Source organism: Martinezella sp. CNPSo 3959 (assembly GCF_057784355.1).
In genome coordinates, this window is the sequence record NZ_JBXSOV010000006.1 from 56,399 (window position 1) to 114,069 (window position 57,671).

Below are 57,671 nucleotides of genomic sequence, written 5' to 3' on the forward strand. Positions count from 1 at the left end.
CGGTGCGCCGAAAATCTCGCGAGTATGGAACGCAGGTGTGGCCGTCAGCGCGATCTTCGTTGAGTCGAAGTAATCGAGCACGCGCCGATAGGCAGAGAGATAATCATCAAGATTGCGGAAACCGAGATCATCCTCGCGAAGTTCTGCATCCAGCGTATATCCCCGATGGGCTTCGTCAACGATGATCAGATCATAGGTACCGGGCGTTGGACGCTCGGAGGTCGGGTCATCAAAAATCCGACGGATCATCGCCTGCACAGTCGCCACTTGCACGCGATCCGTCGCCTCCGGAAACCTGCGCGCCATGTCGGCAACCGAGAAAACCTGATCAAATTTCAGGAACCCATTGGTATCCGTCGTACTCATCGCGTCGAGCGTTTGGCGTCCAAGCGCATTGCGGTCAACGAGAAAGAGGATGCGACGAAAACGCTTCGCCCGCAGAAGCTCATACATGAGCGCAATGGCAAGGCGCGTCTTGCCCGTTCCCGTCGCCATGGCAAGGAGGATGTGGTCCTGGTGCCGTCCGATCGCTTCTTCAACAGCACGGATCGCCTCTTGCTGATAAGGACGGAGACCCGTGACGCCAATCTCTCGATCCTCGAAGCCAGGCGTTTCATCACCGACCCTTTGCTCAAGACGTTCGATGAGATCTCGCGGCGAGAACCACTCCGCCAGCGCTCTTGGCGCTGATTTCGTTCTGGCATCCCAAAACCATGTTCCGGATTTGGTGGCGAGTTGTTTGACATACGGACGACCGTTGGTCACGAACATGAAGGGCGCTCGAAACTGATCGAGCCCATCCACCCAAGGCCCACCAGGAAGTGCCTCGTCTGACGATAGCGTAATGTCTAGACTATAGCGTTTGGCTTGGCCCAGGCGTCCGGGGACGTCTCGGATTTGCCGCTTGGCTTCTATCACACCCACACAACGGCCGTTGATGAATAGCGCATAATCGACCGGGCCGCTCTCCGTCGGCCACTCGGCAATCGCAACTGCTTCAGCGTCACCCGGGCGCGTTCCGTTTCCATGGCGTAAGAACGCCGTATTAACCTTCCAACCAGCCGCTTGCAGCTGTTCGTCAATGAGAACACGAGTGGTTGCCTCATCTATTTCGATTTGGTCCGCGCTTCGTGCGGCAGCTTCAGCCAGAAGATCCAACTGCTGAGTAGGCATCGCCGAGGCACGAGCCTGCAATTCGGCTAGTGTCCGTTCTGTTTCTCTCAAAGCATCTTCAATTTCCAAGGCCTGAGCTTCCCAGAAAGCTCGGTCCCGCGCCTCGACAGCAGCTCGTCCTTCTAGTTCAAGGCGTGCCGCCTCGGCTTCTTGGGCAGTCAATCGTGCCTTAGCTTCAGCGTCGGTGCTTGCGATGACCACTGCTCGCAAGCGCTCGATCTCTTGGAGCAAGCGAAGGCTACCATCCGTAGGTGGAAATGGAGGCACAAAAGGGCCGGGCCGAAAAGACGGCGCATTTCCATAGGATTGATAGAACCAAGCACCGACAGCACGCGCAACTTTCAAACCCGTTAGGGCATCGCTTCTGGTGCCTTGATCCTCATGAGCAGCCAGATTGCCTGCCCGCTTCAAATGGTAGAATAGGTCGGCAATCTCTTGGCGGAGTACGGATCGCGTACGTAAGATGCGCAATATCTCATCGAAAGACATCTTGTTATTGGTTAGCAAAGCTTGGCGAGCTGCCACTTCCTTTGCAATCAGTTCAGCAAACTGACGTAACTTCACAAGCGCGGTCGGCGGATCGTCATGAAAATAGCGCTCGGCCAACCGGCCCAGCTTGGCCAACTGCGGGTTAGATTGAGAAAGAAATGAAAAGTTTCCAGCGTCTTCCGTCATAGGGATAGCAATGCTTTTCCATTGAGCAGATTTCAATTTCTAATGGCAATCTATTGCAATCTTTGAGAGGCGATCAAGAGCTATTGCGCATTCCCTGCGATCCCGCGATCTGTTTGCAAGGACTGCTGGTTGTTCCGGTTACCATGCGGTCACCGTTACGCCAGTTCACGGCGATGGACCGCGAAATGCAGTAGGGCAATCTGGTCGTTATTTGTAAACGGTAGCTATGGCCTCGAAAAATGAGCAAGGGGCGACCCTTGTGGATTCTGGTGAACTGCGTTACACATACTCGCATTAAGTGAATACTGTAATTCATTGCTTGCCAAGGTTGGGGTCGAGGGTTCGAATCCCTTCGCCCGCTCCAGTTTTCCAGATTTCCTCCGAAGAGAAAAAGTCACGGCTTAGGCCGAAGCTGGTGTTTTGCCGAAAAGGCAAGTTTCCTTATTCCCGTTTCCTTTCCTTGCATCTATGCCTTGCCCACGCGCGAAGGGTCTCAAATCAGTCTCATTTGCCGTCCAGGTCTGCGCATCGGATAGACGGACGAAACGCGGTAGCTACTCGCATGAAAAGCATGAAAACAAAGATTTCCCTGCTGATTGCGATGCTGTCGCTTCTACCCATTCCCGCATTTGCCCATCCGCATATCTTCATCGATGCCAAATTCGAGGTCGTCTCGGCGCCCGATGGCTCGATCAGCGAGCTGCGCAACGTCTGGAGCTTCGACGAGGTGTTTACCTCTTCCGTGCTCATGGATTACGGCAAGAGCGGCGACCAGTCGCTGACGCCGGCTGAGCTCAAGGCAGTTGGCAAGACGGTCCGGGATTCGCTGGCGCAATACGGTTACTACACGAACGTCACCAGCAACGGCAAAGCGGTGCCGATGGCCAAACCGGACGCGGTTGAGGCCAATTACAAGGATGGTTCGCTGACGCTGACCTTTTCGCTGAAGCCGGAGCAGAAGACCTTTCTCAAAGGAACCACCATTTTCGGCATCTACGACAAGACGCTCTATACGGCGGTCGATTTCGCCACCGACAACGATTTGACCACGTCGGGGCCGGCTTTAGGCCGCTGCAAGCGCAAGGTGATCAGGCCCAACCCGAAGGAAGTCATGGCGGAAAACCAGGCCGCGCTGACCAGCATGTTCTTCAGCGACCCCAAGGGCACGGACTACTCGCTGCTGGTCGCGACGCGGCTCGAAGTCCAGTGCTGATCCTGCAAGGGGTAGCTTCCCTCATTTAAAAGGCGGACGATCGTTTTCGGTAGACCCCTTGTCCCCTGCGGCAGGCGATATGTAGCGGCGGGCGATGAGCCAGCAGGCGAGCGCCCAGGTCGCACCGGCGCACCAGCCGCCGAGAACGTCGGTTGGATAATGCACGCCGAGATAGACCCGGCTCGCGCCGATCATCAATGTCAGCAGGATGCCGGCCGCGACGATGAAAACCCGCGTCGAACGATAGGTCCGCGTCCCTGAGATCAGCGCGGCAAGCGTCAGATAGGTCACGGCCGATACCATCGCATGGCCGCTCGGAAAGCTCAGATCGTGAACCTCGACCAGATGCGGCACGATTTCCGGCCGCGCCCGCGCGACGCCGACCTTCAAGGCCGTGCTCAGCGCCCATCCGCCTAGCACTGAAGCGAGGATGAAAATGGCGATAGCGCGTTGCCGGTCGAGCAACAGATAGGTCGTCACGAGCGCCGTCATCAGCGCCAGCACCGTCGTCCCGCCGAGGCTGGTAATGTCCTTGACGGCATGAGTGAGCCATCCCGGCCCGATCGGCATGGCAAGGTTCCCGGGCTGACGAAGCGCCAGCAATATCGCCTCGTCGAACCCCTTCGTGCTGCCTTCGAGGACCTCGCCGGTCAAATAGATGAACAGAAGAATGCCGCCCGAAAGCGCAGCGAACATCACGAGCAGCAATGGCTCGTAGCGGTTCAACCATCCCGGAATGCCCGATGTGCCGAATGGCCGATCCTTCATGCGCGAAAACCCGCCTTGCCTGCTCTCATATCGTTTCGTCCAGAATCGAAGCCCGATAGCGGACAAAGCCTATCTAGGAATAAAACGCGCAGCTTCCAACCAATCAAAGCCGGAACGATATGTTCGGCGGCGCATGCGCTTCAGGTTCGTGAAATAAAACCTCTCTATCTTGACGGGAATTGTCGCAGGCACCGCGGCAGCCACGACAGGATGTGGCCTGCTTCGCTTTCTGCCGAAGGATGGTCCATGGGGGCGTTAGCAATACAGAAGCGTTCAGGCTGGTGGTCAGGCGCCATGTCTGTTGTCAAACTTTCTACTGTTTTCCAAGCCGCGAGCTGTGCTACTAGAGCTGCAGGGGCGATCAGGCATCAGGTGTTTTCAGAGTGTTAAATGTTGGGACATCTTTTTCCGCCCGGCTGTCTGTGCTGGCCGGAACGGGGCTGCTGGCAGCGTTCATAGTCGGTATGTTTCCCACCTCATCCAAAGCAGCGGATGACACCCCTAAATCCTCATCCGATACCTGGGTTGTCACGCTTGGCGCGACCGTGGAATACGGCCCGAGTTATGAGGGATCGAAGCATTATACCTTCGGCGCCCTGCCCTCATTCGACATCCATCGTTTGGGTGAGGCGCAGGAATACAGCGCACCGGACGATAATTTCGATTATCAGCTCTTCGATCTCGGCGGCGTCGAAATCGGCCCGGTTGTGGGACTGCGGGACGACCGCTTCGACATCAACAACCTGCACCTGCAAAGCCAGCGCAGAGTGCGCTGGAACTTCGATGCGGGCGGCTTCGCCCAATATTGGCTGATGGACAATCGGCTTCGCTTCCGCACGGAAATACGCCAGTCGCTTTGGGGCGGCGATGGACTGGTCGGCGATTTCGCTCTCGACTGGTTCCAGCCGCTCGGAGACAAATGGCTCCTGTCCGCCGGTCCTCGCCTGTCGATGGCAAATTCAGTCTATATGCGCACCAACTTCGGCATCTCGGAGAGTGAAGCTGCCAGACATGGGCATATCAATGCCTTCGATGCCGGTGCCGGTGTGAAATCGGTCGGCTTCACGGTAGCGGCGACCTATACGATCTCGCCGGAATGGAGCGTGCAGGTCTACGGAAAATATAACCGTCTGGTGGGCGATGCGGCCGACAGCCCGATCACCTCGCGCTTCGGCTCACCCGACCAGAACATCATCGGCTTTACGCTGAACAGAACCTTCAACGTCAAGTTTTGAAGCATTCTTCGCTTCATTCTCGGCGATATAGTTGCGCGTCAGCGGAATGATGTCATTTCGCTTGGCGATCTGGATCTGGAAGACGACGAGATCCTCGTAGCGGAAGGCGGCCTCCGCCGTCGAAAGATAATATTCCCACATGCGGCAGAAGCGCTCGTCATAGAGCTTGGCGGCGTCGTCCCAACGCGCCATGAAACGCTCCCGCCACGCCTCCAGCGTCTTGGCATAATGCAGCCGCAGCACCTCGACATCGGTGATGGCAAGTCCCGCCGCCTCGATCTCCGGTACGATCTCGGACAGCGCCGGAATATAACCGCCTGGAAAGATGTATTTGTCGAGCCACGGCGTCGTGAAGCCGGGCGTCGCCGAACAGCCGATGGTGTGCAGCACCATGATGCCGTCATCCTCGAGCAGTTCAGCACATTTGCGGAAGAAGGTGCGATAGGAAGCTAGCCCGACATGCTCGAACATGCCGACGGAAACGATCCTGTCGAAGCGGCCGGTGAGGCTACGGTAATCCCTCAGCGCGAACTGAACCTCCGCCGGCGTTCCGCCGGCCCTGTCGGCAACCCGCTTCGACGCATATTCATGCTGCTCTTCTGATAGGGTCACGCCGAGCACGTAACCGCCCGGTGCATGTTCGGCCATGTGCAGCGCCAGGCCGCCCCAGCCGCAGCCGATGTCGAGGATGCTGTTGTTCGGTTCGATCAAAAGCTTGGCGGCGAGATGCCGCTTCTTGGCAATCTGCGCGTCGTCAAGCGATTGATCTGCATGCTCGAAATAGGCGCAGGAATATTGCCGGTCCGGATCGAGGAAGAGTTCGTAGAGCCTACCGTCGAGATCGTAGTGGTGCGCGACATTCGCCTTCGATCGTCCCGGAAGGTTGCGGTGGCGGAAAATCCGCAGCTTCGTCCTGATATGATCGATGATGCGGGCAATGAGGGGGTGAGTACTGTTCTGCCCTTCGCGCAGCATCATCGCCACGAAATCGTAGAGCGTACCCTGCTCCACGATGAAGCGGCCATCCATGAAGAGCTCGCCAAGTCGCTTATCGGCATCGATGAGGAGCGCCCATTCGGCGCGGTCGTCGGTGAAACGGACATGGACCGGCTTGCCGGTGCCGTCGCCGAAGGTCAGCACACGGCCGCTAGCCGTGGTCACGGTCAATGCGCCGCGCGTCACGATCGAAGACAGCGCGCGCTTCACGCACCAGTCTACAACGCCGGAGAAAAGGACATTGCTCTTGCCCGTGCGGCGGCTTTCAGCTGGAGAACCGGTCATCATCTATCCTTACCGGCGCTGCTGCGCAGCCCGTCATGCTTGACATGCCAATCGTCACGCTCTTCCGGCGCCGCATTGGCTCCTGCGATCAACCAGACCCCCAGGAGGATCAAACCGCTGCCGACCACCTGCAGGGCGACGACACGCTCGCCGAAGATGAACCAGCCTGTCGCGATGATCAGCACGTAGCTAATGCCGGAAAGCGGGAAAGCGCGGCTGAGATCGAGTTCGGCAAGCACGTTCATCCAAATGAAGAAGGTCACGATCTCGACGGCGATGGCTGCCAATATCCAGTAGGAAGAGAGCGCTTGCCACAGCCAGCTTTCCGCGCCCCCACCGTTCATCTGCTCGGCTCCGAGCTTGATGAAGAATTGGAACAGGGTATTCAGCACCGGCACCGCAAGCCAGGAAAGACGCATCGGCATTACACATCCGCCTCATCTGTCGAGAACAGCGGCGATACCAGTCGCAACAGTCCCTGAAGGAAAGGATTGCGGTGGCGGAAATACATCGCATTGGCCGTCAGCTTGCTGCCGAGCCGCACCTTGTTTTCATAATAGGCCTGACCGCTCTGGTATCGGCTCAAGCCATTATCGAGGCAATAGCGCAGATTGGTGAACCAGCTCAGGAAATAGAGATTGTAGGGCCGGCCCTTTTCGCCATCCATGCAGAAGAACTTGTCGATCGCCAAGCGCTCGTCATGGACGATCAGATTGGCGGCCATAAGCTTGTCTTCGACAAAATAGAAGGCGCAGAACGAGCGGCCGCTCATCCGGTCGAGAATGCCCTGGAAATAGGCAGGCGTCAGTTCCTCAAACTGCCATTCGCTGCGATTGCGCGTGTCATGATAGAGCGCCATCACCTCAGGCAGGAATTCACCGAAATCGGTCCGGATCTCGACCCTGACCTGTTCGAAGGATTTCATCTTGCGGCGCATGTCCTTGCGCGTACCGGACGAAAGCCTGGCGAGATATTCGTCGACCGTTTTGAAATCGATGTCGAGCCAGGCCGTCGGAAGGCCACCGATCGTGGCATAGCCGCGCGCGGCAAACAGCGCGCCGAATTCGGCTGATGTCGGCTCAGGAATATCCTTGAGGCCGATCAGCCCGCAATGCTCGGCCGCGGCGACCTGCTCGAAAAAGGACAGCATCTCGGCCAGCAAGACGCCGCGGCGCTCGCCATCGACGTCGGGATGAAAGCCGATCGCCCCCGTTTCCGTGCAGGGTGAACCCAGGCAGGCAAGGCGCAGCTTCAGGAACTTCGGAAAATAGCGCTGGACCTTGCGCATGGACCGACGCAGGAAGCCTTCCTCCAGCGTGGTATCAAGGGCATAAAGGCAGAGAAAGGCTGGCATTGCTGCGCTGACCCGTCCGCCTTCCGTGACGGTGATGTAGCGCCATTCGAACCCCTCAAGACCAGCCTCTTCGATCGCCAGCAAGCAATCATAGTCCTCGACCTGACCCGGGAAACACGCATTCCAGACATCGCGGCCAATGGCGCGGATGCTGACATGAACTTCGGCCACCGGATCGCCCATCGGCTGCGGCGGGACTTTAAGCAGCGGCTGCGACATGACGCGCCTCGAAGAAATCGGCCGTAAAATCGGCCACCTGACGGTGCTGCCGGTCGACATGGATCATGTGGTAGCTGTCCGTGATCCATTTCAGTTCGTGCGGAGCACCGATATGCTCGGAAATGTAGCGGGCATGCTTCGGGCTGGCGAGATCGTCATCCTCGGCATGCAGGATCAGCGTCGGCGTCTGCATTTGCGGCAACTGGCTGCGAAGAGCCTTGCCCAGCCGGTGCATCTCGACCAGACCCTTGCCTGGGAATTTTTCCAAAACGCCTTCGCTCGCCATGCCTTCGATCAGCCGGCGCATGCGCTCGTCCTTTATCCCAAGCGAGGTCGTCTCGCTGAAGTTCAGCCGATCGAGGAACGGAACGCGCGACAGCCAGCCGATCTGGGAGGCCAGCAGCGGATAGTAGAAGGGAACGTCCCAGCCGTCATAGCTGAAGCAGGGAGAATAGATCGCCACCGCGCTGATGGTTTTCTTCTGCTGTTCGGCGGCCAGCATCGCCAGCTTGCCACCGACGCAGATGCCGGCCGCAAAGACTTCCTGCGTTCTGGATGCAAGAAATTCCGATGCGCTGACGACAGAGGCTAGCCAGTCTTCCCAGCTCGTTCCGCGCAGGGTCTTCGCATCGACGCCATGGCCTGCGAGCAACGGCGCATAGATGCTGTAGCCCCTGCGGTTGAGGTGACGAGCCACCAGCTTCATCTCGGCCGGCGCTCCCGTCAGACCGTGAATCAGAAGAACGCCTTTGCCGTTTGAGCCCTCCATGAAGAAGCTCAATTCGTCAGCTTTCATGAGAGAGCTCCGACGGCCGGTTTTCCTTGGCCATAAAGCCAAGAGCATGGCAGGTGCTGATCACATGCGTGCCATTCTTTTCCTGCTCGTCCTTGATCTGCTCATGCAGCGCCTGGAGTTTCGTCCAGTGGGTCCGCGGGCGATAATGGTGCTCCGCATGATAGCCGTTGCCGAACCAGAGCCAGTTGTAGAAGGATTTGTGGCTCGAAACGCCCCAGGCGATCGGCTCGTCCGGATCGCCGTTCAGATGCTCGTAATAGCCGTTCAGCGACGACAGGCAGTTGCCGATATAATAGAACGGCACGAAAAACAGCACCGCCTTCCAGTCGTAGACAAGTGCGAGCGCGGCAAGTCCCAGGAAGAAATAGAGTTCGAACCGGCCCCAGGCCGCATCGAAGGGGCGGTTGCGGGCGATCGCCTTGTGGATGTCACCGAGACTGTCGCGGAAGAAGCTCAGAAACGTGTAGGACCAGACGTTTTCCGGCTGGCCGTCGCGGCCGTGGCGATAGATCGACAGCAGATCGATAGTATCGCCTTTCTCATCCGGCCGGTCGCTGTTGCCGGAATGGTGGCGCATATGCACCCAATGATAATAGGTCTGCGAGAAACCGATCGCGACCGACTCCAGCAGGCTGAAGCCGTAGTTCATCCAGCGCGGCTTGAAATAGGGCGTATGGATGAAGTTGTGCGATATGCTGTTGATGTTCCAGGAGATCGAAACGGCGTAAAGGCAGCCGAGAACGGCGGAGAGCCAAAGCGGCCGGCTTTCGAAGCCGACGATCAGATAGACATCGAAGGCGAGATGGGCGACGGCGGCCAGAACCGGTGCCAGATCCCATCGGGTGTGCGCAAAGATTTTCATAGTCCTGTAACTCCCACGCAAGCCACACCGGCGGTGACGAGGAACACGCCCGTCGCGTGGCGCAGGTTGATGTTTTCCTTGAAGATGACGGCGCCGGCCAGCACGATGACCACATAGCTCAGCGCCATCAGCGGGAAGGCGATGGTCAGGGGGACGCGCTCCAGAACGGCCGTCCAGGCGAAAAGCTCCACGGCCCAGAACAGAATGCCGAGCCAGGTGATCGGCTTGGCCAGCGCCGAAAGCAGGGTGCCTTCGCCGGCCGTTTGCTTGAAGCAAACTTCGCGGGCCGTCTCCGCGAGTATGCAGAATAGGATCAGTCCCAGCATGGGAAGTGTCAGGCTGCCAGTCATTCCATGTACTCCGCCAGCACCTCCAGCAGCGCATGATTGGCTGCGCTGTTGATGTTTCTCATCGCCTCGGCGCCCTGGCGCATACGCGGCTGATCGATAAAGATCTCCGCGCGCTTCATGAACTGCGTCCGAAGACTGCCAGCATAACTCGGGGTCGAATAATCCCCGATGACATCGGCGCCGATGATGCGGTGCCGGCTGCCGATTTCGCTGATGAGGGAGAGGAGATAGGGCAATCGCATGCGGCCCTGATCCCAATTGGTAACGGCATCGTCGGCGGCCAGCACGTCCTTGTCGATCGTCACATAGACCGCTTCGGTGCGAATACGGCTGAGCATGTGATCGATGAAATTTTCCTCGCCGATTTCGGCGATCGACTTCCAGTGCAGCGCCCCCCGTTCCTGGCGGTAGCTGGCGCCATTGCCGTAATCGGCCAGAACGCGGCTTGGCGGATGTTCGTAAGGGTAGAGTTCAAGCTTGCCGTCGCCGAGCCAGTGCAGATTGGCTCCCTTTCGCTCCGGGCTGCGAAGATCATGGCTGCAGACGCCGATCGTAATGACCTTCTGGATGCTGGGATTAGCAAGTGCGCTGTTGACCCAGGAGCCGCAGTGCAGGCCGCCGTCGAACTTGACCCAATCCGGATGATTGTCGAAATGGATCAGCGTGGCCGCGCTGGACTGCCGCTCGAGCGCGTCGTCGAGCAGTAGGGCGGTGATATGATGGAAATCACCGGAGCCCATGAAGCACAATTGCGGGGTCTTACCTGTCGCAGGCCTGTTCTTGACGATCTCGCGGCTGAGATCGTCAAGAGGACCCTGTTTGCTCCAAAGCCGAACCTGCTGGCCGGCATTCTTGCCGAAATACTGGTACGCGCCTGCGAATTTGCACGCGCGTACGAAGTCGGGCTGCAACTCCAAAGCATCATCGAGATGAAGAAGCAGCAGTTGCACCGTCTTATCTCCGGGCCGCGCGCGTCAGAAGCTGATCGAGAAGCGCAAGCGCCAGATCGATCTCTTCGCGGGTGATGAGCAGGTTCGGAGCAAACGTGATGACGTTCTTGTGGTAGCCGCCGACGTCAAGCACGAGGCCATAGGTCCTGCCGCCGACTTGAAGGTCGCCCTTCATGCCTTCGTCGCACATCCAGTCCAACGTCGCCTTGTCCGGCGTGTAGCTGTCGTCCTTGCAGATTTCCATGCGCAGGGCGAGACCGAGACCATCGACCTCGCCGACGGTGGCGTGGCGCTTCTGCAGCTGCTTCAGCCCGTCGAGGAAATGCGCGCCCTTTTCCATGATCGCAGCGCCGAAATCCTGCTCCTCCAGCATCTTCATGGTTTCGAGCGCAACGGCAGTCCCCATCGGGTTGCTGGCGAAGGTCGAATGCGTGGAGCCGGGCGGGAAGATCTCCGGATTGATCATTTCTTCGCGAGCCCAGACGCCGGAAAGCGGGTTGAGGCCGTTAGTGATCGCCTTGCCGAAGATCAGCGCATCCGGCGAAACGCCGAAATGCTCGATCGACCAGAGCTTACCGGTGCGGTAGACGCCCATCTGGATTTCGTCGACGACGAGCAGGATGCCGTGATCATCGAGCACCTTCTTCAGTTCGACGAAGAAGTTCATCGGCGGAATGACATAGCCGCCCGTGCCCTGGATCGGCTCGATATAGAAGGCCGCGTATTCGGACTTTCCGGCCTTCGGGTCCCAGACGCCGTTATATTCGCTCTCGAACAGGCGGGCGAACTTCTGGACGCAGTAATGTCCGTATTCTTCCTTCGACATGCCCTTCGGGCCGCGGAAGTAATAGGGGAATTCAACGAATTGGGCGCGATCGCCGAAATGGCCGTAGCGGCGGCGATAGCGATAGCTCGAGGTGATCGCCGAAGCGCCGAGCGTACGGCCGTGATAGCCGCCTTCGAAGGCGAACATCAGGCTCTTGCCGCCGGTGTAATTGCGCACGAGCTTCAGTGAATCCTCGACGGCCTGCGAGCCGCCGACGTTGAAATGAACGCGGCCCTTGTGACCGAACTTGCGTTCCGCATCCTGGGCGATCATCGCCGCAAGCTCCACCTTTTCGCGGTGCAGATATTGCGAGGCGACCTGCGGGAGACGATCGAGCTGGCGGTGCGCGGCCTCGTTCAGGCGCTCGTTGCGATAGCCGAAATTGACGGCAGAGTACCACATCTGCAGATCAAGGAACGGCGTCCCGGTCCGATCGTAGACATAGGAGCCTTCGCATTCTTCGAAGAATTTCGGCTTGTCCATATAGTGAACCGTGTCGCCATGGGAGCAATAGATCTCCTCAAGCGCGCGCAATTCCTCTTCGGAGCGGACGGACTCGGTCTCACCGCTGAAGGCTTCGGCTACATTCGTTTTCATTCAATGCCTCTCGGTCTGTTTTACGCTGTCTTGAAATGCGGCAGCGTACGGGAGCGTCGCTCGACGCTCGGGAGAACGGCTTCCATCTTTGGAAGCAGGTCGGAAAAATCTGCAAAACCGACATAGGGAATGCCGTTTTCCTCGCAGTAATCGACAAGCTTGGCCTTGGCGAAAACGAGGTCGACCTTGTCGGAAACGCAGAAGTCGCTTCGCCCGTCGCCGATGTAGACCTGAAGGTCGTTGCTATCGACGACGCGGCATTTGCAGACACCGGCGCCGGATACGCAGCCGGTCGCCGTAAACGGCGGAAACAGCGAATAGGATTCGCGGCCCTGGGAAACGCTGCAGGTCAGCACATTGGCGACGATCGGCAGGCCCTCGATGCCATGACGCGCCAGGATGCGCCGGATAAAATAATCCACACCATCGCTGACGATCGTGACAGGTAATTCACCGCGACGGCAGAAGGACAGGAAAGCCTCGAAACCGGGATCGATCGCCAGCGTATCGAGAAACCGGTCAAGCTCCCCTCTGTTTGCTTCGATGAGAGCGATCTGCCGGCGCATGCATTCGCCGGAGCCGATCTGCCCCTGCTTCCACAATTGCTCGATATCTTCCCACTCGGAACCGGCGAAACGGGTTAGCACCATATCCGTCGCGTCTTCGATGGATATGGTTCCATCAAAATCGCAAAACACCTGCATGAAATACCCCTTCGCCTTATCTTAAGTTGCGTCTAACAACCTCAGATGAGCCGGGCATGAGCGGAAAATGATGCGAAAATGAAAAACGACGAGGCCGTCAGTTTTAGCTGAGCGGCAATCTCAAATCGACTTGGAGACCGCTACCCAGACGGGAAGAAGAGAGATCGACGGTTGCCGAAAGGCGGTCCGCAGTATCCGCGACGATGGCAAGCCCAAGTCCCGCCCCTTCAGTATGCAGCGTATGGAGGCGGTAGAAGCGTTGGAACACCGCTTCCCTTTCATGCGGCGGAATGCCGGGGCCGCTATCGCTGATGGAAATGCAGGCAAAGCCACCCTCCGAGGCGATAGAAACTTTAATTTCCCCTCCCGCAGGCGTGTATTTGATCGCATTGTCGAGCAGATTGGTGACGAGCATGCGCAGCAGCGCCTCATCGGTTCTGACCTGGATAGCCTCATCGCCTTCCAGCACCACGTCGAGCTTTCGGCTGGTGATGATATTGCCGAGCTCGGCAATGAGCGACGCCATCCAGTGATAAAGCTCGATCGACGTGAGATTAAGGGGGTGGTGACTGACCCTGGCGAGCCGCAGCAGCTGTTCGATCAGATGAATGGTGCGGTTGTTGCTGGCCACGAGATCGGAAACGATCGTCTGCCGTTCCTGATCACTGTCGCTGTTTTCGAGCATCCGCAAAAGCAGCTTCACGCTCGCCTGGGGCGTACGCAGCTGATGCGCAGCAAGATCGGAGAAGCGTCGCTCCAGCGTCAGCGACTGGCCGAGCTTTTCCAGCAGCTGGTTGATCGACCTGCCAAGCGGCAGCAGATCGCGCGGCAGCTCTTCGACGGGGATAGCCGAGAGATCATCGGGCGATCTTGTCCGGATCTGCCGTACCAGTCCATGAATCGTGCGCAGGCCGCTATTGATGCCGAGCCAGATGAGAAAGCCGATGACCGGCACCAGCATCAGCAGCGGAAAAAACAGATTGAGGAGAATGTTGGAAACGAGCGTTTCGCGAAGCGCAATCTTTTCGCCGAGTTCGATCACGATGGTCGTGTTCGGGATCGGCAGCGAATAGACGCGCCATTCGTCGCCGCCATAGGTCAGCGTGGTAAAACCCACCTTCTGCTGCGGGACGTCAGAGAGGAAGGCGGTGCTGCTGTAGAAGCGGATATTGCCGTCGACCCAGGCGCGGAACATATGCGCATCGGCATAGTCATCAGCGTCTTCGTTGAAAGCCAGCTGATTGTCCATGTTGAAGTCGATATCGTCGATCTGCTTGGCGCCATGGTCCGGATTCTTCTCCAGCGGCCGGCGCAGCAGGCTCCAGATCACATTGGCATCGTCGATGAGCTGGGCATCGTAGATATTGTTGATCTCCCGCGTCGCGCTGTTGAAGGCGAAGGCGGCGATCACGACGATCGTCACCACGACGACAGGCGCGATGCGCAGAAATAGCTTGCGGGTAAGCGTGGAATTGTTCATCGCTCGATCATATAGCCGACGCCGCGGATCGACTTGATGAAATCGGTGCCGAGCTTCTTGCGCAGATTGTAGATCGTCACTTCGATCGTATTGCTCTCGACGGTGTTTTCCGCGTCATAGAGCGCATATTCGATATCGTTCTTTGTCACGTACCGGCCGCTGCGCTCCATGAGCAGCTTCAGGAGATGAAATTCTTTCGCCGTGGTATGGACCTGCACATTGTCCTTGCGAGCCACCATGGCCGAGGGGTCGACCTCCACGTCGCCGCAGCGGATGACGCTTTCGGTCCGCCCGTCACGTCGGCGGATGAGCGCGCGCAGCCGCGCCAGCAGCTCGTCGAGATCGAACGGCTTGACCAGATAGTCGTCGGCGCCCTCATCCAGACCCTCGACCTTCTGGCGCACGGAATCCATCGCCGTCAGCAGCAGCACGGGAACGGAATTTCCCCGCTGCCGGATGCGCCGCAACACCTCCATGCCGCTTAGCTGCGGCAGATTGATATCGAGCACGATCGCCGCAAAATGCGAATGCGCCGCCGCTTCGAGGCCGGATTCGCCGTCGCGCATCCAGTCGACGCCATAGGCATGCTTTTCCAGCGCCTTCTTCAGCGATGAGCCGAGGATATTGTCGTCTTCAACAAGCAGAACGCGCACGGCCGACCTCACGTAGCGGTGTATTCCATAGTGGATGTGAGCCGCAATTGGAGCGGCCATGTGGCAAAGCTATGACGGATATTTTGCACCTGGCAAGAGCCTCGGGAAGAGACGGCGTTCCTGCCGGTGGCTCGGAGGCACGGTTTTGCGCCGAATATGGCCTCATTGCTGCGTCGCCATCAGGCATTCTGCAAGACAGATTGCAGCTGGCGTGCTCTCCTGCGGCTGCAATATCCCTATCTCGCGATAAAACCCTGGTTCGGATAAGGGCACCATGCGGATCGGCGCCACCGGAGGAGGGCTGCCGTCGACAACAGGCAGAAGCGCCACCCCGAGCCCATGCCCGACCAATGCGGCAATCCCGGCGATGTCGTCGACCTCCACCGATTCACGCGGAACGATCGAATGCGACCGCAGGAAGCGGTCGACCTGCCGCCCTCCAAAAGAGCTGCGATCATAGCGGATGAAGGGCTGCTCGCGCAGCAGCGTCCGCCAATCATTGCCCTGCAGCTTTTCGGGAACCGCAAGCACGTAGGGCTCGCGCACCAGGGGCCGCCAGATGAGATTCTTGGGCAGGCCGAAGGGTGGTTCGATGAGCACGGCAAGATCGAGTTCGCCGGCATCGAGCAGATCGAGCAAATGCAGAGAGACCCCTGGGACAATGCGGAGATGATGATTTGCGAATCGCAGACGGAAGGGGCCGAGAGCGCGGGCAAGCAGCGCCGATTGAACGGAAGCGATTGCGCCGACGCGCAGCTCACCGCCCGAAGCCTCGTCGACGGGATCGGCAATGTGCTCGAACATCGCGATAATGCTCTTGGCGCGCTCAAGCGTTCTAAGCCCGGCAGCATTCAGTGTCGCGGAGCGGCCGGTCCGCTCGAACAATTTAACGCCAAGCCTTTCCTCGAGCCGCTTCATCTGTCCGCTGACCGCGGCTTGAGTCAGGCCGATCCGGTCCCCCGCCGCAGCAAACGTTCCAAAGCGGGCGATAGCCACAAGGGTTTGTAGTTCCGCAATCATGATTCATAATTTTTCCTGTATCTCAACATCACGATATACCATTTTTCATAGAGAAAAATGTATCTTATTCATCTCTGCATCACTTCGCTTCTTGGAGACGATCATGAGCGCAGCACCGCTTCATCCCTTCCACCTCGCATTTCCGGTCAATGATCTCGCTGCGGCGAGAGCCTTCTATGGCGGCCTTCTCGGTTGCCCCGAAGGCCGCAGTTCGCCTGACTGGATCGATTTCAACTTTTACGGCCATCAGATCGTCACCCATCTGGCGCCGGGTGAAACGACCGACGTGGCAGCAAATGCCGTCGATGGCCATGGCGTTCCGGTACGCCATTTCGGCGTCGTTCTGTCGATGGAGGAATGGGAGGCCGCCGCCGAGAAGCTGACGAAAGCCAACATCGAATTCGTCATCAAGCCCTATATCCGCTTCCGGGGCGAGCCGGGAGAACAGGCGACCATGTTCTTCAAGGACCCGAGCGGCAATGCCATCGAGATGAAGGCTTTCGCCGACATCAACAGCCTCTTCGCCAAATAGAGATCAAGCCGGCGACATGAGCGGCCGCCACGGTGGAAACCCGCCGGTCGGGAAATGTTCGTGTCGCCGGCGAACCTCTAGGCTGCCGTGACGCCGCTCGCAGCGGCATCCTTGTGTATCGCCCGCAGCTTTCGCATGGACGCTTCCAGCACGTCGAAAATCCGCGTATCGGCCGATTGTGCAACGTTGAACCGCATGAAACGGCCAGCCGTCTCCGACAGGCTGAAGACATTGCCGGGCGCGAGGATAACGCCTTCCGCGAGGCAAGCACGGGCAAGATCGGCGGCATCAAGCCCTTCCGGAAGCCTGCACCAGAGAAACATGCCCGCATGCGGCTTGAGCCATGGGCTGATACCAATCGCTTCCAGCCGGGCCGCAACCTCGTCCATCGCCTTTGCAAGCCGGACGCGCAGCGCCTCGACATGCTTGCGATAACTTCCATCCTTCAGCGCGAGATAGACGAGTTCGGCCGACACTTGCCCGCAGCTGAAGCTGCTGGCGACCTTGAGATCGACGAGATCGTCGATCCACTCGGGCTTCGCGGCGATGAAGCCGCAGCGGATGGAGGCCGAAAGCGTTTTCGAGAAACTGCCGATATGGATCACCCGGTCCAGCCCGTCATAGGCGGCCAGACGCGGCGCTGGCACCTGCTCGAAATCGGCGAAAATATCATCCTCGATGATGATGAGCCCGGAAGCATCGGCCAGCTTCAGCAGCCGATGCGCCGTGACGGGGGAAAGCGCCGCGCCAGTCGGATTGTGAATGGCGGAGTTGGTGATGTAGAGCCGCGGTTTGTGCCGTTCGAGCACCTGGCCGAACAGCTCGACATCCGGCCCCGTCGGTGTGAAAGGCACGGAAACGACTTTGGCGCGATGCGCGCGCAGCAGTGCATGGAAATTGAAGTAGCAGGGATCGTCGACCACGACGGTATCGCCGGGTTCCAGCAGGAATCGGCAGAGAAGATCGATCGCCTGCGTGCCCGATTCCGTCAGCATGATCTGATCAGGCGGCACGTTGATTCCATGCTCGCCCAGGCGGCGGGCAAGCAGCTGCCGCAATGGCGGCAGGCCGAGCGGTGTCCCGTAGTTCGCAAGCACTCCGATATCGCCGCGCGCTAGTGTGCGCATCGCCTTGCGCAAGGCCGCCTGCGGCAGCCATGAAGGCGGCAGCCAGCCGCAGCCTGGTTTCAGCGCGTCGTCGCCGACTTCGAGCGATTGCCGCGAGATCCACAGCGGATCGACATTGCGGCCCGATTTCGCCCCGGTTTCGGAGAGCGATAGGGGCGGCAGCGGCCCGCAGACATAAAAGCCGGATCCCGGCCGCGAGCGGATCACCCCCTCGGCCGCAAGCCGTTCATAGGCCTCCACAACGGTCGAAACCGACACCTGCATCGTCTTGGAAAAGCTGCGCACGGAGGGAAGCCGCGCGCCGGGCACAAGGCTGCGCGCAGCGATGCGCTCTGATATCGCCGCCATCACGCCTTCTATCCGGGTCGTGCCGGCAGCGCCGATCATCGAGAGATTACCCATCCGTACTGCACCTTCAACCATAACAGTTCTCGCAGATTGTACTGTACCGTCACTGGTTCGGCCAGACAAATGCGCCGATACCGGCGAATATCACGAAGGAGCATGCGCCATGGACAAGACGACGACGGGATGGATCTACGGTTTGACGGGAGTGGTGATCTTCAGCGGCTCGCTGCCGGCAACGCGCGTGGCCGTCATGGATTTCGACCCTCTCTTCCTGACCGTTGCCCGAGCCGTCATCGCCGGCCTTCTGGGTCTTTGCCTCCTCCTCGCCTTTCGCGAGAAGCGCCCCAGCCGCGGCGACATTGTCTCGCTGACGATCGTCGCCCTCGGCTGCGTCGTCGGCTTTCCGCTCTTGACGGCATTGGCGCTGAAGCATGTCACCTCGGCGCATTCGATCGTCTTCATCGGCCTGCTGCCGCTGGCGACCGCGATCTTCGGCGTGCTGCGCGGCGGCGAACGGCCGCGCCCAGCCTTCTGGATATTCTCCCTCCTCGGCAGCGCGCTGGTCTGCAGCTATGCGCTGGCGCAAGGCGTGTCGGCCTCGCTCACCGGCGATCTCCTGATGCTCGCAGCCGTGATCGTCTGCGGCCTTGGCTATGCCGAGGGTGCCGTGCTCTCGCGCCGGCTGGGCGGCTGGCAGGTCATCTGCTGGGCTCTCGTGCTGTCGCTACCCGTCACCATCGCGCTCTGCCTCATGACCATGCCGCACAGCATTGACGGCATCGGCGGTCCTGCCTGGCTCGGCCTCCTCTATGTCTCGCTTTTCAGCATGCTGATCGGCTTTATCTTCTGGTATCGCGGGCTCGCCCAGGGCGGCATCGCAGCCGTCGGCCAGCTGCAATTCCTGCAGCCCTTCTTCGGCTTCGCACTTGCCGCGGCCCTTCTCAAGGAAAGCGTCAGCTGGTCGATGCTCGTCGTAACCCTCGCCGTCGTCGGCTGCGTCGCCGGAGCGCGAAAATTCGCCCATTGAGGCCGCGGCAAATTAAGGTACTTGATCTTATAAACTGATCAGTCTATTAACAACCAATCAGTTTAGAAGGAGCACACCATGCCGACCCCTCTCGTCCCGCCTTTCACCCGCGAAACCGCAATCGCCAAGGTCCGCATGGCCGAGGATGGCTGGAACAGCCGCGATCCGGAGCGTGTTTCCAAGGTCTATACGGAAGACAGCCAGTGGCGGAACCGTGCCGAATTCCCGCGCGGTCGCAAGGAGATCGTCGAATTCCTGACGCGCAAATGGGCAAAAGAGCTGGACTATCGACTGATCAAGGAACTCTGGGCTTTCGAGGGCAACCACATCGCCGTTCGCTTTGCCTATGAATGGCATGACGACAGCGGCCATTGGTTCCGTTCCTACGGCAACGAGAACTGGGAATTCGATGCAGATGGCCTGATGCAACGCCGTTTCGCCTCCATCAACGACATGCCCATCAGGGAAGAGGACCGGAAATTCCACTGGCCGCTCGGCCGCCGGCCGGACGATCATCCGGGCCTCTCCGACCTCGGCCTTTGAGATGGTGCGCAGCGTCTTCGAAAAATCCGATGCCGTTGCCCTCGTTGCCGAAGTCTTTCGCGAGCTCGGCTACGAGGGCGCGTCGATGAGCGAAATCACCGCCCGTACCAAACTGTCCAAGGGCAGCCTCTATCACTTCTTTCCGGGCGGCAAGGAAGAGATGGCGGCCGAGATCATGGCCAATATCGACGCCTGGTTCGTGACGGAGATGTTCAGGCCGCTCGAAGAGGAAGAGCCGCGCGCCGCCATTGCCCGCATGTGGGAGACAACGGATAGCTATTTCCGCTCCGGCCGTCGCGTCTGCCTGATCGGCGCCTTTGCGCTGGACGAAACGCGCGACCGTTTCTCCGCTGCCATCCGAGGCTACTTTCATCATTGGATCGAGGCGCTTTGTGGCGCGTTGCTCAGGGCCGGCGTGCCGGGTGCCGAGGCGAAAATGCTCGCCGAAGAGGCCGTCATCGGCATTCAGGGCGCGTTGACGCTTGCCAGAGCCCTTGGAGATGAGATGGTGTTTGGTAGAACCTTGGCGCGGCTGAGGCACAGGCTGGAAACTGCCCTCGGCTAAAGCCATTTCATCGACGCGAATCACCGAACTATCGATGCTTCGCCCTTGCCGAATGCGCTCGTGCCATTAGCTATTCCTCCACTTTTGCCAGCGATCTCCGCGAAAATCGCCTGGAAAGGGCATCCACAGCCTCTCGATGTTGGGGATGACGACTTCAACAACCCACTGATATTAAAGAATCCTCCACAAAAGTATGTCATTGTTAATCATCTTTGATTTGCAACTATCCAAGCTCCCATGTTCAGCAGGGAATGGGAGCATCGAGGAGATGGATAGAAGATGCTGCAGCAGGTAAACGAAACCGACGACGCGCTGATCGACCAATTGCAACGCTCGGCGTTCGACTATTTCATGCTCTATACCAATCCGGAAAACGGGCTGGTGGCGGATACGTCGATCAAGACGAGCCATTGCAGCATTGCCGCCGTCGGCTTCGCGCTATCAAGCTACCCGGTCGCCGTCGAGCGCGGCTGGATCAGCCGCGCCGATGCAGCAAAACGGGTACTGGCCGCTCTGGATTTCTTCGCCAACAGCGATCAGGGCACCGAGCGTGGCGCCACCGGCCATCGCGGCTTCTACTATCACTTCCTCTATATGGAAACCGGCAACCGCGCCTGGAACAGCGAACTTTCGACCATCGATACCGGTCTGCTGCTGCTCGGCGTGCTGACAGCGGCAGCCTATTTCACCGGAAACAGCCAGGTCGAGCGCGATCTCCGCAAACAGGCGAAATTCCTCTACGAGCGTTGCGACTGGCATTGGGCGCTGAACAGGGGCCAGACCATCAGCATGGGCTGGAAGCCGGCAAGCGGCTTCCTGCGCTGGCGCTACCAGGGCTATGACGAGGCGATTTTCCTCTATGTGCTGGCGCTGGCCTCGCCCACGCATGCGATTCCGTCCTCCAGCTACGACGCCTTTGCCTCGACCTATACGTGGATGATGTTCAAGGACGCGCCCTTTCTCTATGCCGGGCCGCTGTTCATCCATCTGTTCTCGCATGCCTGGATCGATTTCCGTGACATCCGCGACAAGCACGTCGCCGACAAGGACACGGATTACTTCCGCAATACCCAGGCGGCAATTGCTGTGCAGCGCGATTACACCGAGCGCAATCCCGGCCATTTCGTCGGCTATACGAAGGATATCTGGGGCCTTTCCGCCTGTGACGGGCCGAACCCGACTGGCACCAAACATAGCCTGCGCTATGCCCCGAAAGTCTTCGGTTATGCCGCCCGCGGCGCGCCGCTGGGTCCCGACGACGGCACCATCGCCCCATGGGGACCGCTATCTTGCCTGCCGTTCGACCGCGAAGCGGCGCTCGATGGCACGCGGGCGCTGCTTTCGACCTATCCCAACCTGCTGCTCGACGGCCGCTTTCCCGGCGGCTTCAATCCGAGCGTGAAGGGACCCGGCCCGGAAGGATGGGTGGACGACCGCTCGGTGGCGATCGACCAGGGGCTGCTGGTCATGATGATCGAAAACGCTCGTACCGGCATGATCTGGGACCTGATGCGGCAATCTCCGATCCTCCGCACCGGCCTCGAACGCGCCGGCTTCACCGGCGGCTGGCTGGACGAGAAGAACGCAAAGCCTGCCATCGCTTGATCTGCGGATCGTGATGGCCATCAGGTGCCTCTGTCGACACAGCCACTGCCTGCCTGGCCCCTCACCCTAGCCCTCTCCCCGCAAGCGGGGCGAGGGGACGATCGAGCCAACCAACTATCCTCTCATCAATGCAGCACCCTGTTTTGCGCCATAACTCCCTCGCCCCGCTTGCGGGGAGAGGGCTGGGGTAAGGGGCCGTGTATGAAAGCGCGGCAAACACACACTCACCCGACTAGCACCTTTGACATCTCAAAGCCTCTCGATCGCCGCAATCACCTCATCCTCGACGGTAACCCCCTCCGTCAACGCAAGACGCCGTGAGCTCTGCCCGCGCCGGCCGGGCAGGCGGACGTTCGGATCGCGGGTGATTTCGCCTGCCAGCAAGGCCAGCCGTTGTGCCGTATCCACGGCACTCGTCGCCTCCGGATTGATGGCAATGATCGTGTGCCCGAGCGCCGGCGGAGCACCTTTGTCGTCGAAGAGCGAGGAAGCCTCGAAGGCGTAGTTGGCGCCGGTCAGGCCGGCCGCCAGAATTTCGACCATGAGAGCAAGTGCCGCACCCTTGACATCGCCGGCCGGGACCATCGTCCCAGCCAGAGCCTCTTCGGCATCCGTGGTCGGCCTGCCATCGCGATCGAAAGCCCAGTCCGCGGGGATCGAAGCGCCCTGCTGCCGCGCCGCCATCACCTTGCCGCGCGCTACCTTGGACAGCGCGAGGTCGATGACAACAGGCTCGTCGCCAGGAAGCGGTGCGGCGAAAGCGATCGGGTTGGTGCCGAAAACAGGCGTCTTGCCGCCCCAGGGCGCCATAGAGGCCGGCGCATTGGCGACCATCAGCGCCACCAGCCCCTGATCGGCAAAACGCTCGACCGTCAGGCCCATGACGCCGGCATGATGCGAGCGGCTGATGGCTGCAAGTGCAATCCCCTGCTCGCGGGCGACAGCCGGAAGCTTGGCAACGGCAAGGTCGAGCGCGGGATAGGCATAGCCGTTGCCGGCATCGATGCGCAGCACGGCGGGAGAAGGCCGGCTGAGCTGCGGCTGAGCGAAGCCATCGACCTTACCAACCTTAGCCTGTCCGGCATAGGCAGGCACGCGCCGCAGCCCATGACCACTCTGCCCGGCGGCCTCCGCCGCTACGAGCGCGACCGCCACCGAGCGGGCATTCGCATCACTCACCTTGTTTCGCCGCAGAGCCGCCACAACAAGCGTTTCGGCTTCGGCGAGCGACAAGTGCATGAGACAAGTTCCTGAACAAGATGAGGGGGTAAGGACCTTCTACGCCCTCATCCGCCTCATCGCAACGCAGCAAAGTGCCATTACGCCACGTCGAACTTGACGCCCTGCGCCAGCGGCAGCGTGCGGCCATAATTGATCGTGTTGGTCGCCCGGCGCATATAGGCCTTCCAGGCGTCGGAGCCGGACTCGCGGCCGCCGCCGGTTTCCTTCTCGCCGCCGAATGCGCCGCCGATCTCGGCGCCGGAGGGGCCGAGATTGACATTGGCGATGCCGCAATCCGATCCGCGCGCCGACACGAAAGTCTCTGCTTCCCGCATGTCATTGGTAAAGATCGAGGACGACAGGCCTTGCGGCACGGCATTATGCAGCGCCAGCGCCTTGTCGAAATCGCTGTACTTCATGACATAGAGGATCGGCGCGAAGGTTTCCTGCTCGACCGGACCGGTCTGCTCCGGCATTTCGACGAGAGCCGGGCGAACATAGAAGGCATCGGCTGAACCGTTTTCGATGCGTTCGCCGCCGGTCACCCTGCCGCCGGCCGCCTTTGCGGCGGCAAGGGCCGCCTGCATGCGGTCGAAGGCCTGCTTATCGATCAGCGGACCAACGAGAGTACCGGGCTCAAGGGGATTGCCTATCGTCACAGTACCATAGGCCTTCTGCAGACGCGGCACGAGCTGGTCATAGACGCTGTCATGAACGAAGAGGCGTCGCAGCGTCGTGCAGCGCTGGCCGGCCGTACCCATTGCCGAAAAGGCAACGCCACGCAGGGTGAGATCGAGATCGGCCGTCGGGCAGACGATGGCGGCATTGTTGCCGCCAAGCTCGAGGATGGCGCGGGCGAAACGGCCGGCAAGACGCGGGCCGACCGCCCGGCCCATCGCCGTCGAACCGGTCGCTGAGACCAGCGGCACCTGCGGATGATCGACCAAAAGCTCGCCGAGATCACGGCCGCCGATCAACAGCGTCGAAAGATTGGCCGGCGCCTCGCCGCCCTCGGCGACATAGCGCTTCAGTGCCTTTTCAAACAGAGCCTGTACGGCAAGCGCCGTCAGCGGCGTCTTTTCCGACGGTTTCCAGATGGTGGAATTGCCGCAGACAATGGCAAGCGCCGCATTCCATGACCAGACGGCGACGGGGAAATTGAAGGCCGAGATGATGCCGATCGCCCCCAGCGGATGCCAGCTTTCCATCATGCGGTGCTCGGAGCGCTCGGTGGCAATGGTGAGGCCATAAAGCTGGCGCGAGAGACCGACGGCGAAATCGCAGATATCGATCATCTCCTGCACTTCGCCAAGACCTTCGGAGGTGATCTTGCCCACTTCAATCGAGACGAGACGACCGAGGGCCGCCTTGCCGGCGCGCAGCTCTTCGCCGAGTAGACGGATCAGCTCGCCGCGCTTCGGCGCCGGCACATTGCGCCAGGCAAGAAACGCCGCGTGCGCCGCCTCGATTGCCGCCTTCGCCTCACCGGCCGAATGCTCCTTCAGCCGGCCGATTTCGGCGCCGGTCACAGGAGAGGTGACGGCAAGCGTTCCGCCGATGTAGCGATCGGCCGATACGCCGAACTCCGTCAATATTGACTTGGTTTCGGCGGCAAGATCTGATGTCGCGGTCATCTTGTTTCCTCTTCCCGTAATGCCGGTTCGATTATTTCACACCCGGGCGCCGACGAAATGCGCGGCCTGGGCGCCCGCCTCGTACCACATTTCCTTTGCCGCCCTGAAGCTCGGCTCGACGATATCGGTCACCGGCAGCGGCAGATCGGCCTCGGAAATCTGCCCGAGAATATGGCTGGCAAGCACCTTGCCGAACACCGTGCCCGGCGCAATGCCGCGGCCATTATAGCCGGAGAAACCGATGACATTCCGATCCAGCTTGTGGAAGCGAGGCAGCGCATTGTCGGTCATGCCGATCTTGCCATACCATTCGCATTCGAAGGGAATGTCACCGAGCTGCGGAAAGAGCTTTTTGATCGACCGTCGAGCCCAGTTCTTGTGGATGGCAAGGCCGGTATTGCGCAGCGCACCGACGCTGCCGAAAACGAGCCGGCCGGCCTGATCCATGCGGAAGGACGACAGCACTTCTTTCGTATCCCAAGCCCCTTCGCGTCCGGGCAGCACGGATTTGCGCAAGTTGTCGCCGAGGGGGACGGTGGCGAAATTGAAATAGGGCAGATGCACCTGTTCGTTCCGCACCATTTCCCAGGGACCGGTGCTATAGGCGTCCGTGGCCACCACGATCCAGTCGGCGCTGACCTTGCCGCCATCGGTCGAAACCAGCCATTTCGCACCACTTCTTTCCGTCGATGTCACGCGGCTGCCGGTGTGAATGGTAACGCCGGCTTTGACTACGGCATGGGCAAGGCCGCGCGCATAGGCAAGCGGCTGCAGCGTGCCGGCGCGCATGTCCAGCAGTGCCCCCGCATAGGCCGAGCTGCCGACGCGACGCTCCGTCTCCCGTGCATCCAGCACCGTGACCGGCGCGCCGCGCTTTCCCCATTGCCGGGCGCGCTCCTCGATTTCCTTCAAACCCTCTGGCCCGACGGCGCAATGCAGCGTTCCGTTGCGTTCAAGCTCACAGGCGATCCCGTGTTTGTCGATCAATTCCATCACCAGCTTCGGCCCGTTGCCGAGCAGATCGAGCAGCCGCTCGCCGTGAACGACACCAAGCTCGCCCGGCAGATCGTCCGGCATCACCCACATGCCGGCATTGATGAGTCCGACGTTGCGCCCCGCTCCGCCAAAGCCGATTTCATTGGCTTCCAGCAGCACGACGCTGGTGCCGGCTTCCGCCAGATGAAGCGCCGTCGAAAGACCGGTATAGCCGCCCCCGACCACCACGACATCGGCGGAGACATCGCCGGAAAGTGGCTTCGTTGCTGGCGGCGAGGGGGCGGTCTTTTCCCAGAGACCATGGGAGCGTGGGTCGTTCAGCATGAAATCGGTCCAATCGACAGAGATAATCGCGCCAATCTAGCGCTACGCGCGAAGTTGCGGAAGCGGCAAGAGCGACATCCGATGGACATGGCATGATGCCAAAAAATCATCGGTTCTGGAGAAAAACTTGCATGGCGGCGGCGCTTTCGACCATGATAGAGAAAAAGCCGATCGCCATCGCGGTCGCAGGCAAAAGCAGGACAACCTCATGAAGCCCATTTTCGTTCAGCTCCAATGCGCCCCCGGCAAAACCTATGAGGTTGCCGATGCCATCTATCAAACGGAGCTGGTTTCGGAACTGTATTCCACCAGCGGCGATTACGACCTGCTGATGAAGGTCTACATTGCCGAAGAGCAGGATATCGGCAAATTCATCAACGACCACATCGCCAATATTCCGGGCATCGTCCGCTCGCTGACGACGCTAACCTTCCGAGCGTTTTGAGAGGTGCGGACTTCGGGTCGCAATACATCATCGCATTGGAAATTGCCCCTCACCCCAGCCCTCTCCCCGTTTTGACGGGGAGAGGGAGTCCATTGAGTTCTGTGGGCGGGACGAGACGCACGCGGCAAACACCGAAATAGTCCCCTCTCCCCGCAATGCGGGGAGAGGGCTAGGGTGAGGGGCATGGCACAATAGTCCAGCATCATCACATTCCCCCGGCGCGCTTGTCCTTCTCACTGCATATCGCTTCGCCATTAACCCTTTTGCCCGAAACACAACGCTCGCCAACCCGCGATTAAACCCTTTTTAACCGACCCGATGATCTGCTTTGCCGACTGATCAACGGGCGGCGCGCTGCAGCGCCGGATTGCCCGCCGGGCGGCGCGGCATAGAGGTCGAGGGTGGATCGATGACATCTGCTGTTGCGGATATTCAGGCAAACAAGCACACCGGGCCGCTGATCGTGCATGTCGTGCGCCAATTCCTGCCGAATAAGGGCGGCCTGGAAGACGTCGTTGCCAACCTCTGCCGCCAGCTGGTTTCCCGCGGCTATCGCGTGCGCGTCGTCACCTGCAACAGCCTGTTTTCCGATCCCGACCGCCAACTGCCGGAACGCGAAACGATCGACGGCATCGAGATCGTCCGCATTCCCTGGTCCGGCTCCAGCCGTTATCCGCTGGCACCCAAGGTCTTCCGCCATCTGGCCGATGCCGACCTCATTCATGTCCATGCCGTCGACTTCTTCTTCGATGCACTGGCATGGGGCAAGCTCATGCATGGGCGCCCCATGGTCGCGACCACGCATGGCGGCTTCTTCCACACGCAGAAATATGCAGCCATTAAAAAGGTCTGGTTCAATACCGCAACGCGGCTGTCCGCGCTCGGCTATGCCTCTCTCATCTGTTGCAGCCAGTCCGACGCGCGCCTCTTTTCCCAGATCGCCGACAGTCGCGTGCACCTGATCGAAAACGGTGCCGATGTCAGCAAGTTTTCAAATTGCGCTGCGCTGGAAGCGCGCCGCCGCGTCGTCACCATCGGCCGTTTCTCGATCAACAAGCGGCTCGATCATCTTCTCGACGTCATGAAGGTGCTCGCGGCCCGCCATGACGACTGGCACCTCGATATTGTCGGCGCCGAGTCTGATCTCGACCGTGCTGGAATGGAAAAGGAAATTGCCGCCCGCAATCTGACGCGCAATGTCGCTCTGCATGTGTCGATCGACGAGGGCTCGATCCGCAACATCATCGCCCGCGCCTCGCTCTTCGCTTCGGCTTCAGAATATGAAGGCTTCGGCCTGGTGGCGATCGAGGCGATGAGCGCCGGATTGCTGCCAGTGCTGAACGTCAACGAGGCCTATAAGGCGATGGCCGAAACCCATCCGGCCCTCATGCTCGCAGATTTCTCAGATCCGGAAGCGGCCGCCGATACCCTGACCGCAGCCTTCGAGCGCCTAGAAGCCGACGATCTGAGCCTGCGGCAGGAATTGCTGCGGGACGCTCGCGCCTATGCATGGAATGAAGTCGCCCAACGCTACATGGATGTCTATGCCGAGACGCTGACGCCGAGAGGCAAATCGCCTCAGCTTCTGCGCCAGCGCGGCCAGGCGGCGTAACCTTCCAGAATGCCCATCAGCCAGGCGCGCTTGTAGCGTGCCGCATCGACGTTGAAACGCGCCAGCGCCGCCAGCCAACCGGCGACCGGACGAAACAGCCGGTAGCCGACATAATACAGCGGAAACGCCTGCTTGCGCATCAGAGCGCCGAAGCCGCGTCCATATTTGCGGGCTCGCTCTACCTGCCGCGGCCCATACTCGCTGGTGACTTGATCATGATGGACGATCAATTCAGGGAAGAACATCGCCTGCCTGCCGGCGCCGAGCGCGCGCAGCAGGAAATCCGCCTCCTCGCCGCTCTGGAACGGCGTTTCCGAGCCGACCCCAAGATTCTCGTCGAAGCCGCCGATATCGGAAAGCGCCGCGCGGCGCCCGAAGATCCCATTGGAATTGCCGCACTTCAGGTAGTTCCAGCGCGTCAGCGCCAGCCGCGTCTCGCCCGTCGGGCTGACAGAAGCGAGACCCTCGGCATCGAGCGTGCGGCCGGTGACGATCGCGAACTCTGGATGGGCCGAAAACAGTGCCGCTGCTGTCGAAAGCGTATCGGCTCCGTACCAGCAATCATCATCGGGAAAGCAGATGTAATCGCCTGCCGCGACGGCCATGCCATTGTTGCGCGCCCGCGAAAGTCCCTTCGGCGAACGGATGTGACGGATCATGAAGGAAGGGGAAAAGCTGTCGATCAACACCCGCAGCCGGTCGTCGGCATTCTGATCGACGACGATTACCTCGAAATCTTTATGACTCTGTTGGGTCAGCGAACGGAACAGCCGCTCCAGCTGATCGAACCGATCGATCGTGCAGACGATGAGGCTGAACAATGAAACCCTCCGCTCAAGCCCTGCGGCCAACATCAGAGAGAAAGAATATTAGCCAAAGTAAAAAACGAACTTATGGCAGCATTAAACCCTAAATATTAAGGCATATGAAATAGAACTGGCGCTATCCCCACGAAAAGCCGGATAGGAGCGAAGTCCCGGCAATTTGAGGAACGGTCAGTCTTCATGACGAAGAGCATAATGGCAAATTCGGTTTTGAACGCCGCGGCGGGATTGACCCTGCTTGCGACCGGCTTTGCCTGTTCGATCATCGCGGCGCGTCTGCTTGGCCCGGAGGCCAACGGCATCATCGCCTTCTCTCTCTGGCTGACGACAACAGGCGCGCTCGTCGCCGAGCTCGGGGCCGGCGTTACCCTGCTGCGCGTCCTGCCGCAGTTGAAGGGAAACGGCTATTCGACGGAAGAGCGGCTGGGCTTTGCCGCTTACCTTCTGCAGCCGACGATTCTCGCAACGGTCATCCTGCTCACCGGCTATGTCGCCTATTATTGGGATACGGAGCGTTTGCACTGGGCGGGCGATGCATCTGAAGTCATAGCCATAACAGGCGTCTTCTTCGTTCTTCAGTCTCTTGGCGCCTATAGCAAGAACTATCTGATCGGCGAGCAGCGGGTCAGCGCGTTCCTGCGCATCACCTTGATAAGTTCGGCGCTGCAACTGGTTACCGTCCTTGCGGGAGCGATCTTCTTTGGTGTCAGCGGCGCACTTGCCGGCTATGCGATCGGCCAGCTGCCGATGTTCATCGCAACGCTGAGAATCGCGATTGCCCGCAAGAACAGCTGTGGTGTCGGCCTTTCCGCTCTCGCCAGTTCGTCGCTCATTCTCTCCATCGAACTCATCAACAGCTCGATCTTCCTCAACCGCATCGAGCTTTTGTTCCTGCAGCGGTACTGGGGCATCGAAGCGGTCGGCTTTTACGCCGTCGGCCTGTCGCTCGCCAACCTGGCGCTGCAGCTACCGGTGCAGTTGAGCGGTAGCCTCTTGCCCTATTATTCCGAGCAGATGCACGCGAGGGAATCGGACAAGCTGCCGGTCGAGGTCTTCGCCGGAGTGGCGCGCAGCATTGCCTATATCACCCTGCCGATGAGTTTCGGTCTGGCGGCCATCTCGCCGAAACTTGTCGTGACGATCTTCGGCCCGGCCTTTGCGCCGAGCGGCGGCATGGTGGCGCTGCTGTCCCTGACTGCCGTGCCCTACGTCTTCATGCAGATCTGCACACAATATCTCTATTCGCTGGATCGCGTGCGCGAACGCACCGTCATCGGCGTCGTCGCCAGCTTCGTCATGGTCGTCGGCTGCGCCGTCGCCGTGCCCTTCTACGGAGGCGAGGGTGCCGCGCTTGTTCGCCTGCTCGCCTTTGTCGCCCTGTGCCTGATGACGGTACGCCGCATGGAATTCGAAGGATCGACGCGCGGTATGCTCATCAACCTTGCAAAAGTCACGGTTGCTGCCATTCTATGCGCGGTTGCAGCCTATGGTTTCGTTCAGGCGCTGACCGGTGTCGCAGGCCTCGTAGGCGCCATCATCGCCGGCGCGCTGGCCTATGGCATTGCGCTCAGACTGCTGAAAGCCGTTCCAGCCGAAGATATCGACGTCATGCAGAAGATCGCGATGCGATTGCCTGCACGCATAAATCCGATTGCCACTCAGGCTCTGGCTCTATTAGCGCCGCGCCGAATGTGAGGAGACGAGCATGGCTGGTTGGGGAGCCGCCGAAAAACAGGACAAGGAAGGGCAGACAAGATCCGCAGCCATCCCGGTAACCTTCGCCGGCACGGTCGGCCTGTTCACATCAGCCGTCAAACCCTCGCGCGGCAGCGCCGTCCTGTTTCTCAGCCCCTGGGGTTTCGAGGAGATGTGCGTCCGCAAGTTCTGGCGGATTCTGGCGGAGGATCTCGCCGATATCGGCATATCGAGCCTTCGCTTCGATTACGCCGGCACGGGCGATGCGCTTGATCTGACCGATGAGGACAAAGCTCTGGAGCCGTGGCATGAAACCGCTCTCGCTGCAGCAGCAAAGCTGAAGGCGCTTTCCGGTTGCGAGCGGCTGATCCTCGTCAGTCAGGGCCTCGGCGGGACCATCGCCGCTGCTCTTGCCGAGCGGCTTGCCGGCATCGACGGCATCGCCTTTCTTGCACCCGTCGTCTCCGGCCGTGCCTATCTGCGCGAACTGACCGTCTGGTCGAAGATGATCGATGAGAGCATGGGGCTTGCCGAAGCGCAGCGCCAGACGGAGGGCGTCACCGTCGCAAGCCTCCGGATGCCCGATAGCGCCGCCGATGCAGTGAAGAAGCTGAACCTCATGACACTGGATCGGCTCGCGACGCCGAGTTGCCTGGTGCTGGCGCGCCCCGGCCGCCCCGGAGACTCCGACTTCGCGCACCATCTCGAAACGCTCGGCCCCGAGGTCACGCAGACTTCCTACGAAGGTTACGACGATCTCGTCTCGAACCCGACCATCGCCACCATGCCGACCGAAACCGGCCGGAAAATAGTCGAATGGGTGCAGTCTGTCGCCGTCGAAACCGGCGATACCGCATCGACCGAACTTACGCCGCCCGTCGCGGAACCTCTCATCGGCGAAGGCTTTCGCGAGACGCCGCTGCGTTTCGGCGCGGACAACCGCCTGTTCGGCATTCTCTGCAAGCCCGAAGGTGCGCGCACTGGCGCGACCGCGCTGCTCCTGACGACGGCCTATGACAGGCACGCCGGCTGGGGCCGGACGTCGGTCACCATGGCGCGCGCGCTTGCCCGCGACGGCATTGCCTCGCTGCGTTTCGATACGGCCAATGTCGGCGACAGCCCGCCGCTTTCCGGCGCCCCCGAACAGGTGCTCTATTCCCGCGAACAGCATCTCGATGTCGCCGAGGCACTGGACCTGCTGGAAAGGCGGGCTCTGCTGCCGGCCTATGTGGTCGGGCGTTGCAGCGGCGGCTATCTCGCCTTTCAGGCAGCATTGCGCGATGCGCGCTGCCGCGGCCTCATCACGGTCAATCCCTACAGCTTCCATTGGGACGAGAGCCGATCGGTCGATGAAGCTCTGCGCTTTGCTCCCCGTTCGCTGGAAACCTATGGGCGCAAACTCCTGCAGATGGAAACGCTGAAGCGGCTCTTCGGCGGCCAAGTCGATGCAAGGAGCGCCATATGCAACATGGCGACCGGGCTCGGTCGGCGGGCGATACGAACGGCTCGCCAACTGCTCGGCGCCTTCCCGATCTTCGCTGCGGCTCAAGGACCTGTGCTGGGTGGTTTCCGCACACTTGCCAAGCGTGGCGTCGATATGTCCCTGATCTACAGCGCCCACGATATCGGGCTCGATCATCTCCATGACGAATTCGGCGAGAACGGTGTCGGATTAAAGCATTTTCCGGACATACGCCTCACCATCATTCCTGAAGCCGACCACAATCTGACCCCGCCCTACGCGCGCAAGGTCTATTTGCGAGAGGTCCGGGAGATGGGTTTGCGGCTCGCCAACCGATGACGCACAGGCTGGAAAACCGCCGGAAATGTTCGCCATATCCGACACTTGCTGTATAGTCGCGCCATGAGGCTCTTGATCGTCGAAGACAACCGCGAACTGGCGTCCTGGCTCGGCAAGGCGCTGCGTCAGGCGCAGTATGTCGTCGACATCGCCTATGATGGCGAAGATGCCGAGCACATGCTGAAAGTCGCAGCTTACGCCATCGTCATCCTCGATCTGTCGCTGCCGAAGATGGACGGGCTGACGCTGCTGAAGCGACTGCGCCAGAGCGGCAACAAGGTGCCCGTCATCATCCTGACCGCCAATGCCAGCCTCGACGGCCGCGTTGCCGGCCTCGACAGCGGCGCCGACGATTATCTGGCGAAACCCTTCGAAATTGCCGAGCTCGAGGCGCGCATACGCGCAGCCGTCCGCCGCGGTCACGACCGCGCCGCTCCGGAGATCGCCGTCGGCGACCTGGTGTTCGATGGCGGCACGCGGCAATTCTCTTTGGCCGGCGAAGCACTGGCGCTGACGCCGCGCGAGCACGCGGTGCTCGAACATCTGATCATGAAGGCAGGCACGACCGTCACCAAGGCGACCCTCTCCGAAAGCGTCTTCGGCTTCGACGATCTCGCCGATACCAGCGCCATCGAGATCTATGTGCATCGCGTCCGCAAAAAGCTCGAAGGCAGCTCCGTGCAGATCGCGACGCTGCGCGGCCTGGGTTATCTCCTTCGCCATGCGCAATGATGAGGCTGCACCACCCAAGGGCCTTGTAAGCCGCGCGCTCGGCGGGGTAGCGAGCAGTCTTCGCGCGCAGCTGTTTGCCTGGGTCGTATTGACCCTGATCGGCGCGATCTGCATCAACCTTTATCTAAGCTTCCGTTCCGCCGATGCGACGGCCGATCTTGTCACCGACCGTACGCTGCTCGCCTCCGCCCGCGTCATCGCGGAAGCGACGCATGTCGACGGAAGCGGCACCGTGCAGATCGATATTCCCCCGGCTGCGCTGGAAATGTTCGATACCGGCTATGGCGACCGCGTTTTTTATCAGGTGATCACGGCATGGGGGAGCCTCATCGCCGGTTTTCCCGATCTGCCACGGCCGAAACGCGACATGATCGGCGAGGACATGACGTTTCGGACCGACGGCGTGCGCGTACTCATGCTGAGCCACCCGGTTGTTGGCCTTGATCAGGACAGCACGATTTCGGTCGCCGTTGCCGTTACTCATAACAGCCAATATGCCATGCGCCGCAGGCTGTGGCTGTCTGATTTCACCAAGCAGCTCGCGCTTGTCCTGCTTGCCGGGCTCGTCACCATCATCGGCCTGCAGCGCGGGCTTGCTCCCGTACTGCGCCTGCGCGACGCCGTGCGCGAGCGTGGCCGCCAGCGTCTCGATCCGCTGGACCCTCACATGGTGCAGAACGAGCTTCGGCCGCTCGTCCACGCCCTCAATGATCACATGGAGCGGGTGCAGAACCAGATGGCGGCGCAGCGCCGCTTCGTCTCGAACGCCGCTCATCAGCTGCGCACACCGCTCGCGCTGATTTCGACGCAGGCGAGCTTTGCTGCGCGTGAAACCGACAATACCAGACGCGACGAGGCACTGACGGCATTGCGTTCGAGCACGCGGCAGGTGACACGCCTTGCCAGCCAGCTTCTGACGCTTTCGCGCGCCGAACCCGGCAGCCGCCGGCCGCGAAACGACACCATCGATCTGGCGGAAACCGCCCGGCGTGTGCTGGAAACCCTCGCCGAGGAAGCCCTGCGCCGGAATATCGATCTTGGGCTCGAAGCGGATGATGACATGGCGGTTCATATCGAGGGCGACGGCACCATGCTGCGCGAAATGCTGGTCAACCTCGTCGACAATGCACTGCGCTACACGCAGGCGGGCGGCCGCGTGACGGTCGGCGTCGGCCGCGACGGCGATACGGCCCTGCTATGGGTCGAGGACAACGGTCCTGGCATCCCCGAAGCGGAACGCGCCCAGGTCTTCGAGCGCTTCTATCGCATCATGGGCACGGAACCGGAGGGAAGTGGCCTCGGTCTCGCCATCGTCCGCGAAGTCGTCGACGGCGCCGGCGGCTCTGTCACGCTTGGCGAGGCGACGGGTGGCGGCCTGCTGGTCCGCGTGCGGCTGCCGGCTGTTTGAAGGTGGGACGGCGTTGATGGCGGGATAGTCCCCTCTTCCCGCATGCGGGGAGAGGGAGTCTACTGTGCCCGCAAAACGAAAAGGCCGGGCGAAACGCCCGGCCCCTGGCCTTGGGAGGTATCAGAAAACCAACGCTTAATGCGTGTCGAGGCTTTGCTGCGGACGCCAGCGGGTGATGCGGTTTTCGATGAGCGTCATCACATATTCGGCGCCGAGCGTAACGACCATCACCAGGATGATCGCGGCATAGAGGCCAGCTGCGTCATATGTACCCTTGGCGATCGAGATCAGGTAGCCGATGCCGGCCAGCGATCCTACGAACTCGCCGACGATCGCGCCGATGATGGCGAAGGAGAAGGAGATGTGCAGGCTTGCAAAAATCCAGCTCATCGCCGAGGGCAGGATGACGTTGCGGGTCACCCGCCAGTTGGAAGCGCCGAGAATGCGGGCATTGGCGATCATGTTGCGGTCGGCTTCGCGAACGCCCTGAAAGGCATTGGCGAACACGACGAAGAACACCATGATAAAGGCCAGCGCTACCTTCGACGCCAGGCCGAGACCCATGATCATCACGAAGATCGGCGCAAGAACGACGCGCGGGATCGAGTTGATCGCCTTGATGTAGATCGAGAGGATGTCGGAGGCGAGCTTGTTGCGACCAAGGGCGACACCGACAAGGACGCCGGTCACCGAGCCGATGATGAAGCCGATCAGCGCTTCTTCCATGGTGACGCCGAGGTGATACCAGAGCGAGCCGCTCTCGGTGCCCTCGGTGATCCACTCCCAGAGGCGCAGTGCGATCCCGTATGGGCTCGAATAGAAGAACGGATCGATCCAGTGCAGGTCGGAGGCGAGCTGCCAGAGACCGAGAATAGCGAGCAGAATGCCGATCTGCCATGCCTTAACGACATACTTGCGGCGAGTGAGTGCCTTCAGCGCTGCGGCTTCGATTTCCGCGTCCGAGGTGCCGGCGCGGAAGATCGGAGCATTGCCTGCTTCGAGAGCTGTATTTGCCATGATCAATCCTCCCTTATGCCGCTTCCGCGGCACGGCGATAGCTGGTTTCGACCTCTTCGCGCAGGTCGTCCCAGATCGTCTTGCAATAATCGATGAAGTTTTGCTCGTAGCGGATCTCCGAGACGACGCGCGGGCGCGGCAGGTCGATCGTGTAGACCGATTTGACCGTCGCCGGGCCGGCCGTCAGCACATAGACCTTGTCGGCGAGTGCAACGGCTTCTTCGAGATCGTGCGTCACGAAGACGACGGAAGCCTGGCGTTCGGCCCAGAGCTTCAGAAGCTCCTCATGCATGACCGTGCGGGTCTGCACGTCGAGCGCCGAGAAGGGCTCGTCCATCAGCAGGATTTCCGGCTCGTTGATAAAGGTCTGCGCCAGCGAGACGCGCTTGCGCATGCCGCCCGAGAGCTGATGCGGATAGTGATGCAGAAACTTGGAAAGGCCGACACGGGCAAGCCAGTCCTTGGCCATCTTCTCGGCCTCGGCCTTCGACTTGCCGCGGAACAGAGGGCCGGCCATGACATTTTCGATGACATTCTGCCAGGGGAAGAGCGCATCCGTCTGGAAGGCGAAGCCGACGCGCCGGTCGATGCCGTTGACCGGGCCACCCATCAGGCGGACTTCGCCGGCGCTCGGCTTGGCAAGGCCGGTGACGAGATTGAGCGTCGTCGACTTGCCGCAGCCCGTCGGCCCGACAACCGCGACGAACTCGCCGCGCTCGACGGTCATGTTGAAATCGCGCAGTGCGGTCAGCGACTTGCCGGTCGGCGATACGAAACGGCGGCTGACATTGATGAGCTCTATCGCCGGGGTACGGCGTTCATCCTGTTGCATGGTGCTGATCCTGACGCGTGCCTTCAGGGCGTGCACGCAAAGCCCAGTGAACTGCAAAGTCTCTTGAACCACCGCTTCCGGAACCTGTCTGAAAACTGGCCGGAAGCGGCGTTCTGACTGTTTACTTGACGTTCTTCACGAATTCCGTCGTGTAGGTCTTCGACAGGTCGATCGTCTTGCCCTTGACGTTCTTGGAGAACTGCGAGAGCACGGCGAGAACGGTCTTCGGACCATCTTCCGGCATCACACCGTCGGCGGTGAACATTTCCTTGCCGGCGTCGAGAGCCTTGATGTAGCCGTCCTTGTCACCGACGTAGAAGTCCTTAGGCATCTTCTCGGCAATTTCAGCGGCGGAATGCGTATGGATGAAGCGCAGCGTCTTGACGAAAGCGTTCGCGAGCTTCTGCACTTCTTCCTTATGAGCGTCGACCCATGCGGCATCCATATAGAGCGAGGCCGCCGGATAGGTACCGCCGAGCGCCTCTTCGGTGCCCTTCAGCGTGCGCAGATCGACGAGGATCTTCGCTTCGCCGGTCTTGAGCAGGCGCGAAATCGTCGGCTCGGTGGTCATGCCCACCTGGATGGCGTCCTGCTGCATGGCGGCGATGAAAGTCTGACCGGCGCCGACCGGAACAGGCGTGATGTCAGCCGGCGAGAGGCCTGCCTTCGACGCCATGTAAAGCGTCAGGAAGTTCGTCGACGAGCCGAGGCCGGTGACGCCGGCGCGCTTGCCCTTCAGGTCGGCGAAGGATTTGATATCGGGATACTTGGCCGAAACCAGCTCGACTTCGCCCGGAGCCTGGCTGAACTGCACGACGGACTTGATGAACTTGCCCTTGGCCTGCAGGTCGACGCAGTGGTCGTAGAAGCCGACGACACCCTGAACGGCGCCTGCCAGCAGCTGGTTTTCGGCATCGACGCCGGCGGATTCGTTGAGAAGCTCGACCTCGAGGCCTTCATCCTTGAAGTAACCGAGCCCTTCGGCAAGCTTGGCCGGCAGATAGATCTGCTTTTCGTAGCCGCCCACCATGATGGAAATCTTGTCGGCAGCATTGGCGGCCGTGGCTGCAAGGGAAGCAGCGGTTATGACAAGGGAAAGGGCTACGGTATGAAAAAACGTGCGCGATGGACGCATCAATGTCTCCTCCTGTTTTATTCTTGCGCCACACGACGCTCTGGAAAGGCGCTTCCTCCACGAAGCTCAACGAGACTAGCGCGGGCAACCTTTCAGTCAGCTTTCAGTGCGCAACCCTACGAGGGAACATTGCGATTTTATTAACGCGGACGCCGGCGGCTCGATATGCCGCCGGCACCCGAAACGCTACGGCGCACTATTTGGCGTTCTTGACGAATTCCGTCGTGTAGGTCTTCGACAGATCGATCGCCTTGCCCTGCACGTTCTTGGAGAACTCGGAAAGCACGGCAAGAACGGTTTTCGGGCCATCTTCCGGCATCACGCCATCGGGCGTGAACATCGCCTTGCCGTTTTCAAGCGCCTTCACATAGCCTTCCTTGTCGCCGACATAGAAGTCTTTCGGCATCTTGTCGGCGATCTCGGCGGCCGAATGCGTGTTGATGAAATGCAGCGTCTTGACGAAAGCATTCGCAAGCTTCTGCACCTCATCCTTGTGATCCTTGACCCAAGACTCCTGCATATAAAGAGACGCCGCAGGATAGGTCCCACCCAGAGCGGCCCTTGTTCCGTCCATCGTGCGCATGTCGATCAGAACCTTGGCCTCACCGGTCTTCAGGAGACGCGAGACCGTCGGCTCGGTCGTCATGCCGGCCTGGATGGCATCCTGCTGCATGGCGGCGATGAAGGTCTGGCCGGCACCAACCGGAACGGAGGTGAATTCCCCCAGCTTCAGGCCGGCCTTGATGGCCAGATACTGCGTCAGGAAGTTGGTCGAGGAGCCGAGACCCGTGACGCCGAGGCTCTTGCCCTTGAAATCGGCGGGGGATTTGATTTCCGGATGCTTAGTCGACACCAGCTCGACTTCGCCCGGCGCCTGGCTGAACTGCACGACGGATTCGACGAACTTGCCCTTGCCCTGCAGGTCGATGCAATGGTCATAAAAGCCGACGACGCCCTGGACGGCGCCTGCGAGCATTTCGTTTTCCGCATCAACGCCTGCAGGCTCGTTGAGAAGCTCAACGTTCAGCCCCTGCTCCTTGAAATAGCCAAGCCCTTCGGCAAGCTTGGCCGGCAGATAGATCTGCTTTTCGTAACCGCCCACCATGATGGAAATCTTGTCAGCGGCGTTGGCGGCAGTGGCAGCAAATCCGGCTGCGGCTATCGCAATGGAAAAAGCCGTCGAATATCTGAGAATGCTGGATGCACGCATGAAGTCCTCCTCTCCAATTGTGTACCGGCGCCGATTGACAACGGCGCGGCACGCGCTTCCTCCTGAAGCAGGAGAGACATGCACGCCCAACCTTTCATTGAACTGAAAGCAAGTTCTTGACTACCGTCTGCTGGCTTCGAATGTCTGCGGTTTTCCGCAGCGGCGACGGAAAGCCCGATTTCCGTACAACGGGAAGCATTCCTCCATCTTGGCATTTCCCGCATCGCGACTATCTAAGATGGAACGCTTTCGTTGGGAGGGATCACCGATGAGGACCATTGCCGCAGCCCTTGTCCTGATGATGATCACGGTAACCGGGCCGGCATGGGCGATTTCCCGCTACGAGTCGCTCGGCAAGACGTGCGCATCGGTGCAGCAACTTATCGCGGAGGAACGGGCGGTGATACTACGCTATCCGTCCTCCGGTGGCGGCCCCGTTCTTTACGACCGCTATGTGGCCGGCCGCGGGCAATGCAGCATCTCCGACTATGCCAGCCGCGCTTATGTTCCCACCAGGGATAACCCGCTCTGCCCTGTCTACAGTTGCAAGCCATCCTCCATTTTCAATCCGCATTGACGCGAATCAGCTTTTCTGAGGTTTATGCGAGGGTGGATTATAAACTTTGCGGCAAAAGACTTTTAGTTGAGTTACACTCATATTTAACGCACATTTTGCGGGCAGATGAAGGACGCGTCCCTTCCTGAGAAGGGTACGAGCATGGTGTTTCCACCAGCCCCTAAGTGATAAGGAGATTGCGCCGTGAGTGCAAAAGTACCGAATCCGATCGATGCCTATGTAGGCTCTCGCGTGCGCACGCGCCGTCTCATGCTTGGCATGAGCCAGGAGCGGCTTGCCGAACAGATCGGTGTGACGTTTCAGCAGGTGCAGAAATACGAAAAGGGCACCAATCGCATCGGCGCCAGCCGACTGCAGGCCATTGCGGGTGTGCTGGCCGTACCGGTTGCCTTCTTCTTCCAGCAGGACAATTCGCAGCCGCTGAACACCGATGGCCTCGGCGCGATCAATGGTCTGGAGGATCTGTCGGACTTCCTGACATCGAAAGAAGGCCTCAGCCTCAACAAGGCGTTCATGAAGATCAACGATCCCAGCGTTCGCCAGTCCGTGCTGACGTTGATCAAGTCCTTGGCAAACGCTTCCGACATTCTGCCGAATCATATTCCGCATGCAGCGGACGCGTCGGTCGGCCTGCGCAACTGAGGCTGCCGCTCCCGCGAGAATGACGATGCGGTCGACCCGAGGCAGGCCGAAAATTGCTGCTTTGGGCCGGCGCAGGATTATTGCCAACAACTGCGGTGCGGGCCGGTCCGGCCAGTCAAGCGATCGACGCCGAGATTGCGCCTCGTTGCAATTTTCTCCGTGCCTGACCTTTGGAGGCGATAAGAGCGGAATTTGCCGCAACCAAGCATCGTGTCACGCTGCATGTCACGCGCCAAGCTGCAAAACTTCCGTTACGGTTTGCTCATGTTCCCGGCTAGACACGATTCGTCTGCCGGGAACGGGGGCAATAGAGGGTACGAAATGACAGCAGCACTTCCGATCGACGCAGCATACCAGGATCCTGACTCGCTCAAGGAACTGGCATCAATCGCTCGGCTCATCACCTATGCACGGCAAAGCGCCAAAAACCTGAACGCTGAATTCCCGGTCTGGTGCCTGGACTTGGCACTCGGGGCCGTGTTGCAGGAAATGTATGAAAATGGCTTGCCCAATCCCTTGTTCGAAAAGGGAACGGACACAGCAAAAGTGGTGGCACACTGAATTTAAATAATTCCGGCCTTTGCCGGATGTGAAATGATGCCGGTATGGCTCCCCAGGCCATGTCGGCATTTTCTTGTGAGGCGACCGTCAGGACGACGAGGTTATCGCATGCCGGGTGGAAGCTAAAGCACTTCCAGGAAAAGTGCGCAGCGGTTTTCCGTCAGGAATGCGTTGGGAAATAAGAGCATAGAGCGTTTTCCCGATTCAAAGAAAAGTGGAAACGCTCTAACGGCGCGGTTTAGCAGCCGTCCTTGCGCGGCCGGACGCCGGCGGTAAAGATTGCGATGCAATGACGCAGATGGCGCAGCCGCATTTCGCGGTCCGTCCAATCCTTCGGACGGCCCGGCCTCGAGATCATCGCATCGAAGATCATGCTCATCAGCATACGCGCGCCGCTTGACGCATCGGCAACCTCGATCACGCCGCGCCGCTGCTGCTCGAGAAGCCAATCCGCCAACATCAGCTGCGATTGCTTGCCGCCGTAAGTATGCAGCAACATCGCGATCTCCGGAGATTGTTGCGATTCACTGATGGCGAGATGAATAAAAGCGTCCCGTTCACGCTCCTGATCTTCATCGATATCGATCATGAATATCTGCTCGAGCGCCTTGTCGAACGGCAGGTTTTCATCCTCTGGCCGCGGCAGGGCCAGCATGGATGCGCGATGCTCGGCGATGATGGCTACAAACAGATCGGTCTTGCTCGGAAACAGCCTATAGAGGGTCTGCTTCGAAATCCGGCATCGCGTGGCAACCAAATCCATGGTTGTACCGGCATATCCGAGTTCGTAGAAGATCGCTCGCGCCTCTCTGACGATCTCAGCGCGGCGCTCATCGTCGCTCACGGTTTTCGGACGGCCGCGCGGGCGGCGCGTGGCAGCCTGGTCGGCCTTGGCTGTTCGTTCCTTTGTCAGCACATCGAATTTACCCCAACAACCGAATACGATTGACATTTGACGCTGTATAAATATTTTCGGTACGACTTGGTACTATAAATAAGGCAACAGGAAATAGCAACGTGCGAAAGCTCGCTCCTCCCACTTCTGCACTCGTATATCCGCCGACATCCAATCGCGTTTCAGCCGGCCGCTCGTCGCTGACCGCCGCAGGATTGATCGCTGCGATGTTACTGGCCGGCTGCAACCAGCAGAATTCCGCGCAGAGCAATGCGCCGGTCGTAAAGACAGAAGTCAGCGCGATGTCGCTGCATCCGCAATCCGTCGCCATCACCGCCGAACTGCCTGGCCGCACCAGCGCCTATCTTGTCGCCGAAGTGCGGCCGCAGGTCGGCGGCATCATTCGCAGCCGCAATTTCAAGGAAGGCAGCGAAGTCAAGGAAGGCGACGTACTTTACGAGATCGATCCGTCCTCTTACCAGGCATCCTATGACAGCGCCGCCGCGGCCTTGCAAAAGGCCCAAGGCGCCTTGCCGAGTGCCCAGTCGAAGGTCGATCGCTACAAGAGCCTCACTCAGCAGGACGCGGTCAGCAAGCAGAACCTCGACGACGCGATTTCAACATTGGCCCAGGCCAATGCCGACGTCGCATCCGCAAAGGCTGCGCTGGAAACGGCGCGCATCAATCTCGACTACACCAAGATGCGCGCGCCGATCGGCGGCCGCGTCGATGCCTCCACGGTCACGGTCGGCGCTCTCGTCACCGCCGATCAGACGACGGCGCTGACAACAATCCGTCAGCTCGATCCGATCAATGTCGATGTCACGCAGTCGAGCACCAACCTGCTCGAATTTCGCCGCGCCGTCGCGGAAGGCCGGCTGAAGACTAGCGGCAACAATGTTTCGGTTCACCTGACACTCGAAGACGGCAGCCAATACAAGGAAACCGGCACGCTGCAGTTTGCCGAATCCTCCGTTGCGGAAACGGTCGGCACGATCACCGTCCGCGCTGTCTTCCCAAATCCGGATCGCATCCTGCTGCCGGGCATGTATGTTCGCGCCACCATACAGGAAGGCATTGCCGAAAACAGCTTTGTGGTGCCTCAGCGCGCCGTGACCCGCAACACGAAGGGCGAACCGATCGCAATGTTCGTGACTGCGGAGGGCAAGGTACAGCAGCGGGTGTTGAAGGTGGAACGCAGCATCGGCAATAGCTGGCTTGTCAACCAGGGCGTCGCCGACGGCGATCGCGTGATCGTCGAAGGCGTTCAGCGCGTCCGCGACGGTCAGGAAGTCACCGTATCGCCGGTAACGATCGACGATGCGACCGGCGAAGTGAAGCAGGCCGCCGCCGATGGCAAGCCGTCTGCCGAGCAGGCCGGGCTGGAAAAGACCGATATGAAAGCCGCCTCCGGCGTCCAGAAGTGAGGTTAGACGATGTCTCGTTTTTTCATCGACAGGCCGATCTTTGCCTGGGTGATCGCCATCGTCATCATGCTGGCGGGCGCACTTTCGATCTTCACCCTGTCGATTTCGCAATATCCGCAAATCGCGCCGACGACGGTCAGCATCAGCGCCACCTATTCCGGGGCTGACGCGGCGACCGTCGAAAACTCGGTGACCAAGGTCATCGAGCAGGGCATGACGGGTATCGACAACCTCGACTACATGACCTCGACCTCGACCTCGACGGGTCAGGCCTCGATTTCGTTGACCTTCACCAACAAGGCCGATCCCGACGTCGCGCAGATGCAGGTGCAGAACAAGCTGCAGCTCGTCACCGCACAGCTGCCGCAGACCGTGCAATCCACGGGCATCGTGGTTTCCAAGTCGACGTCGAACTTCCTGATGGTCGTGGGCTTCGTATCGACCGACGGCAAGCTTAACTCGAACGACCTTGCCGACTACGTCGACAGCACCCTAAATGACACGCTGAAGCGCATCGAAGGCGTGGGCAACACGCAGATCTTCGGTTCCGGCTACGCCATGCGCATCTGGGTCGATCCGGACAAGCTCGCCAAATACCAGCTGATGACGTCGGATGTCGTCTCTGCCATCCAGGCCCAGAACTCGCAGGTCTCGGCCGGCCAGCTCGGTGCATTGCCGCAGCGCAAAGGCCAGGAGCTCAATGCGACGGTCACGGCCAAGAGCCGTCTGCAGACGCCCGAGCAGTTCAACAACATCATCCTCAAGAGCCAGCCGAACGGTTCGCTGGTTCGCCTGAATGACGTCGCCTCGGTCGAACTCGGCGCCAAGAGCTACACGACGTCGAGTACCTATAACGGTCATCCCTCCGCCGGCCTGGCGGTGATGCTGGCCTCGGGCGCCAACGCCATCAATACGGCGGAAGCGGTTCGCACGACCATCAACAATCTCAGCCAGACGCTGCCGCCGAATGTAGAGATCGTCTATCCCTACGATACGACACCCTTCGTGAAGCTATCGATCGAGGACGTGGTCAAGACGCTGTTCGAAGCCATCGTGCTCGTCTTCATCGTCATGTTCGTCTTCCTGCAGAACATCCGCGCCACGCTCATCCCGACGCTCGCCGTCCCTGTCGTGCTTCTCGGCACCTTCGGCGTGCTGGCGCTGTTCGGATATTCGATCAATACATTGACCATGTTCGGCATGGTGCTCGCCATCGGCCTGCTTGTGGACGATGCCATCGTCGTCGTCGAGAATGTCGAGCGCGTGATGGAGGAAGAGGGATTGTCGCCGCGCGAAGCGACGATCAAGTCGATGCAGGAAATCACCGGCGCGCTGATCGGTATCGCCACCGTGCTTTCGGCCGTGTTCATCCCGATGGCCTTCTTCTCGGGTTCGGTGGGTGTCATCTACCGGCAGTTCTCGGTGACGATCGTCTCCGCGATGGTGTTGTCCGTCATCGTTGCTCTCATCCTGACGCCCGCGCTTTGCGCCACCATTTTGAGAAAGCCCAAGCACGGCGCCAGAGAGCGCGGTCTGTTTGGCTGGTTCAATCGCAACTTCGAGCGGGCGACGCATCGCTACCAGCGCGGCGTACACGGCATGATCCGCCTCAGCATCGTCTTCCTGCTGGTATTCGTCCTCATTGGCGGCGCCGTCGCCTATCTATTCAACCGCCTGCCGAGCTCCTTCCTGCCGGATGAAGACCAGGGCATCCTGCTGACCGCCATTCAGCTGCCGCCGGGCGCCACGGATTCACGCACCAAGGCCGTGCTCGAGCAGGTGAGGAACTATTACCTCAACACCGAGAAGGACTATGTCGAAGGCGCATTCGCCGTCGCCGGCTTCGGCTTCAGCGGTCAGGGCCAGAATGTCGGCCTCGTTTTCGTGAGGCTGAAGGACTTCGACCTGCGCAAGACGCCGCAATCCAAGGCGCAAGCGATCGCGCGCCGCGCGATGGGTGCTTTCTCGAAAATCAAGGACGGCAACGTCTTTGCGCTGGCGCCGCCGGCCATCCCCGGCTTCGGCAGCTCGAGCGGCTTCGACTTCTTCATCAAGGACATCAACGGTGCCGGTCACGCGGCACTGATCGCTGCCCGCAACCAGTTGCTCGGGGCTGCCGGCAAGAATCCGAAGCTCGCCGGCACCCGTCCGAACGGCCAGGAAGATACGCCGCAATTCTCCTTGAACATCGACGAGGAAAAGGCGAGCGCTCTGAATATCAGCCTGGCCGATATCGACTCGACCCTGTCGACCGCCTGGGGCGGCACCTATGTCAACGACTTCATCGACCGCGGTCGTGTGAAGCCCGTCTATGTTCAGGCCAACAAGGATTTCCGCATGCAGCCCGAGGATTTCGGTCGCTGGTACGTGCGCAATTCCAGCGGCGACATGGTGCCCTTCTCGGCCTTCTCGAACGGCGAATGGAATTACGGTTCGCCGCGCCTGGAGCGCTATAACGGCTCCTCCGCCGTCGAAATCCAGGGTGCGGCCGCGCCGGGCGTCTCCTCGGGCGACGCCATGAACGAGATCGACAAGATCATGGCGACCCTGCCGCAGGGCTTCAGCCACGAATGGACGAGCCTCTCGGCCCAGGAAAAGCTCTCGGGCAACCAGGCGACCCAACTCTACGCCATCTCCATCCTGGTGGTGTTCCTGGCACTCGCCGCCCTCTATGAGAGCTGGTCGATCCCCCTCGCCGTCATGCTGTCGGTGCCGATCGGCATCTTCGGCGCGCTCTTGGCTGCAACCCTGTTTGGCCAGTCGAACGACGTCTACTTCAAGGTCGGCCTTTTGACGACCATAGGTCTGGCGGCGAAGAACGCCATCCTGATCGTCGAATTCGCCATCGAGCAGCAGAACCAGGGCAAGAACCTGATCGACGCTACGCTGGAAGCATCGCGCCAGCGCCTGCGGCCGATCCTGATGACCTCGCTTGCCTTTATCCTCGGCGTCATGCCGCTGGCGATCGCCAACGGGGCAGGTTCCGGTAGCCAGAACTCGATCGGCATCGGCGTCATGGGCGGCATGATCTCGGCAACCGTGCTCGGCATCTTCTTCATCCCGCTGCTCTTTGTCGCCGTCCGCCGTGTCTTCAAGGGCAATGTTCGGTCGACGGCAGTGCCGGAGGCCGCCAACCCTGACGTGGCGCATTAAGGCCTTTCCACTCGCTCTCTCGAAAGAAAGAGCGAGTGGAAATCTCGATCGGGCATCGGATGCTTCGTCTTGATTTGCCAAGTTTGTCATCAATGATTAATATGCAATCATTGATGACAGGGTATTTTTATGGCCAGTATGACGATCCGCAACATCGACGATCATTTAAAGACCCGGCTGCGCATTCGCGCCGCTGCACACGGGCGATCGATGGAGGATGAGGCGCGAGACATTCTGCGGGCCGCCTTGTCGACGGAAGAAAAGCGTCAGCCCAATTTAGCCGAGACAATCCGTCGTCGCATGGCTGCAAGTGGTGGAGTCGTGCTGGATATTGCCCCACGCGAACCAATCCGCCCGGTCGATCTCGATCCATGATCATTCTCGACACGAATGTCATTTCGGAACTATTGGGACCATCACCATCGCCAGTAGTTGAAGCTTGGCTCGCTGCCCAGCCCCCTCTCGCCATCTTTACGACGGCAACGACACAGGCGGAAATCCTTTACGGTCTCCGGCTATTGCCTGCGGGCCGACGCCGAAGCGAATTGGAAGCTGCTATTCTCCCGATATTCGAAGAGGATTTCGCCGGAAGAGTCCTCCCCTTCGATAGCGAAGCCGCGGGAGTTTATTCCTTCATTGCGACATCGCGGCGTCGGGCCGGCAAACCGATCAGCCAGTTCGATGCCCAGATCGCCGCAATTGCAGCGTCGCGAGGAGCAACCCTTGCAACCCGCAACGTGTCGGATTTCCTGGACACCGGAATAGCTGTCGTCAATCCTTGGGACTATCGGGGCTGATCCGGTCCGTCCATACACTGCTAAACATTCAAGTTGAGAGCGGAGATACTGGCGGCACCGTAGCTTGCGCCTTCGGCGACCATTTTGCATGCAGCTTGGCAAGCATCAGATAGATGATCGGCGTGGTATAGAGTGTCAGTACCTGCGACACGACGAGGCCGCCGACGATAGTGATCCCGAGCGGGCGGCGCAGCTCCGCGCCGGGGCCTGTTGCGATGATCAGCGGGATGGCACCCATAAGTGCGGCGAGCGTCGTCATCAGGATGGGGCGGAAACGCTTGAGGCATGCCTGATAAATGGCTTCTTCCGAAGACAAGCCGAGCGTGCGCTCGCCCTGCAGGGCGAAATCCACCATCATGATGCCGTTCTTCTTGACGATGCCGATTAAGAGAATGATGCCGATGAAGGCGATGATCGTCAGCTCCGTGCCGCTGATGGCGAGCGCCAGTAGCGCGCCGAGGCCGGCCGAGGGCAGTGTCGAGATGATCGTCAGCGGATGCGCCAGGCTTTCATAGAGAATGCCGAGAACGATATAGACCGTCAGCAATGCCGCCAGAAGCAGCAGCGGCTGGCTGCCGGACGACTGGGTAACGCTCGCCGCATCGCCGGCGAAATCCGCATGCAGCGTATCGGGCAGATGCATGTCGAGCACCGCCTTCTGAATGGCGTCGTTCGCCACCTGCAGCGGCGTGTTGAGCGCCAGATTGTAGGAAATCGTCACGGCGGGATATTGACCCTGGTGATTGACGACCAGCGGCGCGAGCGTCCGGTCGATCGACGCCACCGCGCTCAACGGTACCTGCGTGCCGCCGGAGGCGGGCACGTAGAGCTTGGAAATATCGTGGGGATCGAGCGCATAGTCGGGATTCGCCTCCAATACGACTCGATATTGGTTGCGCTGCGTATAGATCGTCGAGATCTGCCGTTGCGCGAAAGCATTGTTGAGCGCGGAATCGATGGATTGGATGTTGACGCCGAGCTGGGAAGCGAGGGTGCGATCGATATTGACGGTCGCCTGCAGACCGTTGGGCTGCCTGTCGGTCGCGACATCGGTCAATCCTGGAAGAGCCTGCAGACGTTCCAAAACCTTGGGCGCCCATTCCACCAGCTCATCGTAATTCGCACCCCAGATCGTGAATTGATACTGCGATTGCGACTGGCGCGCGCCGGCGCGGATATCGCCCGGCGAAAACAGGAATGTGCTGAGGCCCGGAACCGCCATCAACTGCTTGCGGAGCCGGTCTATGACATCGGCGGTCGGCGCACGCTCCGATTCCGGCTTCAGCGAGATGAAAAGCTGGCCCCGATTGACGGAACTTGAAAAGCCTCCCCCGCCGACAGAAGAGCCGACACCCGACACCGCCGGGTCCTTGGCGACGATATCCGCCGCCAGCTCCTGGAGCTTTACCATGGCCGGATAGGAGATATCGGTCGCAGCCTGCGTCCCGCCCTGGATAAAGCCGGTGTCGTCCTGCGGAATGAAGCCCTTTGGGACCTTGACGTAGAGATAGCCCGTCATGACCACGCAGGCGATGATGACGACGACCGAAAGGAGGCGGTGATGCAGCACCGCCCGCAGCGTGCGACCGTAAAAGCCCGTAACGGCGCTAAGCGTGCCTTCGACGATACGGCCAAACGGGCCGGGCCGGGCATCGATATCGTGCTGACGCAGTCGATGGCCGCAGATCATCGGCGTCAGCGTGAGGGATACCAGTGTCGAAACGACGATAGTGAAGCCGAGCGTCAACGAGAAGGTCTGGAAGAACCGGCCGACGATACCGCCCATGAAGAACAGCGGGATGAAGGCGGCAAGCAGCGACAGGCTGATGGAAACGACGGTAAAGCCGATCTGCTTTGCCCCTTCGAGCGCCGCCCGCATCGGCTTCATGCCAGTCTCCAGATTGGCATAAATGTTCTCGATCATGACGATGGCGTCATCGACAACGAAGCCGACGGAAACGGCAAGCGCCATGAGGGAGAGATTGTCGATCGACAGCCCGAAGAGCCACATCGCGGCAAAAGTGCCGGCAAGCGACAGAGGCACCGTCACACCCGCGGCAAAGGTCGGCGTTGCTCGTCGCAGGAAGACGAAGACAACGGCCATGACCAGGCAGATAGTGGCAAGCAGCGTCCATTGCATGTCGGTGACGCTGGCATGAATCGTAGTGGTGCGGTCGGAAAGAATAGAAACATTCACGCCGGCAGGAATGAGCCGCTGCAGCTCCGGGATCAGCTGCTTAACGCCATCGACGGTGGCGATGACGTTCGCATCCGCCTGCTTGGTGATGTTAAGCAGCACGGCCGGCTTGCCGTCGTACCAGGCATCCGAGCGGCTGTTGCGCACACCCGGCTCGACAGTGGCGATATCAGAAAGGCGAACCGCCGTGCCGTCGCCGCTGCGCACCACGATCCGCCCAAACGCTTCCGGCGTCTTCAACTGGCTGTTGACGGCAACGGAGAAAGCGCCGCCCGCACCGTCGATCGAGCCGAAGGGGCCGAGAACATTGGCATTGACGACCGCCGTACGGACCGCATCGAGCGAGAGGCCCATGGCCGAAAGCCGGTCCGGATCCAGCCGGACGCGGATGGCGGGCTGGTCGGCACCGCTCACGGTCACACCGCCGACGCCGTCCACCTGTGAAATGCGCTGCACCACCACGGTATCGGCTGCATCATAGATGGCGCTCGGAGAGACATTGTCCGAGGTCAGTGCCAGGATGAGAACGGGGGCCGCAGCCGGGTTGATCTTGCGGAAGGACGGGAGAGTCGGCAGATCGCCGGGCAGGTCTGTCGCAGCCGCGTTCAATGCCGCCTGCACATCCTGCGCGGCACCATCGACGCTGCGCGACAGGTCGAACTGGATGATGATCGTGCTCGATCCGAGCGAGCTGACGGACGTCATTTGAGTGACGCCGGCAATGGTCCCAAGATGGCGCTCCAACGGAGCGGCCACGCTCGCCGCCATACTGGCCGGATCGGCTCCGGGGCGGCTTGAAGAAACGACAATGGTCGGCAAATCCACCGTCGGCAGGCTTGCAACCGGCAAGAAGCGATAGGCAACGATGCCGAGGATCACCAGCCCGATCGCCAGAAGCGTCGTCCCGACAGGGCGTTTGATAAACGGCTCGGAGATGTTCATCTCTCACCACCTGCCAATTCATTCATCTCGGCGCTCGGCGTGCCGCTGGTGCGGCCGACGACCTTGGCGCGCAGCCGCTCGAAGGCGAGATAGATCACCGGCGTCGTATAGAGCGTCAAAAGCTGCGAAAGCACGAGACCGCCGATAATGGTGATGCCGAGCGGAATGCGCAACTCCGCGCCTGTGCCCTGCGCCAGCGCCAGCGGCAAGGCGCCGAAGAGCGCCGCGAGCGTCGTCATCATGATCGGCCGGAAACGCAGGATGGAGGCTTTCAGAATAGCCTCGCGCGGCTCCAGGCCTTCCTTGCGCTCCGCCTCCAGCGCAAAGTCGATCATCATGATCGCATTCTTCTTGACGATGCCCATCAGGAGCACGATGCCGATGAGGGCGATGATCGACAGATCCTGCCCGAACAGCATCAGGGCGAGCAGCGCGCCGACGCCAGCCGAAGGCAGCGTCGAAAGGATCGTCACGGGATGGACGGCGCTCTCATAGAGCAGGCCGAGCACGATGTAGATCGTCACGATAGCCGCAAGGATCAGCCAGGGCTCGCCCGCAAGCGAGGAGGCAAACTCTTCGGCATCGCCCGAATATTTGCGCTGGATATTGTCGGGCATGCCGATACCCAGCTCCGCCGCCTTTATCTCGGCGACGGCATCGCTGAGCGACGCGCCCTTGGCGAGATCGAAGCTGAGCGTCACGGCCGGAAACTGCTCGTCATGGCTGATGACCAGCGGCGCGGTCGTGAAACTCGCCGTCGTGAAGGCGTTGAGCGGCACCTGGGTATCGCTGGCACCAGCGACATAAAGCTTGTCGAGCGATTTCGGGTCGGATTGATATTGCGGCGCCGCCTCCAGAATGACGCGATACTGGTTGGCCTGCCCATAGATCGTTGCGATCTGCCGCTGGCCGAAAGCATCATTCAAAGTATCGCTGACGGCCTGCATGGACACGCCGAGCCGCGACGCGGTCTCGCGATTGACATCGACGAAGATCCGCCCGCCGCCCATCTCCGCTTCGGATGCGACATCCGTCAGCTTCGGACTTTCCTGCAGCCGCTGGGCAAGCTTCTGCGCCCAGTCGACCACCGTATTCGTGTCCGTGCCCGTGAGGGTATACTGATAGGGCGCACGGCTGGCCCTGGTGCTGATCGAGATGTCGCGCACGCTCTGGAAGGTGACATGGATGCCGGGCAAGCCCGTCACCTCGCCGCGCATCCTGTCGATGATCTGATCGACGGACGCATTACGCTCACTCCGCGGCTTCAGCACGAGACTGAGATTGCCGGTATTCAGCGTCAGATTGCTGGCACTCGCACCGATGACGGCAACGACGCTGGTGACATCCGGATCCTTGCGCAGCCGGTCGACCACATCGGCCTGGATCTGCTTCATGGTCTCGAAGGAGGTCGTCGGCTCGGCCTCGATGACAGCGGTGATGAGACCCGTATCCTGCGCCGGCAGGAAGCCCTTGGGAATGACGACATAAAGCGCGATGGTCGCAGCCAGCGTCACCACCGTCACCAGCAGCATGAGGCGGCTGCGATCCACGGCCCAAACAAGGCTCCGCCGATAGCCTTCAACCATCCAGTCGGTGAAACGGTCGGCACCGGCCAGAAAACCGCCCTGATGCTCTTTTGGCTTGCGCAGAATGCGCGCGCACATCATCGGCGTGAGCGTCAGCGAGACGACGGCCGACACGACGACGGCAATGGTGAGCGTCAGTGCGAATTCGCGGAACATACGGCCGACAATGCCGGTCATGAACAGCAGCGGAATGAAGACGGCGACCAGCGAGACGGTGAGCGAAATGATCGTGAAGCCGATCTCGCCGGCGCCCTTCAGGGCCGCCTGCATCGGGTTTTCGCCTTCCTCGATATGGCGGGCAATATTCTCGATCATCACGATGGCGTCGTCGACGACGAAGCCGGTGCCGATCGTCAGCGCCATCAGCGAGAGATTGTCAAGGCTGAAGCCGGCGAACCACATGACGCCGAAGGTCGCGATCAGCGACAGCGGCAGCGCGACACCGGCAATGAAGGTCGCCGTCATCGTCCTCAGGAACAGCAGGACGACGAGGATGACGAGACCGATGCTGATAACCAGCGTCCATTGCACGTCATGGATCGAGGCGCGGATCGTCTCGGTGCGGTCATTGACGATATCAAGCGAAATACCGGCCGGCATCGCCTGCTTCAGCTTCGGGACCTGCTTCAGGACATTCTCGACCGTCTGGATGACGTTGGCGCCCGGCTGGCGCATGATATCGAGAATGACGGCGGGCTGGCCCTGATACCAGGCGCCGACCCGATTGTTCTCCAGCCCCTCGACGACCGTTGCGACGTCCTTCAACTGCACCGGCGCGCTGTTGCGGTAAGCGACGATGACGGACCTGTAGACATTTGGATCGACGATCTGATCGTTGGCCGCGAGCGTAAAACTCTGCTGCGTGCCGTCGAGCGAGCCCTTCGCGCCGGCAACGCTGGCATTGGTGATGGCGGTGCGGATGTCCTCCAGGGCGAGACCATAGGAAGCGAGACGCGGCAGGTCCACCTGGATGCGGATGGCGGGTTTGACGCCGCCCTGGATGTTGACGTCGCCAACACCGGAGACTTCGCTCAGGCGCTGCGCCATCATGGTATCGGCAAAATCGCTGAGTTCGCGGATCGAATAGCTGTTGGAGCGCAGCGCCAGCGTCACGATCGGCGTATCGGCCGGGTTCACCTTCGAATAGGTCGGCGGATAAGGAAGCGTGCGCGGCAAAGTCGATCCGGCGGCGTTGATCGCCGCCTGCACATCCTGCGCTGCGCCATCGATATCGCGCCCTAGATCGAATTGCAGCGTGATCTGGCTGATGCCGAAGGCGCTCGATGAGGTCATGGAGGCAAGCGAGGGAATCTGGCCGAGCGGCCGCTCCAGAGGTGCCGTCACCAGCGCCGCCATCGTATCGGGATCGGCACCCGGAAGCTGCGTCGTCACCTGGATCGTCGGAAAATCCACCTGTGGCAGCGGCGCGACCGGCAGGAAGAGAAAGCCGAGAATGCCGCCCAAGAGAACCGCCACCCCGAGAAGCGAGGTGGCGATCGGCCTGCTGATGAAGAGCGACGAGACGTTCATTGTTGCTGCGTCGGCGTGGCGGAGGAATTGTTGGAGGCCGAGCCGCTGCCCGTATCCGCACCCTGCGCGCCGCCTGCGCCGGGCTGACCGTCCTGGCCGCGACGGCCACCGTTTCCGCTCTGACCGTTGTGCCGGCGATGCGGGCGCTCGCTCGCATTCACTGTGCCGGCACCGCCATTCTGCGAATCGTTCTCTGCGACCGGCTGCCCGCTATTGTCGGGCGTCGGAGTATCCGGGGACGCCTGAGCCGGATTGGCCGAAATCTGCACCTTCGATCCATTCTGCAGCCGCGCGAAGCCGGTTGTCACCACCTTGTCGCCGGGCGCCACGCCATCGGCGATGACGGCGAGCGTATCGTCCTGCTGGCGCACCTTCACCGGCTTCATCGCGACGGTCTGATCCTGGCCGATGACATAGACGAAGGTGCCGTTCGGCCCGCGCTGCACGGCGCCGCTCGGAATGACGGTGACGCCTTTCAGCGTCTCCACGAGCAGTCGGGCATTGACGAAGGCGCCGGGCCACAGCGCCAGCTTGTCGTTCGGGAAATTCGCCTTCAGCTTAACGGTGCCGGTGGTGGGATCGACCTGATTGTCGACCACACCAAGCGAACCATTGTCGACCACCGTCTCGCCGTCGTTGCCCAAAGCCTGGACGGAAAGCGTTCCGGCTGCGCTTGCCGCGTTGATGCGGGCAAGCTGCTGCTGCGGAATGGAAAACAAGACGGAGATCGGCTTGATCTGCGAGAGCGTAACGATGCCTGTCGTGTCGCCCGAGCTGACGAGATTGCCGATATCGACGTTACGGATGCCGGTGCGCCCATCGAAGGCCGCCCTGATCGTCGTATAGTCGAGCGTCGCCTGCGCGCTTTCGATCGCCGCCACATCCACCTGGACCTGCGCGGTATATTGCGCCACCAACGAGGTCTGCGTGTCGACCTGCTGCTGCGTGCCGGACGCGCTCTTCACCATCATCTGATAGCGGGCGAGATCGCGCTGGGCGCCTGCAAGCAGAGCCTCGTCCTGCGCCTTCTTGGCGATCGCCTGGTCGAGCTGCGCCTTATAGACGGAATCGTCGATGCGGGCGATGATATCGCCCTTCTTGATGTCCTGGCCCTCGACGAAATTGATTTCGACGATTCGTCCGCTGACCTGCGCGCGCACCGTCACGGTATTCAGGGCCTTCACCGAGCCCACACCGTTTATGTAGACGGGGACATCGGCCGTCGTCGCATCCTCGGCGAGCACCGGAACCGGTCCACTGAACTGCGACATGCTGCGCCGTCCGCCACCGCTGCCACCCTGCCTTTGGCCGCCACGGCGTCCGTCCTGGGCCTGCTCCCCCGGTGCTGCGGCATTCTGGTAGCCAAGCAGCTTCTCCGCCGGCCCAAGCCAACGATCGCGGGTCGCATAGGCACCATACCCAACGGCGCCGATCACTGCCAACCAAACGACGACCCGAAACGTCCGAGCCATTCACCCACCTCTTCAAATCCCGGGGTGATCGACGATCTCCCGCTATTCATGGCGCGACCTTAGCTTGCATCGTGCCGCTTAGGAATTTGGTATGGGCATTAAATTTTGTCCATTTTAGCGCCACTTAGCGTAACAAACTGTAACATTGGACGAAAACCAGGGTTGTGGTTGCAAGGGACGGCGACGCTACCCACACCACCCGTTGCAGCTGATCAAAGCACGCCCCAGCCTCGATAGCGCCCGCGCCCGGTCATTTCGCGCAGGCCGAGTTCGGTCACCAGATTGAGCGCGCCCCTTGAGGTAATGCCGACATGGCGCGCAATCATTTTCGCCGAGACGATCGGCCGCGATAGCACGATGTCGATGACCTCAGGCAGGCTGCTGTTGGACCGCCTGTCCTTCAGCCGCACTTCCATCTGCAGCTTGGCAAGCGAAAGCCGATCGAGCTCCTTGAGGCCCGAATCGGCCGAAAGCGCCATGGCCTCCAGAAAGGCAGCCAGCCGCGTGGCGCGGTCCGGCGCTCGCCGGCGGTCGTGACGAACGGCCTTCAGGCCGACATTCAGGCAGAAGAGGTGCGATGTCACCTTGCCCCGGCTGCGCAGATAGGCGCTGGCCAGCAAGCCGCCGAGCCAATGCTGCCGCCGCAGCGGCTCGATCCTTTCCCAGGCATCGAAAAGCACCGCGGCACCCAAGGTAGCCGGCAGCAGATCCGCCTCGCGCATGACGGCGCGCCAGCTGTCCAGCCGCTCATCCTCATCCCAATCCTCGTCTCGGATGAGTGCCAGGGGATCCTGGGCATCGACAATCGGCTGCCTGGGTTCCGGAACGCCGCCATTCAGGACCTTGTCGGATCTTGCAAGAATGGCATCGATCTCAGCAAAATCGACGCCGAAATCATCCTCCCCGTCCTCCGGCTCGTCAGGCTCGGTGGCCCGGGCAGAGGTCGAACGCGGCGTGCTACCCTCGTCGGTCTCGCCGACCTCACCGCGCAGCACCGCAAGGCCGACCGGCTCCAGTCCCCAGGACGGATCGGCGGCCCATAGGCGACGACGGCTGCGCAGCACCGAATGAGCGATGGTCAATTCATGAGTCGGGGTGCGCGTATCCATGCGCGCATCGTGCAGGACGAGATCCTCCACATGCACGAGTTCGCCTCCCACCCAGAGCGCACCGGCAGCGTCGAAAAAGTGCCCACGTTCGCGAAAGCCATTTGCCACCGCATGCCTCAGCACGCGCTCATCCAGCCGGGCCAGCATATCTTCCGCCTTGACGACGGCAGGCAAAAGCGCGGCAAGCGGCAGCGTGGTCAGATCATATCCCATTGGAATCACTTCATTGCATCGATCTTACGGAACTTATCATCGCCATCCGCAGCGAGATAGGAAGGCGGCCTTGTGAACTGTGGATGGCAATCACTATTTTCCGGCTTGACCTTCCAGCGATGGGAAGGTCCATAGACCTGTCCGAAGGCCCTTCGGGCAAAGGAGTATGACATGGCACCGCATGACGAGCACGATCACAGCCATCATGGTCACGATCACCATAACACCCACACGCAGGATGAAGTGATCCGCGATCCCGTCTGCGGCATGACCGTCGACCCCGATGCCGGCAAGCCGTCGCTGCAATATCACGGCCGCACTTTCCACTTTTGCAGCAATGGCTGCCGTACAAAATTCGAGGCCGCACCGGAAAACTACCTCACGGCCAAGGATCCCGTCTGCGGAATGACGGTCGATCGCGCCACTGCCCGCCATTTCACGAAGCACGATGGCGAGAAATTCTATTTCTGCTCGGCCGGCTGCAAGGCGAAGTTCGAAGCGGAGCCATCGGCTTATCTCGACGGCAACAAGCCCACGCCGAAGCCGATGCCGAAGGGCACGCTTTATACCTGCCCGATGCATCCCGAGGTGATCAGCGACCATCCTGGCGACTGCCCGAAATGCGGCATGGCGCTGGAGCCGATGGGTGTCGCGGCCGCCGATGAAGGCCCGAACCCCGAGCTTGTTGATTTCACGCGCCGGCTCTGGATCAGCGCCGCCCTGTCGCTGCCGCTGCTTGCCATCAGCATGGGGCCGATGATCGGCCTTCCCATTCGCGACTGGATCGGCGAGCCGATCGCCACCGGGGTCGAGCTTGTTCTTGCAACGCCGGTCGTGCTTTGGGCGGCTCTTCCCTTCTTCCGCCGCGCCTGGAATTCGCTCGTCAACCGCAGCCCCAATATGTGGACGCTGATCGGTCTCGGCGTCGGCACCGCCTATCTTTACAGCGTAATTGCGACGCTTGCCCCAGGCCTGTTTCCGATGAGCTTCCGAGGGCACGGCGAGAGCGTGCCCGTCTATTTCGAAGCGGCATCCGTGATCGTCGCGCTGGTCTTCGTCGGCCAGGTACTGGAATTGAAAGCCCGCGAACGCACCGGCTCAGCCATTCGCGCCCTTCTCGATCTCGCGCCGAAAACGGCACGACGCATCGGCGCCAACGGTAGCGAAACCGATGTGCCCGTCGACGAGATCCATGCCGGCGATCGGCTGCGGGTGCGCCCCGGCGAGCGCGTCCCTGTGGATGGCTCCGTTATCGAGGGACAATCGACCATCGATGAATCGATGATTACGGGCGAGCCACTGCCGGTCGAAAAGGCCAAAGGCGATGCCTTGACCGGCGGCACGATCAATAGGAACGGCGCGCTCATCATGCAGGCCGAGAAAGTCGGCGCCGAGACCACGCTCTCGCGCATCGTCGAACTCGTTGCCAAGGCGCAGCGCTCGCGCGCGCCGATCCAGACGATGGTCGACCGCGTCTCTGCCGTCTTTGTGCCCGCCGTCGTCGCAGCCGCCATCATCGCCTTTGCCGTCTGGGCCTTTGTCGGGCCGGAGCCGAGGCTGGCGCATGCGCTGCTTGCCGCCGTCGCGGTGCTCATCATCGCCTGCCCCTGCGCGCTGGGCCTGGCAACGCCCATGTCCATCATGATCGCCACCGGCCGCGGCGCACAGGAGGGCGTGCTGGTGCGCGATGCAGAAGCGCTCGAACGCTTCGCCAAGGTGGACACATTGATCGTCGACAAGACGGGCACGCTGACGGAAGGCAAACCGAACCTGACCGATAT

At 60.5% G+C, this 57,671-nt stretch carries 49 protein-coding genes (2 of these 49 running past the window's edge); 21 read left to right on the forward strand and 28 right to left on the reverse strand.

Annotated features, from left to right (window positions below):
• Positions 1–1,884 carry the 5' portion of a type I restriction-modification system endonuclease gene (hsdR, locus tag AC13RE_RS15385; RefSeq protein ID WP_488563569.1) on the reverse strand. The gene continues 1,542 nt to the left of window position 1, outside the view, so 1,884 of the gene's 3,426 nt are visible here — the first part of the coding sequence; it begins with the start codon at positions 1,882–1,884; the stop codon falls past the left edge of the window.
• Positions 1,885–2,419: 535 nt separating this feature from the next.
• On the opposite strand from hsdR, the gene AC13RE_RS15390 reads away from it, so the two are divergent.
• On the forward strand, positions 2,420–3,061 hold the full coding sequence (locus AC13RE_RS15390; protein ID WP_488563570.1) for a DUF1007 family protein: 642 nt from the start codon (positions 2,420–2,422) through the stop codon (positions 3,059–3,061).
• Positions 3,062–3,082: 21 nt separating this feature from the next.
• On the opposite strand, the gene AC13RE_RS15395 is transcribed toward AC13RE_RS15390, so the two are convergent.
• Entirely contained in the window at positions 3,083–3,829 is a 747-nt protein-coding gene (locus AC13RE_RS15395; RefSeq protein ID WP_488563571.1) for a phosphatase PAP2 family protein, read from the reverse strand.
• A 464-nt stretch (positions 3,830–4,293) separates the two neighbouring features.
• On the opposite strand from AC13RE_RS15395, the gene AC13RE_RS15400 reads away from it, so the two are divergent.
• On the forward strand, positions 4,294–5,064 hold the full coding sequence (locus AC13RE_RS15400) for a MipA/OmpV family protein (protein ID WP_488563572.1): 771 nt from the start codon (positions 4,294–4,296) through the stop codon (positions 5,062–5,064).
• Here the strand turns inward: AC13RE_RS15400 and AC13RE_RS15405 are convergent.
• From AC13RE_RS15405 to AC13RE_RS15460, 12 genes are all read right to left on the reverse strand, one after another.
• Positions 5,005–6,345 (reverse strand): class I SAM-dependent methyltransferase, encoded by a 1,341-nt coding sequence (locus tag AC13RE_RS15405; protein ID WP_488563699.1) that lies wholly within the window; start codon positions 6,343–6,345, stop codon positions 5,005–5,007. The genes AC13RE_RS15400 and AC13RE_RS15405 overlap by 60 nt on opposite strands.
• The gene (locus tag AC13RE_RS15410; protein ID WP_207899649.1) at positions 6,345–6,770 is read right to left on the reverse strand and encodes an EamA family transporter; all 426 of its coding nucleotides are present in this window, start codon (positions 6,768–6,770) and stop codon (positions 6,345–6,347) included. Before AC13RE_RS15410 ends, AC13RE_RS15405 begins: the two co-directional genes overlap by 1 nt.
• Complete coding sequence (locus tag AC13RE_RS15415; RefSeq protein WP_488563573.1) at positions 6,770–7,918, reverse strand: GNAT family N-acetyltransferase; 1,149 nt, start codon at positions 7,916–7,918, stop codon at positions 6,770–6,772. The genes AC13RE_RS15410 and AC13RE_RS15415 overlap by 1 nt, the downstream gene beginning before the upstream one ends.
• On the reverse strand, positions 7,899–8,714 hold the full coding sequence (locus AC13RE_RS15420; RefSeq protein ID WP_488484544.1) for an alpha/beta hydrolase: 816 nt from the start codon (positions 8,712–8,714) through the stop codon (positions 7,899–7,901). Before AC13RE_RS15420 ends, AC13RE_RS15415 begins: the two co-directional genes overlap by 20 nt.
• Positions 8,704–9,576, reverse strand: coding sequence for a fatty acid desaturase (locus tag AC13RE_RS15425; RefSeq protein WP_132719997.1), 873 nt, complete (start codon positions 9,574–9,576; stop codon positions 8,704–8,706). Before AC13RE_RS15425 ends, AC13RE_RS15420 begins: the two co-directional genes overlap by 11 nt.
• On the reverse strand, positions 9,573–9,926 hold the full coding sequence (locus AC13RE_RS15430; RefSeq protein ID WP_132719996.1) for a DMT family transporter: 354 nt from the start codon (positions 9,924–9,926) through the stop codon (positions 9,573–9,575). The genes AC13RE_RS15425 and AC13RE_RS15430 overlap by 4 nt, the downstream gene beginning before the upstream one ends.
• Positions 9,923–10,876: an arginase family protein gene (locus AC13RE_RS15435; RefSeq protein ID WP_488484542.1), complete on the reverse strand. Its 954-nt coding sequence runs from the start codon at positions 10,874–10,876 to the stop codon at positions 9,923–9,925. The genes AC13RE_RS15430 and AC13RE_RS15435 overlap by 4 nt, the downstream gene beginning before the upstream one ends.
• A 4-nt stretch (positions 10,877–10,880) precedes the next feature.
• Entirely contained in the window at positions 10,881–12,299 is a 1,419-nt protein-coding gene (locus tag AC13RE_RS15440) for an aspartate aminotransferase family protein (RefSeq protein ID WP_015341518.1), read from the reverse strand.
• 20 nt (positions 12,300–12,319) lie between these two features.
• Positions 12,320–13,003, reverse strand: coding sequence for an MtnX-like HAD-IB family phosphatase (locus AC13RE_RS15445; RefSeq protein WP_015341519.1), 684 nt, complete (start codon positions 13,001–13,003; stop codon positions 12,320–12,322).
• Between the two features lie 103 nt (positions 13,004–13,106).
• Positions 13,107–14,483, reverse strand: a complete 1,377-nt coding sequence (locus AC13RE_RS15450; RefSeq protein ID WP_488563574.1) for a sensor histidine kinase — start codon at positions 14,481–14,483, stop codon at positions 13,107–13,109.
• Positions 14,480–15,136 carry a response regulator transcription factor gene (locus AC13RE_RS15455; RefSeq protein WP_041678005.1) on the reverse strand — a complete coding sequence of 219 codons (657 nt, stop codon included), beginning with the start codon at positions 15,134–15,136 and terminating at the stop codon, positions 14,480–14,482. The genes AC13RE_RS15450 and AC13RE_RS15455 overlap by 4 nt, the downstream gene beginning before the upstream one ends.
• A gap of 162 nt (positions 15,137–15,298) precedes the next feature.
• On the reverse strand, positions 15,299–16,156 hold the full coding sequence (locus AC13RE_RS15460) for a LysR family transcriptional regulator (protein WP_488563575.1): 858 nt from the start codon (positions 16,154–16,156) through the stop codon (positions 15,299–15,301).
• Between the two features lie 103 nt (positions 16,157–16,259).
• On the opposite strand from AC13RE_RS15460, the gene AC13RE_RS15465 reads away from it, so the two are divergent.
• The gene (locus tag AC13RE_RS15465) at positions 16,260–16,688 is read left to right on the forward strand and encodes a VOC family protein (protein WP_488563576.1); all 429 of its coding nucleotides are present in this window, start codon (positions 16,260–16,262) and stop codon (positions 16,686–16,688) included.
• Between the two features lie 77 nt (positions 16,689–16,765).
• Here AC13RE_RS15465 and AC13RE_RS15470 read toward each other — a convergent pair whose 3' ends face one another.
• The gene (locus AC13RE_RS15470; protein ID WP_488563577.1) at positions 16,766–18,238 is read right to left on the reverse strand and encodes an aminotransferase-like domain-containing protein; all 1,473 of its coding nucleotides are present in this window, start codon (positions 18,236–18,238) and stop codon (positions 16,766–16,768) included.
• 88 nt (positions 18,239–18,326) lie between these two features.
• On the opposite strand from AC13RE_RS15470, the gene AC13RE_RS15475 reads away from it, so the two are divergent.
• The 4 genes from AC13RE_RS15475 (at position 18,327) to AC13RE_RS15490 (ending at position 21,903) form a co-directional block, all read left to right on the forward strand.
• Positions 18,327–19,190 (forward strand): DMT family transporter, encoded by an 864-nt coding sequence (locus AC13RE_RS15475; protein WP_132719988.1) that lies wholly within the window; start codon positions 18,327–18,329, stop codon positions 19,188–19,190.
• Between the two features lie 78 nt (positions 19,191–19,268).
• Positions 19,269–19,733: a nuclear transport factor 2 family protein gene (locus AC13RE_RS15480; RefSeq protein WP_488563578.1), complete on the forward strand. Its 465-nt coding sequence runs from the start codon at positions 19,269–19,271 to the stop codon at positions 19,731–19,733.
• 1 nt (position 19,734) lies between these two features.
• Positions 19,735–20,298, forward strand: a complete 564-nt coding sequence (locus AC13RE_RS15485) for a TetR/AcrR family transcriptional regulator (RefSeq protein ID WP_488484535.1) — start codon at positions 19,735–19,737, stop codon at positions 20,296–20,298.
• Between the two features lie 279 nt (positions 20,299–20,577).
• Positions 20,578–21,903 carry a glucoamylase family protein gene (locus AC13RE_RS15490; RefSeq protein WP_132719985.1) on the forward strand — a complete coding sequence of 442 codons (1,326 nt, stop codon included), beginning with the start codon at positions 20,578–20,580 and terminating at the stop codon, positions 21,901–21,903.
• Between the two features lie 249 nt (positions 21,904–22,152).
• Here the strand turns inward: AC13RE_RS15490 and AC13RE_RS15495 are convergent, their stop codons facing one another.
• From AC13RE_RS15495 to AC13RE_RS15505, 3 genes are all read right to left on the reverse strand, one after another.
• On the reverse strand, positions 22,153–23,142 hold the full coding sequence (locus AC13RE_RS15495) for an Ldh family oxidoreductase (RefSeq protein WP_488563579.1): 990 nt from the start codon (positions 23,140–23,142) through the stop codon (positions 22,153–22,155).
• 80 nt (positions 23,143–23,222) lie between these two features.
• Positions 23,223–24,758, reverse strand: a complete 1,536-nt coding sequence (gene amaB / locus AC13RE_RS15500; RefSeq protein WP_488563580.1) for an L-piperidine-6-carboxylate dehydrogenase — start codon at positions 24,756–24,758, stop codon at positions 23,223–23,225.
• 36 nt (positions 24,759–24,794) lie between these two features.
• A complete protein-coding gene (locus AC13RE_RS15505; RefSeq protein WP_488563581.1) occupies positions 24,795–26,078 on the reverse strand; it encodes an NAD(P)/FAD-dependent oxidoreductase in 1,284 nt (427 codons plus the stop codon).
• A gap of 208 nt (positions 26,079–26,286) precedes the next feature.
• Here AC13RE_RS15505 and AC13RE_RS15510 point away from each other — a divergent pair, with 208 nt between their 5' ends.
• Together AC13RE_RS15510 and AC13RE_RS15515 are read left to right on the forward strand one after the other, a co-directional pair.
• Entirely contained in the window at positions 26,287–26,523 is a 237-nt protein-coding gene (locus AC13RE_RS15510) for an Lrp/AsnC ligand binding domain-containing protein (RefSeq protein ID WP_015341532.1), read from the forward strand.
• Positions 26,524–26,932: 409 nt separating this feature from the next.
• The gene (locus tag AC13RE_RS15515) at positions 26,933–28,135 is read left to right on the forward strand and encodes a glycosyltransferase family 4 protein (protein WP_488563582.1); all 1,203 of its coding nucleotides are present in this window, start codon (positions 26,933–26,935) and stop codon (positions 28,133–28,135) included.
• Here AC13RE_RS15515 and AC13RE_RS15520 read toward each other — a convergent pair.
• Entirely contained in the window at positions 28,102–28,956 is an 855-nt protein-coding gene (locus AC13RE_RS15520; RefSeq protein ID WP_488563583.1) for a glycosyltransferase family 2 protein, read from the reverse strand. The genes AC13RE_RS15515 and AC13RE_RS15520 overlap by 34 nt on opposite strands.
• A gap of 198 nt (positions 28,957–29,154) precedes the next feature.
• Between AC13RE_RS15520 and AC13RE_RS15525 the strand changes: the two genes are divergently transcribed.
• The 4 genes from AC13RE_RS15525 to AC13RE_RS15540 all read left to right on the forward strand — a co-directional run bounded on the left by AC13RE_RS15525 (position 29,155) and on the right by AC13RE_RS15540 (position 34,595).
• The gene (locus AC13RE_RS15525; RefSeq protein WP_488563584.1) at positions 29,155–30,654 is read left to right on the forward strand and encodes a lipopolysaccharide biosynthesis protein; all 1,500 of its coding nucleotides are present in this window, start codon (positions 29,155–29,157) and stop codon (positions 30,652–30,654) included.
• A 10-nt stretch (positions 30,655–30,664) separates the two neighbouring features.
• Positions 30,665–32,455: an alpha/beta fold hydrolase gene (locus AC13RE_RS15530; protein ID WP_488563585.1), complete on the forward strand. Its 1,791-nt coding sequence runs from the start codon at positions 30,665–30,667 to the stop codon at positions 32,453–32,455.
• A gap of 63 nt (positions 32,456–32,518) precedes the next feature.
• Positions 32,519–33,187, forward strand: coding sequence for a response regulator (locus tag AC13RE_RS15535; protein WP_112724232.1), 669 nt, complete (start codon positions 32,519–32,521; stop codon positions 33,185–33,187).
• A complete protein-coding gene (locus AC13RE_RS15540; RefSeq protein WP_488563586.1) occupies positions 33,177–34,595 on the forward strand; it encodes a sensor histidine kinase in 1,419 nt (472 codons plus the stop codon). The genes AC13RE_RS15535 and AC13RE_RS15540 overlap by 11 nt, the downstream gene beginning before the upstream one ends.
• A 135-nt stretch (positions 34,596–34,730) precedes the next feature.
• Here the strand turns inward: AC13RE_RS15540 and AC13RE_RS15545 are convergent, their stop codons facing one another.
• From AC13RE_RS15545 to AC13RE_RS15560, 4 genes are all read right to left on the reverse strand, one after another.
• Positions 34,731–35,612 carry an ABC transporter permease gene (locus AC13RE_RS15545; protein ID WP_132719974.1) on the reverse strand — a complete coding sequence of 294 codons (882 nt, stop codon included), beginning with the start codon at positions 35,610–35,612 and terminating at the stop codon, positions 34,731–34,733.
• A gap of 13 nt (positions 35,613–35,625) precedes the next feature.
• Positions 35,626–36,444 (reverse strand): ABC transporter ATP-binding protein, encoded by an 819-nt coding sequence (locus AC13RE_RS15550; protein WP_015341540.1) that lies wholly within the window; start codon positions 36,442–36,444, stop codon positions 35,626–35,628.
• Between the two features lie 121 nt (positions 36,445–36,565).
• On the reverse strand, positions 36,566–37,579 hold the full coding sequence (locus AC13RE_RS15555) for an ABC transporter substrate-binding protein (RefSeq protein WP_488563587.1): 1,014 nt from the start codon (positions 37,577–37,579) through the stop codon (positions 36,566–36,568).
• 196 nt (positions 37,580–37,775) lie between these two features.
• A complete protein-coding gene (locus tag AC13RE_RS15560) occupies positions 37,776–38,789 on the reverse strand; it encodes an ABC transporter substrate-binding protein (protein WP_488563588.1) in 1,014 nt (337 codons plus the stop codon).
• Positions 38,790–39,057: 268 nt separating this feature from the next.
• Between AC13RE_RS15560 and AC13RE_RS15565 the strand changes: the two genes are divergently transcribed.
• The 3 genes from AC13RE_RS15565 to AC13RE_RS15575 all read left to right on the forward strand — a co-directional run bounded on the left by AC13RE_RS15565 (position 39,058) and on the right by AC13RE_RS15575 (position 40,569).
• Positions 39,058–39,366: a hypothetical protein gene (locus tag AC13RE_RS15565; RefSeq protein ID WP_488563589.1), complete on the forward strand. Its 309-nt coding sequence runs from the start codon at positions 39,058–39,060 to the stop codon at positions 39,364–39,366.
• Positions 39,367–39,549: 183 nt separating this feature from the next.
• Entirely contained in the window at positions 39,550–40,008 is a 459-nt protein-coding gene (locus AC13RE_RS15570; protein ID WP_132719971.1) for a helix-turn-helix domain-containing protein, read from the forward strand.
• Between the two features lie 321 nt (positions 40,009–40,329).
• Entirely contained in the window at positions 40,330–40,569 is a 240-nt protein-coding gene (locus tag AC13RE_RS15575) for a hypothetical protein (protein WP_015341545.1), read from the forward strand.
• 238 nt (positions 40,570–40,807) lie between these two features.
• Here the strand turns inward: AC13RE_RS15575 and AC13RE_RS15580 are convergent, their stop codons facing one another.
• Entirely contained in the window at positions 40,808–41,521 is a 714-nt protein-coding gene (locus tag AC13RE_RS15580; RefSeq protein ID WP_488563590.1) for a TetR/AcrR family transcriptional regulator, read from the reverse strand.
• 65 nt (positions 41,522–41,586) lie between these two features.
• Here AC13RE_RS15580 and AC13RE_RS15585 point away from each other — a divergent pair, with 65 nt between their 5' ends.
• The 4 genes from AC13RE_RS15585 to AC13RE_RS15600 all read left to right on the forward strand — a co-directional run bounded on the left by AC13RE_RS15585 (position 41,587) and on the right by AC13RE_RS15600 (position 46,841).
• A complete protein-coding gene (locus AC13RE_RS15585) occupies positions 41,587–42,891 on the forward strand; it encodes an efflux RND transporter periplasmic adaptor subunit (protein WP_488563591.1) in 1,305 nt (434 codons plus the stop codon).
• Positions 42,892–42,900: 9 nt separating this feature from the next.
• The gene (locus tag AC13RE_RS15590; protein ID WP_488563592.1) at positions 42,901–46,044 is read left to right on the forward strand and encodes an efflux RND transporter permease subunit; all 3,144 of its coding nucleotides are present in this window, start codon (positions 42,901–42,903) and stop codon (positions 46,042–46,044) included.
• 129 nt (positions 46,045–46,173) lie between these two features.
• A complete protein-coding gene (locus AC13RE_RS15595) occupies positions 46,174–46,419 on the forward strand; it encodes a FitA-like ribbon-helix-helix domain-containing protein (protein WP_015341549.1) in 246 nt (81 codons plus the stop codon).
• Entirely contained in the window at positions 46,416–46,841 is a 426-nt protein-coding gene (locus AC13RE_RS15600; RefSeq protein ID WP_488563593.1) for a PIN domain-containing protein, read from the forward strand. Before AC13RE_RS15595 ends, AC13RE_RS15600 begins: the two co-directional genes overlap by 4 nt.
• Positions 46,842–46,869: 28 nt before the next feature.
• On the opposite strand, the gene AC13RE_RS15605 is transcribed toward AC13RE_RS15600, so the two are convergent.
• From AC13RE_RS15605 to AC13RE_RS15620, 4 genes are all read right to left on the reverse strand, one after another.
• The gene (locus tag AC13RE_RS15605; RefSeq protein WP_488563594.1) at positions 46,870–49,980 is read right to left on the reverse strand and encodes an efflux RND transporter permease subunit; all 3,111 of its coding nucleotides are present in this window, start codon (positions 49,978–49,980) and stop codon (positions 46,870–46,872) included.
• The gene (locus AC13RE_RS15610; RefSeq protein WP_488563595.1) at positions 49,977–53,096 is read right to left on the reverse strand and encodes an efflux RND transporter permease subunit; all 3,120 of its coding nucleotides are present in this window, start codon (positions 53,094–53,096) and stop codon (positions 49,977–49,979) included. The genes AC13RE_RS15605 and AC13RE_RS15610 overlap by 4 nt, the downstream gene beginning before the upstream one ends.
• Positions 53,093–54,568, reverse strand: coding sequence for an efflux RND transporter periplasmic adaptor subunit (locus tag AC13RE_RS15615; RefSeq protein WP_488563596.1), 1,476 nt, complete (start codon positions 54,566–54,568; stop codon positions 53,093–53,095). Before AC13RE_RS15615 ends, AC13RE_RS15610 begins: the two co-directional genes overlap by 4 nt.
• Before the next feature lie 212 nt (positions 54,569–54,780).
• Positions 54,781–55,890, reverse strand: coding sequence for an RHE_PE00001 family protein (locus tag AC13RE_RS15620; protein WP_488563597.1), 1,110 nt, complete (start codon positions 55,888–55,890; stop codon positions 54,781–54,783).
• Positions 55,891–56,061: 171 nt separating this feature from the next.
• Between AC13RE_RS15620 and AC13RE_RS15625 the strand changes: the two genes are divergently transcribed.
• Positions 56,062–57,671: the 5' portion of a heavy metal translocating P-type ATPase gene (locus AC13RE_RS15625; protein ID WP_488563598.1), read on the forward strand. The gene runs 889 nt beyond the window's last position; 1,610 of the gene's 2,499 nt are visible here — the first part of the coding sequence; it begins with the start codon at positions 56,062–56,064; its stop codon lies off the right edge, out of view.

Excerpts from the sequence above, each read along its gene's own strand:
- AC13RE_RS15495 (WP_488563579.1), bottom strand. The coding sequence starts at position 23,142 with ATGCACTTGTCGCTCGCCGAAGCCGAAACGCTTGTTGTGGCGGCTCTG.
- AC13RE_RS15440 (WP_015341518.1), bottom strand. The coding sequence starts at position 12,299 with ATGAAAACGAATGTAGCCGAAGCCTTCAGCGGTGAGACCGAGTCCGTC.
- amaB (WP_488563580.1), bottom strand. The coding sequence starts at position 24,758 with ATGACCGCGACATCAGATCTTGCCGCCGAAACCAAGTCAATATTGACG.
- AC13RE_RS15615 (WP_488563596.1), bottom strand. The coding sequence starts at position 54,568 with ATGGCTCGGACGTTTCGGGTCGTCGTTTGGTTGGCAGTGATCGGCGCC.
- AC13RE_RS15535 (WP_112724232.1), top strand. The coding sequence starts at position 32,519 with ATGAGGCTCTTGATCGTCGAAGACAACCGCGAACTGGCGTCCTGGCTC.
- AC13RE_RS15490 (WP_132719985.1), top strand. The coding sequence starts at position 20,578 with ATGCTGCAGCAGGTAAACGAAACCGACGACGCGCTGATCGACCAATTG.
- AC13RE_RS15550 (WP_015341540.1), bottom strand. The coding sequence starts at position 36,444 with ATGCAACAGGATGAACGCCGTACCCCGGCGATAGAGCTCATCAATGTC.
- AC13RE_RS15595 (WP_015341549.1), top strand. The coding sequence starts at position 46,174 with ATGGCCAGTATGACGATCCGCAACATCGACGATCATTTAAAGACCCGG.
- AC13RE_RS15620 (WP_488563597.1), bottom strand. The coding sequence starts at position 55,890 with ATGGGATATGATCTGACCACGCTGCCGCTTGCCGCGCTTTTGCCTGCC.
- AC13RE_RS15575 (WP_015341545.1), top strand. The coding sequence starts at position 40,330 with ATGACAGCAGCACTTCCGATCGACGCAGCATACCAGGATCCTGACTCG.
- AC13RE_RS15395 (WP_488563571.1), bottom strand. The coding sequence starts at position 3,829 with ATGAAGGATCGGCCATTCGGCACATCGGGCATTCCGGGATGGTTGAAC.
- AC13RE_RS15415 (WP_488563573.1), bottom strand. The coding sequence starts at position 7,918 with ATGTCGCAGCCGCTGCTTAAAGTCCCGCCGCAGCCGATGGGCGATCCG.
- AC13RE_RS15480 (WP_488563578.1), top strand. The coding sequence starts at position 19,269 with ATGCCGACCCCTCTCGTCCCGCCTTTCACCCGCGAAACCGCAATCGCC.
- AC13RE_RS15420 (WP_488484544.1), bottom strand. The coding sequence starts at position 8,714 with ATGAAAGCTGACGAATTGAGCTTCTTCATGGAGGGCTCAAACGGCAAA.
- AC13RE_RS15525 (WP_488563584.1), top strand. The coding sequence starts at position 29,155 with ATGGCAAATTCGGTTTTGAACGCCGCGGCGGGATTGACCCTGCTTGCG.
- AC13RE_RS15610 (WP_488563595.1), bottom strand. The coding sequence starts at position 53,096 with ATGAACGTCTCGTCGCTCTTCATCAGCAGGCCGATCGCCACCTCGCTT.
- AC13RE_RS15600 (WP_488563593.1), top strand. The coding sequence starts at position 46,416 with ATGATCATTCTCGACACGAATGTCATTTCGGAACTATTGGGACCATCA.
- AC13RE_RS15605 (WP_488563594.1), bottom strand. The coding sequence starts at position 49,980 with ATGAACATCTCCGAGCCGTTTATCAAACGCCCTGTCGGGACGACGCTT.
- AC13RE_RS15470 (WP_488563577.1), bottom strand. The coding sequence starts at position 18,238 with ATGGTTGAAGGTGCAGTACGGATGGGTAATCTCTCGATGATCGGCGCT.
- AC13RE_RS15475 (WP_132719988.1), top strand. The coding sequence starts at position 18,327 with ATGGACAAGACGACGACGGGATGGATCTACGGTTTGACGGGAGTGGTG.
- AC13RE_RS15590 (WP_488563592.1), top strand. The coding sequence starts at position 42,901 with ATGTCTCGTTTTTTCATCGACAGGCCGATCTTTGCCTGGGTGATCGCC.
- AC13RE_RS15565 (WP_488563589.1), top strand. The coding sequence starts at position 39,058 with ATGAGGACCATTGCCGCAGCCCTTGTCCTGATGATGATCACGGTAACC.
- AC13RE_RS15425 (WP_132719997.1), bottom strand. The coding sequence starts at position 9,576 with ATGAAAATCTTTGCGCACACCCGATGGGATCTGGCACCGGTTCTGGCC.
- AC13RE_RS15560 (WP_488563588.1), bottom strand. The coding sequence starts at position 38,789 with ATGCGTGCATCCAGCATTCTCAGATATTCGACGGCTTTTTCCATTGCG.
- AC13RE_RS15390 (WP_488563570.1), top strand. The coding sequence starts at position 2,420 with ATGAAAACAAAGATTTCCCTGCTGATTGCGATGCTGTCGCTTCTACCC.
- AC13RE_RS15445 (WP_015341519.1), bottom strand. The coding sequence starts at position 13,003 with ATGCAGGTGTTTTGCGATTTTGATGGAACCATATCCATCGAAGACGCG.
- AC13RE_RS15530 (WP_488563585.1), top strand. The coding sequence starts at position 30,665 with ATGGCTGGTTGGGGAGCCGCCGAAAAACAGGACAAGGAAGGGCAGACA.
- AC13RE_RS15580 (WP_488563590.1), bottom strand. The coding sequence starts at position 41,521 with ATGTCAATCGTATTCGGTTGTTGGGGTAAATTCGATGTGCTGACAAAG.
- AC13RE_RS15460 (WP_488563575.1), bottom strand. The coding sequence starts at position 16,156 with ATGATTGCGGAACTACAAACCCTTGTGGCTATCGCCCGCTTTGGAACG.
- AC13RE_RS15450 (WP_488563574.1), bottom strand. The coding sequence starts at position 14,483 with ATGAACAATTCCACGCTTACCCGCAAGCTATTTCTGCGCATCGCGCCT.
- AC13RE_RS15485 (WP_488484535.1), top strand. The coding sequence starts at position 19,735 with ATGGTGCGCAGCGTCTTCGAAAAATCCGATGCCGTTGCCCTCGTTGCC.
- AC13RE_RS15430 (WP_132719996.1), bottom strand. The coding sequence starts at position 9,926 with ATGACTGGCAGCCTGACACTTCCCATGCTGGGACTGATCCTATTCTGC.
- AC13RE_RS15465 (WP_488563576.1), top strand. The coding sequence starts at position 16,260 with ATGAGCGCAGCACCGCTTCATCCCTTCCACCTCGCATTTCCGGTCAAT.
- AC13RE_RS15505 (WP_488563581.1), bottom strand. The coding sequence starts at position 26,078 with ATGCTGAACGACCCACGCTCCCATGGTCTCTGGGAAAAGACCGCCCCC.
- AC13RE_RS15555 (WP_488563587.1), bottom strand. The coding sequence starts at position 37,579 with ATGCGTCCATCGCGCACGTTTTTTCATACCGTAGCCCTTTCCCTTGTC.
- AC13RE_RS15405 (WP_488563699.1), bottom strand. The coding sequence starts at position 6,345 with ATGACCGGTTCTCCAGCTGAAAGCCGCCGCACGGGCAAGAGCAATGTC.
- AC13RE_RS15515 (WP_488563582.1), top strand. The coding sequence starts at position 26,933 with ATGACATCTGCTGTTGCGGATATTCAGGCAAACAAGCACACCGGGCCG.
- AC13RE_RS15545 (WP_132719974.1), bottom strand. The coding sequence starts at position 35,612 with ATGGCAAATACAGCTCTCGAAGCAGGCAATGCTCCGATCTTCCGCGCC.
- AC13RE_RS15410 (WP_207899649.1), bottom strand. The coding sequence starts at position 6,770 with ATGCCGATGCGTCTTTCCTGGCTTGCGGTGCCGGTGCTGAATACCCTG.
- AC13RE_RS15540 (WP_488563586.1), top strand. The coding sequence starts at position 33,177 with ATGCGCAATGATGAGGCTGCACCACCCAAGGGCCTTGTAAGCCGCGCG.
- AC13RE_RS15400 (WP_488563572.1), top strand. The coding sequence starts at position 4,294 with ATGTTTCCCACCTCATCCAAAGCAGCGGATGACACCCCTAAATCCTCA.
- AC13RE_RS15510 (WP_015341532.1), top strand. The coding sequence starts at position 26,287 with ATGAAGCCCATTTTCGTTCAGCTCCAATGCGCCCCCGGCAAAACCTAT.